The organism is Paenibacillus sp. 4624 (assembly GCF_050435065.1).
GTDB classification, from domain to species: domain Bacteria; phylum Bacillota; class Bacilli; order Paenibacillales; family Paenibacillaceae; genus Paenibacillus; species Paenibacillus amylolyticus_D.
In genome coordinates this window covers 230686-288356 of the sequence record NZ_JBNDJR010000005.1, presented here as the reverse complement: position 1 = coordinate 288356, position 57671 = coordinate 230686, and the positions used below count along the sequence as shown (strand labels likewise).

51 protein-coding genes (1 of these 51 running past the window's edge) are annotated in these 57671 nt (G+C 44.2%); 12 read left to right on the top strand and 39 right to left on the bottom strand.

What is annotated here, in order from left to right:
- Positions 1-99 precede the first annotated feature (99 nt).
- Positions 100-1137, bottom strand: coding sequence for a ketopantoate reductase family protein (locus ABIE27_RS14070; protein ID WP_429350743.1), 1038 nt, complete (start codon positions 1135-1137; stop codon positions 100-102).
- Between the two features lie 13 nt (positions 1138-1150).
- Entirely contained in the window at positions 1151-1897 is a 747-nt protein-coding gene (locus ABIE27_RS14065; protein ID WP_429350742.1) for an acetoacetate decarboxylase, read from the bottom strand.
- A gap of 150 nt (positions 1898-2047) precedes the next feature.
- Between ABIE27_RS14065 and ABIE27_RS14060 the strand changes: the two genes are divergently transcribed.
- Complete coding sequence (locus tag ABIE27_RS14060; protein ID WP_123066564.1) at positions 2048-2932, top strand: LysR family transcriptional regulator; 885 nt, start codon at positions 2048-2050, stop codon at positions 2930-2932.
- Positions 2933-3147: 215 nt separating this feature from the next.
- Entirely contained in the window at positions 3148-3564 is a 417-nt protein-coding gene (arr, locus tag ABIE27_RS14055; RefSeq protein ID WP_123066563.1) for an NAD(+)--rifampin ADP-ribosyltransferase, read from the top strand.
- Positions 3565-3573: 9 nt separating this feature from the next.
- Here arr and ABIE27_RS14050 read toward each other — a convergent pair whose 3' ends face one another.
- The 4 genes from ABIE27_RS14050 to ABIE27_RS14035 all read right to left on the bottom strand — a co-directional run bounded on the left by ABIE27_RS14050 (position 3574) and on the right by ABIE27_RS14035 (position 8190).
- Positions 3574-4746, bottom strand: coding sequence for an MFS transporter (locus tag ABIE27_RS14050; RefSeq protein ID WP_240037163.1), 1173 nt, complete (start codon positions 4744-4746; stop codon positions 3574-3576).
- Between the two features lie 140 nt (positions 4747-4886).
- Positions 4887-5189 (bottom strand): ArsR/SmtB family transcription factor, encoded by a 303-nt coding sequence (locus ABIE27_RS14045; protein ID WP_123066653.1) that lies wholly within the window; start codon positions 5187-5189, stop codon positions 4887-4889.
- 76 nt (positions 5190-5265) lie between these two features.
- Positions 5266-6510, bottom strand: coding sequence for an MFS transporter (locus ABIE27_RS14040; protein WP_123066561.1), 1245 nt, complete (start codon positions 6508-6510; stop codon positions 5266-5268).
- 21 nt (positions 6511-6531) lie between these two features.
- Positions 6532-8190, bottom strand: coding sequence for a family 43 glycosylhydrolase (locus ABIE27_RS14035; RefSeq protein ID WP_429350741.1), 1659 nt, complete (start codon positions 8188-8190; stop codon positions 6532-6534).
- Positions 8191-8506: 316 nt separating this feature from the next.
- On the opposite strand from ABIE27_RS14035, the gene ABIE27_RS14030 reads away from it, so the two are divergent.
- Complete coding sequence (locus tag ABIE27_RS14030; protein WP_123066559.1) at positions 8507-9418, top strand: AraC family transcriptional regulator; 912 nt, start codon at positions 8507-8509, stop codon at positions 9416-9418.
- A 172-nt stretch (positions 9419-9590) separates the two neighbouring features.
- Here the strand turns inward: ABIE27_RS14030 and ABIE27_RS14025 are convergent, their stop codons facing one another.
- The 4 genes from ABIE27_RS14025 to ABIE27_RS14010 all read right to left on the bottom strand — a co-directional run bounded on the left by ABIE27_RS14025 (position 9591) and on the right by ABIE27_RS14010 (position 15284).
- Complete coding sequence (locus ABIE27_RS14025) at positions 9591-11057, bottom strand: glycoside hydrolase family 1 protein (RefSeq protein WP_123066558.1); 1467 nt, start codon at positions 11055-11057, stop codon at positions 9591-9593.
- Positions 11058-11147: 90 nt separating this feature from the next.
- Complete coding sequence (locus ABIE27_RS14020) at positions 11148-13103, bottom strand: beta-glucoside-specific PTS transporter subunit IIABC (protein ID WP_123066557.1); 1956 nt, start codon at positions 13101-13103, stop codon at positions 11148-11150.
- A 157-nt stretch (positions 13104-13260) separates the two neighbouring features.
- Positions 13261-14109 carry a BglG family transcription antiterminator LicT gene (licT, locus tag ABIE27_RS14015; RefSeq protein ID WP_123066556.1) on the bottom strand — a complete coding sequence of 283 codons (849 nt, stop codon included), beginning with the start codon at positions 14107-14109 and terminating at the stop codon, positions 13261-13263.
- 236 nt (positions 14110-14345) lie between these two features.
- Positions 14346-15284 carry an ArsR/SmtB family transcription factor gene (locus ABIE27_RS14010; RefSeq protein WP_429350828.1) on the bottom strand — a complete coding sequence of 313 codons (939 nt, stop codon included), beginning with the start codon at positions 15282-15284 and terminating at the stop codon, positions 14346-14348.
- Positions 15285-15551: 267 nt separating this feature from the next.
- Here ABIE27_RS14010 and ABIE27_RS14005 point away from each other — a divergent pair, with 267 nt between their 5' ends.
- Positions 15552-17060 (top strand): alpha-N-arabinofuranosidase, encoded by a 1509-nt coding sequence (locus tag ABIE27_RS14005; RefSeq protein ID WP_123066555.1) that lies wholly within the window; start codon positions 15552-15554, stop codon positions 17058-17060.
- Positions 17061-18002: 942 nt separating this feature from the next.
- Here ABIE27_RS14005 and ABIE27_RS14000 read toward each other — a convergent pair.
- The 5 genes from ABIE27_RS14000 to ABIE27_RS13980 form a co-directional block, all read right to left on the bottom strand.
- The gene (locus tag ABIE27_RS14000; protein WP_429350740.1) at positions 18003-18581 is read right to left on the bottom strand and encodes a hypothetical protein; all 579 of its coding nucleotides are present in this window, start codon (positions 18579-18581) and stop codon (positions 18003-18005) included.
- Positions 18582-18713: 132 nt separating this feature from the next.
- Positions 18714-19451: a GAP family protein gene (locus ABIE27_RS13995; protein WP_123066552.1), complete on the bottom strand. Its 738-nt coding sequence runs from the start codon at positions 19449-19451 to the stop codon at positions 18714-18716.
- Positions 19452-19477: 26 nt separating this feature from the next.
- Positions 19478-19957: a hypothetical protein gene (locus tag ABIE27_RS13990; RefSeq protein ID WP_123066551.1), complete on the bottom strand. Its 480-nt coding sequence runs from the start codon at positions 19955-19957 to the stop codon at positions 19478-19480.
- Positions 19944-20735: a MerR family transcriptional regulator gene (locus ABIE27_RS13985; protein ID WP_429350739.1), complete on the bottom strand. Its 792-nt coding sequence runs from the start codon at positions 20733-20735 to the stop codon at positions 19944-19946. The genes ABIE27_RS13990 and ABIE27_RS13985 overlap by 14 nt, the downstream gene beginning before the upstream one ends.
- A 161-nt stretch (positions 20736-20896) precedes the next feature.
- Entirely contained in the window at positions 20897-21541 is a 645-nt protein-coding gene (locus ABIE27_RS13980) for a hypothetical protein (protein WP_429350738.1), read from the bottom strand.
- A gap of 181 nt (positions 21542-21722) precedes the next feature.
- On the opposite strand from ABIE27_RS13980, the gene ABIE27_RS13975 reads away from it, so the two are divergent.
- Both ABIE27_RS13975 and ABIE27_RS13970 read left to right on the top strand, forming a co-directional pair.
- Entirely contained in the window at positions 21723-22382 is a 660-nt protein-coding gene (locus ABIE27_RS13975; RefSeq protein WP_429350737.1) for a TetR/AcrR family transcriptional regulator, read from the top strand.
- 17 nt (positions 22383-22399) lie between these two features.
- Positions 22400-23563 (top strand): choline esterase, encoded by a 1164-nt coding sequence (locus tag ABIE27_RS13970; protein ID WP_429350736.1) that lies wholly within the window; start codon positions 22400-22402, stop codon positions 23561-23563.
- Between the two features lie 54 nt (positions 23564-23617).
- Here ABIE27_RS13970 and ABIE27_RS13965 read toward each other — a convergent pair whose 3' ends face one another.
- The 8 genes from ABIE27_RS13965 to ABIE27_RS13930 all read right to left on the bottom strand — a co-directional run bounded on the left by ABIE27_RS13965 (position 23618) and on the right by ABIE27_RS13930 (position 33366).
- Entirely contained in the window at positions 23618-24547 is a 930-nt protein-coding gene (locus ABIE27_RS13965; protein ID WP_429350735.1) for an alpha/beta hydrolase family protein, read from the bottom strand.
- Between the two features lie 88 nt (positions 24548-24635).
- The gene (locus ABIE27_RS13960; RefSeq protein ID WP_429350734.1) at positions 24636-25349 is read right to left on the bottom strand and encodes a GNAT family N-acetyltransferase; all 714 of its coding nucleotides are present in this window, start codon (positions 25347-25349) and stop codon (positions 24636-24638) included.
- 2 nt (positions 25350-25351) lie between these two features.
- The gene (locus tag ABIE27_RS13955; protein ID WP_429350733.1) at positions 25352-26152 is read right to left on the bottom strand and encodes a MerR family transcriptional regulator; all 801 of its coding nucleotides are present in this window, start codon (positions 26150-26152) and stop codon (positions 25352-25354) included.
- A gap of 212 nt (positions 26153-26364) precedes the next feature.
- The gene (locus tag ABIE27_RS13950; protein ID WP_429350732.1) at positions 26365-27171 is read right to left on the bottom strand and encodes a CPBP family intramembrane glutamic endopeptidase; all 807 of its coding nucleotides are present in this window, start codon (positions 27169-27171) and stop codon (positions 26365-26367) included.
- A 193-nt stretch (positions 27172-27364) separates the two neighbouring features.
- The gene (cydC, locus tag ABIE27_RS13945) at positions 27365-29125 is read right to left on the bottom strand and encodes a thiol reductant ABC exporter subunit CydC (RefSeq protein ID WP_429350731.1); all 1761 of its coding nucleotides are present in this window, start codon (positions 29123-29125) and stop codon (positions 27365-27367) included.
- Positions 29122-30882, bottom strand: coding sequence for a thiol reductant ABC exporter subunit CydD (cydD, locus tag ABIE27_RS13940; protein WP_429350827.1), 1761 nt, complete (start codon positions 30880-30882; stop codon positions 29122-29124). Before cydD ends, cydC begins: the two co-directional genes overlap by 4 nt.
- 97 nt (positions 30883-30979) lie before the next feature.
- Positions 30980-31993, bottom strand: coding sequence for a cytochrome d ubiquinol oxidase subunit II (locus ABIE27_RS13935; RefSeq protein WP_123066542.1), 1014 nt, complete (start codon positions 31991-31993; stop codon positions 30980-30982).
- The gene (locus ABIE27_RS13930) at positions 31990-33366 is read right to left on the bottom strand and encodes a cytochrome ubiquinol oxidase subunit I (RefSeq protein ID WP_123066541.1); all 1377 of its coding nucleotides are present in this window, start codon (positions 33364-33366) and stop codon (positions 31990-31992) included. Before ABIE27_RS13930 ends, ABIE27_RS13935 begins: the two co-directional genes overlap by 4 nt.
- 537 nt (positions 33367-33903) lie before the next feature.
- Between ABIE27_RS13930 and ABIE27_RS13925 the strand changes: the two genes are divergently transcribed.
- Positions 33904-34440 (top strand): GNAT family N-acetyltransferase, encoded by a 537-nt coding sequence (locus ABIE27_RS13925; RefSeq protein WP_123066649.1) that lies wholly within the window; start codon positions 33904-33906, stop codon positions 34438-34440.
- A 264-nt stretch (positions 34441-34704) separates the two neighbouring features.
- Here the strand turns inward: ABIE27_RS13925 and ABIE27_RS13920 are convergent, their stop codons facing one another.
- Positions 34705-35619, bottom strand: coding sequence for a DsbA family oxidoreductase (locus ABIE27_RS13920; protein WP_123066540.1), 915 nt, complete (start codon positions 35617-35619; stop codon positions 34705-34707).
- 135 nt (positions 35620-35754) lie between these two features.
- Between ABIE27_RS13920 and ABIE27_RS13915 the strand changes: the two genes are divergently transcribed.
- Entirely contained in the window at positions 35755-36096 is a 342-nt protein-coding gene (locus ABIE27_RS13915; protein ID WP_123066539.1) for a winged helix-turn-helix transcriptional regulator, read from the top strand.
- Here ABIE27_RS13915 and ABIE27_RS13910 read toward each other — a convergent pair.
- Positions 36088-37143 carry an alkene reductase gene (locus ABIE27_RS13910; RefSeq protein ID WP_429350730.1) on the bottom strand — a complete coding sequence of 352 codons (1056 nt, stop codon included), beginning with the start codon at positions 37141-37143 and terminating at the stop codon, positions 36088-36090. The genes ABIE27_RS13915 and ABIE27_RS13910 overlap by 9 nt on opposite strands.
- 173 nt (positions 37144-37316) lie before the next feature.
- On the opposite strand from ABIE27_RS13910, the gene ABIE27_RS13905 reads away from it, so the two are divergent.
- Positions 37317-38180 carry a LysR family transcriptional regulator gene (locus ABIE27_RS13905; protein WP_429350729.1) on the top strand — a complete coding sequence of 288 codons (864 nt, stop codon included), beginning with the start codon at positions 37317-37319 and terminating at the stop codon, positions 38178-38180.
- On the opposite strand, the gene ABIE27_RS13900 is transcribed toward ABIE27_RS13905, so the two are convergent.
- From ABIE27_RS13900 to codB, 6 genes are all read right to left on the bottom strand, one after another.
- Positions 38177-38311, bottom strand: coding sequence for a hypothetical protein (locus ABIE27_RS13900; protein ID WP_275670052.1), 135 nt, complete (start codon positions 38309-38311; stop codon positions 38177-38179). The two genes, ABIE27_RS13905 and ABIE27_RS13900, sit on opposite strands and share 4 nt — an antisense overlap.
- Before the next feature lie 13 nt (positions 38312-38324).
- Positions 38325-39344, bottom strand: a complete 1020-nt coding sequence (locus ABIE27_RS13895; protein ID WP_429350728.1) for a hypothetical protein — start codon at positions 39342-39344, stop codon at positions 38325-38327.
- Positions 39341-39835 carry an RNA polymerase sigma factor gene (locus tag ABIE27_RS13890; RefSeq protein WP_429350727.1) on the bottom strand — a complete coding sequence of 165 codons (495 nt, stop codon included), beginning with the start codon at positions 39833-39835 and terminating at the stop codon, positions 39341-39343. Before ABIE27_RS13890 ends, ABIE27_RS13895 begins: the two co-directional genes overlap by 4 nt.
- Before the next feature lie 205 nt (positions 39836-40040).
- Positions 40041-41105, bottom strand: coding sequence for a polysaccharide deacetylase family protein (locus ABIE27_RS13885; protein ID WP_429350726.1), 1065 nt, complete (start codon positions 41103-41105; stop codon positions 40041-40043).
- A 442-nt stretch (positions 41106-41547) separates the two neighbouring features.
- Positions 41548-42822 (bottom strand): cytosine deaminase, encoded by a 1275-nt coding sequence (locus ABIE27_RS13880; RefSeq protein WP_123063448.1) that lies wholly within the window; start codon positions 42820-42822, stop codon positions 41548-41550.
- Positions 42791-44068 carry a cytosine permease gene (gene codB, locus ABIE27_RS13875; RefSeq protein WP_123063449.1) on the bottom strand — a complete coding sequence of 426 codons (1278 nt, stop codon included), beginning with the start codon at positions 44066-44068 and terminating at the stop codon, positions 42791-42793. Before codB ends, ABIE27_RS13880 begins: the two co-directional genes overlap by 32 nt.
- 460 nt (positions 44069-44528) lie before the next feature.
- On the opposite strand from codB, the gene ABIE27_RS13870 reads away from it, so the two are divergent.
- The 3 genes from ABIE27_RS13870 to ABIE27_RS13860 all read left to right on the top strand — a co-directional run bounded on the left by ABIE27_RS13870 (position 44529) and on the right by ABIE27_RS13860 (position 47754).
- The gene (locus ABIE27_RS13870; protein ID WP_429350725.1) at positions 44529-45956 is read left to right on the top strand and encodes an N-acetylmuramoyl-L-alanine amidase; all 1428 of its coding nucleotides are present in this window, start codon (positions 44529-44531) and stop codon (positions 45954-45956) included.
- 41 nt (positions 45957-45997) lie between these two features.
- Positions 45998-46567 (top strand): GerMN domain-containing protein, encoded by a 570-nt coding sequence (locus ABIE27_RS13865; protein WP_123063451.1) that lies wholly within the window; start codon positions 45998-46000, stop codon positions 46565-46567.
- Between the two features lie 419 nt (positions 46568-46986).
- Positions 46987-47754 carry a sulfite exporter TauE/SafE family protein gene (locus ABIE27_RS13860; protein ID WP_123063452.1) on the top strand — a complete coding sequence of 256 codons (768 nt, stop codon included), beginning with the start codon at positions 46987-46989 and terminating at the stop codon, positions 47752-47754.
- A 163-nt stretch (positions 47755-47917) separates the two neighbouring features.
- Here ABIE27_RS13860 and ABIE27_RS13855 read toward each other — a convergent pair whose 3' ends face one another.
- The 8 genes from ABIE27_RS13855 to ABIE27_RS13820 all read right to left on the bottom strand — a co-directional run.
- Positions 47918-48265: a DUF4260 domain-containing protein gene (locus ABIE27_RS13855; RefSeq protein WP_123063453.1), complete on the bottom strand. Its 348-nt coding sequence runs from the start codon at positions 48263-48265 to the stop codon at positions 47918-47920.
- 37 nt (positions 48266-48302) lie between these two features.
- The gene (locus tag ABIE27_RS13850; protein ID WP_123063454.1) at positions 48303-48917 is read right to left on the bottom strand and encodes a TetR/AcrR family transcriptional regulator; all 615 of its coding nucleotides are present in this window, start codon (positions 48915-48917) and stop codon (positions 48303-48305) included.
- A 417-nt stretch (positions 48918-49334) separates the two neighbouring features.
- Positions 49335-49769 (bottom strand): DUF3237 family protein, encoded by a 435-nt coding sequence (locus tag ABIE27_RS13845; protein WP_240036696.1) that lies wholly within the window; start codon positions 49767-49769, stop codon positions 49335-49337.
- Between the two features lie 216 nt (positions 49770-49985).
- Entirely contained in the window at positions 49986-50960 is a 975-nt protein-coding gene (locus ABIE27_RS13840; RefSeq protein WP_123063455.1) for a sensor domain-containing diguanylate cyclase, read from the bottom strand.
- 2 nt (positions 50961-50962) lie between these two features.
- On the bottom strand, positions 50963-51589 hold the full coding sequence (locus ABIE27_RS13835; protein ID WP_123063456.1) for a chemotaxis protein CheC: 627 nt from the start codon (positions 51587-51589) through the stop codon (positions 50963-50965).
- Positions 51579-51953, bottom strand: coding sequence for a response regulator transcription factor (locus ABIE27_RS13830; RefSeq protein WP_123063457.1), 375 nt, complete (start codon positions 51951-51953; stop codon positions 51579-51581). Before ABIE27_RS13830 ends, ABIE27_RS13835 begins: the two co-directional genes overlap by 11 nt.
- Before the next feature lie 354 nt (positions 51954-52307).
- Complete coding sequence (locus tag ABIE27_RS13825) at positions 52308-56783, bottom strand: carbohydrate binding domain-containing protein (protein WP_429350724.1); 4476 nt, start codon at positions 56781-56783, stop codon at positions 52308-52310.
- A gap of 42 nt (positions 56784-56825) precedes the next feature.
- Positions 56826-57671, bottom strand: partial view of a carbohydrate ABC transporter permease gene (locus tag ABIE27_RS13820; RefSeq protein ID WP_123063459.1) — the 3' portion only. The gene runs 33 nt beyond the window's last position; only the last 846 of its 879 coding nucleotides appear in the window; its start codon lies beyond the right edge, outside the window; the stop codon is at positions 56826-56828.

The window sequence follows — 57671 nt, the reverse complement described above, 5'->3', positions numbered from 1 at the left end:
CCTTTCTTCTCATGTTTACTTTTTGTACTCATGAGGAAGGAAAGGCTTTTTTATTTGTGTTTTGTGTTATGAATTTGTGATTACATCAAGCTTCAGACTTTAGAACTGTGACACGTTCAAAAGATGTTCAAAGGTTTGGATATTGGTTGCAAATTCAGGTACATTGCGTGCTTCTTCTGCGGCTTCGACCAGTTGAACGACCATATTATTATACGGTGTTGCAATCCCCGTACCTTTTGCCTTGCTCGAAACTACGCCGTTAATATATTGAATCTCCGTTTTACGTTGTTTTTCCAGATCCTGCAACATGCTTGCTTTAAGCAGTCTCGAAGGCTCCATCACATGGCGAAGTGTTTGAATGCGTACAGGGATATCCTTTTCGCTCTGCAGCTCCAGTGAAGCCATATCAAATCCGTTCATGGTGACAAAAGAAACACCATTTGCATGTCCGACCTTGATCGTTTCGTCAATGATATGAACAGCACTACGAATGCCTGCCTCATGATCCAGAATATCTGCGTACGTCCCGTTCAGTGCAGCGGACAAGCCGCTAAAAGCATTGTTGATCAGCAGTTTTGACCATTTGGTTCCTACCAGATTATCCGAAATATGTGTACCGCCAACAAGATCCAGCACTTCTTTTACACGCTGAATTCGCTCGGTCGTATCTCCCTTTAATTCTCCGATCTGGAATGCGTACTGTTTGAATTGTGGATACGCCGTGGTCAGACTGGATACGCCAGGTTCCATGAATGTAGCGCCAAACTCAACCGAACCCGCGATGACCCGTTTCGCTCCAACAATGGATGCTACGCTATCTTCAGGAATCCCGTTCTGGAGAGAGCATACGACGCTATCCTCATGCAGATATGGAAGCAATTCTTTAAGCACCGACTCATTGAACAGCTGTTTCGTTAACAACAGCACAAGATCATATTGCCCTGACTTTTGTTCAGGGGTGATGGCTTTAACTTTGGCCTGAAACTCGGTTGTTCCGGTTACTTTCGCTCCTGTCTGATTAAGTGCATCGACATGTTCCTGATATGCATCAATCAACTCCACATCCATCCCGCCATCTGCCAAATAAGCACCAACGATGGTTCCTAGTGAACCTGCACCTACAATTGCAATTCTCATATGTGTTGCCTCCTTATTTTTCTTCCAGATAGTTATATACAGGTTGTGCTGCATTCAAAGTTAAGTTCGTCAGGATGTGGGAAGCGGACACCACTTCAAGCACTGGTAAATCTGCCAGAGGCGCAAGTGCGTGCTCGAACAGCTGTAGCCGAGCCGGGCCTGTCCAGGCTTCCTTTACCTCGATATCAGTAATTTGCGTACGGATCAGATCACAGATGCGAAGATTACCTGTATAATCCGTGGCGATTTTGATCATAAAGTTGGGACGGCAGATTTCTTTTTTGGCAAGCTCTTTGTCCATCTCCACATGTTTGAACCCCATCGTTGCTGTGGCTACGCGCAGTGATCCATAGTCCAGCGTGCCCACGAGTGTATCAGAGTCCGTATACAGCTTGGGAGCGCCGAGTTTTTTCGGATAAGCAGTTAACTCTCTTATGCTTGCGATTGCAGGAAAGTTGTCCACATACATTGAATGCACATAATCGCCCTCTTCGCCATTGAACTGAACCGGGATCACTTGTCCTGCCTCGGTATATGCACCTAGTCCAGAAACGTCCGGCATCCACATCACTTCAAATTTCACCAGCGGTTCGGTAATTTGCAATGGCTCGGGAACGGCTGCGCGTAAAGCTTGCTCATCCGTCCGATATATGATGTTCAGATATTCACGGTTGACGAATTTATAAGGTGGCATTGGGTATGCCGGGGCTGTTAAAGGTGTATTCAGATTTTTGGCAATATTGTGCACATCGATTTTCATAAACAGACACCTGCCTTTACATCAAGTTATTAGTTGATAGTTTTACTTGTTTATTGGCTTATAAAAAAAGTCTACATTATTTTTCAAATTTAATATAATACATAATAAGTACTATATATATTTATTGAAATAAATAAGGAGTGCAAACCAATGGAGCTTCTCCAGCTGAAATATTTTCAAACCGTCGCCTATACGGAACATATCTCCAAAGCCGCTGCTCAGTTAAATATCGCTCAGCCTTCGTTAAGTCTTACGATCAAACGGCTGGAGGACGAAATGGGTACCCCCCTCTTTCACCGAAAAGGAAGAAATATTGAATTGAATGCGGCGGGAAAAATTTTGCTGAAGCATGTCAATCGGATTTTTGTTGAACTTGAAAATGCGCGGCTGGCAATCAAGGAAAAAGAGGATGAGCTTTCTTCGCTGATCCGTATTGCGATCTCGAATTCGAGGTTTCTTTCGGGGCTGATCAGTGAATATATCGAAGTGTGTCCAAGCGCTCAGCTCCATCAAGGGATTGCAAGTCGAAGTGACATTGTGACACAGCTGAAAAAAGGAGAGATTGATCTGGGCATCACGGGTCACCCCATTCTGGATGAGGAGATTGAAAGCGTCGTGCTGGTTGATGAGCATATTGTGCTTGTCCTGCCTTCCACCCACCCATATAGCGATCAGCAAAAAATCTCATTACATGCCGTTGCCAACGAACCTTTTCTGTCGCTCGCCAATAATGATGAATACCGCCGATTTACCACGATGTTATGTGAGAAAGCGGGGTTTGTTCCGCATCTGGCTTTTGAGGTTGATTCACATACGTTGGTCGAGATCATCCAATTGGATCGGGGTGTGGCTTTGCTGCCGATCTCCGTCTGCCGTAATCTTGGACTGCACTACGTTTCCATAACTGATGATGCCGCAGTCTATCCCATCAGCCTGTCATGGGTCAAACATCGAAACTTGTCACCGTTCTTAGAGCAGTTTCGTGACTTTATTACCTCGTATTATGTATCCAATGCTTCGATGTTTAAGGTGTAGAGCGCTTGGGGTTTGGCTCAAAAAAGAACAAAAAAAGTCGCTATTATAGCGACTTTCGTGGATATATATACACTTTTCACTATGACATTATCGCTCAATATCGTTCCTTCTACTTCTAGTATAACGGTTTTATAAAAGATATAATAGACTGTTTTTTCACCAGTGCCTCCACTATACTGCTAAATACAAATCCAATAAAGTTGAGGTGTGTCCGTATGGATGACAAGAAAATGGTTTTAGATCCAGGTCCTTTTTTTCATGGTACAAAAGCAGAATTAAACATTGGCGATTTGTTAGAGCCACAATTTTTATCCAATTATCAAGACAAAAAGTCGAATCACATCTACTTCACTGGAACATTAAATGCTGCCAAATGGGGGGCTGAACTAGCCAGATCGAGTGCAAAGGAAAGAATCTACATTGTCGAGCCCTTAGGCGATTTCGAAAATGACCCCAACGTAACGGATAAAAGGTTCCCTGGAAACCCGACTCGCTCCTACCGATCCAAATCACCTTTAAAAATAGTAGCCGAATTAGCTTCATGGGAAAGACACTCCGACGAAGAAATTGATCATATGGTGGCCTCTTTGAAAAAGCTGAGTGAAGAAGGTAAAAATGTAATATATGATTAATCACACTAATTAATGATTGACATTCACTTTTACAACGGCATTCACTCGATTAAGAACGATCAATGCGATGATTGCGATCGCAATTCCGCCAGCACCAATCCAGGTTATCGATGAGAGAGTGAATGTTTCAATCGCGATTCCACCCATACCAGCTCCGGCTGCCATAGCAAGCTGCATCATGGATTGATTAAGACTTAGCATCACTCCTGAAGCTTCCGGTTCAATGGTCGTTAAATGATATTGTTGCGTTGGACCGGAGGACCAGGCGGAAAAGGACCACAACAAAAGTACGATTATTACGCCCACTAATGTATGGGTTACAACGGACAACAGGATCAGCATGATAATATGCAGTGTAAATCCACCGAATAATGTTCGATTAACTCCCCACCGATCCGCACTGAGGCCGCCAAGTTTGGAACCAATCATGCTTGCTATACCAAATACAAGCAAAGCTCCGCTGAGAAATTGTTCATTTAATGCTGATACTTGCAGTAAATAAGGTGAAAGATAAGTATAAGCGATAGAGTAACCACCCAGCCAAAAGAAAGTGATCGCCAAGCCTAACGCGACCTTAGGTTTTTTCAATAGACTTAGCTGCTGCTTGAGCGGCACAGGCACGTCCCCTTCAATACGTGGAATTACGAGATAAAGAATGATTATAGCCAAAATTCCTAAAATCGCAATTCCTCCAAAAATCGATTTCCAACCCAGAGTATCGGCTGTGACTCTCCCGAGCGGAACACCAATGATTAATGACGCTGTGAAACCCATGACCACTGTAGCAATAGCACTTGCTTGTTTACCTGAGGGTGCAATTTTAGCGGCAATGTTCAAAGCAGTGACCACGACAACTCCTGCTCCAATCGCCATCAGGATACGAGCAACGACAAAGAGTCCATATCCTGGCAGGACAAATGCAAGGATATTGGAAGCAACAAATATGCCCATACTGATAACGATTAACTTTCTTCTGTCCATACTCGCGGTGAGCGCCATTAAAATAGGTGTACACAGAGCGTAGAGCAAAGAAAAAATGGTGATTAGCTGACCTGCTGCAGCCAGTGAGACATCCAAAGAGGCGGCTACCTTATCTAAAATACCCGATAAAGCATACTCGGAAGTCCCGACCAAAAAACTAACGATTGCCAAAATGTAAACTTTCGAACTTGACGACCTCAATTGAACACCACTCCTTGATAAATTAATAAAATGTTATATCTGAAATTGTAGATATACATAATCACAGAATGACATATTAAGAATTGTCGATATAATGGGCTGAAAAAAAACTGAATTCTTGGTAAGAACTCAGCTGCAACTTACATATCACTCATCATATAACGAGTAAATTCAGCTATCGCTTCCTCGTCTCTCTGATAATACGTAAATTTGCCTATCCGTTTTGTTGTGATCAGCCCTGCCCGCTGCAATATCGTAAGATACTGGGAAGCCGTTGACTGTGTCATGTTAAGCTTGTCGGTTATTTGACTTACACACACCCCTATTTCGTTCATATCCACTCCTTCATGGGGTTTGAAATGCTCGTAAGGTTCTTTGAGCCATTGTAAGATCTGAAACCTGGATTCATTCGAGACAGCTTTTAAAATGTCAATTGGATTCATAATCATTATTATATCGATCTTTTGCGATATGTCAATTTAAAATGGTTTATTGATTTTTTTTCTTAGACTTCAAGACTTATCTGGATACTGACTTGATCATCAGAATACAGATTCCTCCAAAGATAGACAGAACAAATGACAGCATAAAGATGGACGAGAATCCGATCTGTGAGATCAAAAAAGCTGCGATTACTGGCGCAATGGCCTGTGTCAACGTATTACCTAGATTATAGATACCCAGAAATAAACCAACACGGTTTTTGTCAGGAATAACGTTGAGGTTCAACAAATTGTCCAGGGAGTTCCATATTCCCATTCCTAAGCCAGCTAAAAAGGCATAGATAATTATTCCTGTATCATTTTGCAAAAAGTACAAACTCAGTGCACCAACACCCAAAGATATGGTAGACAGCCCGACAGGATACTTTAATACATTAAACTTGTCCGATAGCGGTCCTGCAATAAATCCCATCAGTATTCCGAAAATCAACATAATAATATTGATCAACTGTATGGACTGCTGTGTGGATGTGTTATCCTTCTGAAGAAAGTCTGTCATGATAAAGAGAAGATACCCTGTAATGGCAAAGTTTCCGATCCCTTGGGATAACTTACCGATGAGAGCCAAGTAATAGTCTCGGCCAACAGACCATTTTGGAAAAACGGCCATCGCCTCTTTCAGGGACAGTTTCTGGCGAGTCGATGAATCCTCTCTGTCCGTTGTTTCATGCAGATTGGATGGCTCACGGGCAATTAATGCTGCAATAAGTGTACCCACAAATGTGATGATACCAAAAATGATAAAGCCCAATCTGAATTGACCCAAAAAGAAAGCGGCCAGAATGGTGAATCCGTTATTGCCCAGAGCCATACCCAGGCCACCGTAGGCTGATGACGCAGAGCCTTTTCCACCTTCTGGAGCCAGATCAATCCAGGCAACCATCGGTGCTACAATGAAGTTTAATGCCACTTGGCCAATCATCCAGCTAAGGAGTAACATCGGCACGTTCGGACTCATGGAGGCAAAGATCATGGCTAACATAAATACAAACGATCCAGCAACGAGCCAAGGGGTTCTCTTTCCAAAACGCGATCTTGTACGATCTGACAAATAACCGGCTGCCATGTTGGATACAGCGGCTACAATCATGCCGAGCGCTGAGAAAAGGGCTAAAATATTAATTTTATTCGCCGCATCCAGATGCTGGATCAGAGCCGGCAAAAATAAACTAGACATCGCAATGTATGGTCCCAGCCAAGTGGCTGGTCCAATGATTAAACCTGGAATCAAACGTTTTAGCGGGATTGTTCGGGTATTCATGTCCTACTTCCTCTCTAGATGCTATTCATTTTTAACGCAATAATATTTAAAATCTGCAAATGAATCATGCTGGTGGGCATCCACAGAGCCAATAAAATTAAATAATCCTGTAAAGCCACCAATTTCACCTGGCTCACCATTAACGCCTTCATCCGACAAATACGATACATCGATTGCCTTCAGCAGTACTTGCCACTCCATCTGCTCTTCAAAACGATATGAAATGTCTGCAAAACCTTCATTGTAAACCAGTTTAAGATCTGCCTGTTGTTCAGGCACAGGCACCTGATGATGGACATACTCCATACGCTCCCCAAGTTTAGCCTGAAGTACCGTGAGGATCATTCTCTCAGCCCTTTCGGAATATGTCAGATGCACGTATAACCAGTTATTTGAATCATAATAAAGTCCCATGCCAGCCGTTTCGGAATAGTGATCTGCATGAAACTGCACATGCGTCTTCAACTCATACTTGAAAGATGTAGCTCGTGTCGCCATTATGGATGGATTGACTTGTGAAAACAAGGAATTTTGTCCGTGTATCCGCAAATAACCTGGACGTTCCGTTGTATTCACCCATTCCTCTTGCTGCCCACGATAAGGTGTCATAAAATGTAGTCTTGGCTTTTGCTGATCAAAGTCGTCGAACACATCATGAGACACCGAGCCTGCACCCAATAAACCTGCCATGCCTTCGGTTTCCATTTTCGCCACATTGGAGCCGTCTTTCATCTGCAGCCATCCATCCTCTGTCCACTGCATCTTCTGAATGGAAGTCTCTCGCCCTAGCGGATTGAGAAGTTTATCCCCCAATGGGCGCGACATTAAATGTGCGATATACCACTCGCCGGTATGCGTTTCCACTAATGATCCGTGACCTGCTTTTTGCATGATAGAGTTCGGATTATACATCTCAAAATGTCCTGCATCCGGATCACCGAGTGAAAATAAATGCTGCGGTGAAGAAGTAATGATTGGCTCTCCAGATGGATGCGGCTCGTAAGGACCAAAGACATGTTTCGAGCGTCCAATCTCGACACCATGCGCATAACCTGTTCCACCAGCTGCCAAAAGCAAGTAATAGTATCCATTGCGTTTGTATAGTTGTGGTGCTTCTGCACACCCTCGTGTCGTGAAACCTTTCGTTACCCGGTGCCATGCACCGATGATTTTTCCAGTATCCATATCCAACTCGGCAATGACAATATGCCCCGGAGCCTGGTACCCCGTGCGAGTCTCCCATTCCAGAATGGCAACATAATGTTTACCGTCATCATCGTGATATAGAGCAGGATCAAATCCAATGGAAGTGAGATAAACCGGTTCTGACCAAGGACCTCTAATATCTTCTGCCCACATGATATAAGAGTCAGCGTTAAATTCTCGCCCAGCCATATTGACCATATGGGAAAAGGTTAACCAATATTTTTGACTGGCAGCATCGTAAGACATATGCGGAGCCCAGATACCAGCCGGTGTATTGGTTCCGCGCAGATTGATCTCACCTTTGTTCAAAGCTGATCCGATTTGCTCCCAATTCGCCAGATCACGGGACTGAAACAGTTGAATTCCAGGATTCCAATGAAAAGTAGAGGTTGCGATATAATACATTTCATCCACACGAATAATGGATGGATCAGGAGCCATGCCCGGTATGACTGGATTGATAATACGGTTCATATTCATTCTCCTTTCAGATGTAAAATTGTGATTATTCTTAGTAAGCTTGCTCTAACTGGAGCGATTACAAAGAAGCGCTTTCTTTTTCCTGGCATGTGAGTTTACCCATTTCTCTGCTTGAAGTCTCAAAATATATGTTCATTGATCACGATCACGGCTTTGGCTATAATAACAGAGGCATTCGTTCAATAAAGAGCAATCCCTGTCAGGAAAGCGGTTTCTCATCACTTGATACATAGTATAAGCTCAATAAATCGATCAATTCGATGGTGTCAGTACAGATTAATTTACCCTTATCAAAGGTGGATTCAATTAAATGGAAATGAATAATCAGGATTATATGGTGGGTGACAGAACAGACCTTCTTCCACGGATTGATTGGAATATACGTTTTTTCGGTGCTCACAAACAGACGGTTCGTTCCGGATGGGCTACGACAAAAGAATTTCACCATGCTTTTGAAATTTTAATTGTGCTGGATGGAGTGCAGGAAACAAAACTGGAGAGCGAGTCTTATGAGGTACATTGTGAGGATATTCTTCTCATCCCTCCTGGCTTTGAACACACAAACACGAACTTTTCAGCTTCGTCAATGACCTATTTCTGTGCACATTTCGATGTAGATGAGCCTGCGTTGCGTATGAAAATCATGAAGAATTGTGACTGGGTGTATACCCCTTCCAATCCGTCTTATAGCCGGCTAAGAGCTTGTATTCAGCAATGGATTGATCTTTTTGACGATCCGGATATGACGGTATCCAAAGCTAAATTGAGAGCACAAATCGTTCTGTTTGAATTGTTGGGGATCTTAATCGACTTACAACCTGTGAACACAGAAACGCATGCGAATCAGTCGATGACCACGGCCAAACATGCCCGTGAAATTGCTGAGGCCATCAAAAGTCATTTCAGACAACAAGTGCGCGAAAAAAACGGTGACGCAGACGAGGATGATACGGTTCATATTCAACCGATCATCGCATCGTTAGGAATCAGTCCTAACTATGGATTGGAGATATTTCAAAAAATCTACCATATGTCTCCGCGAAAGTATCTGTCCGATCTGAAGCTGCAAGAAGCCAAGATGCTGCTGCAACAGCCTGAGATATCCTTGACTGAGATAGCCCTGCGTTTGGGGTACAAAAATCTGTCCCATTTCAGCAGGCAGTTTAAAAAATGGACGCAGCTCAGCCCCACGGAATTCCGTAAATTAAAATCCAAAGCGTAATAAACTTGCTTTCTTAAATTGGTGTATCTATGATTACGGCTTCATACTCAGATAACAAAAAAGGAGCGGCCTGTATAGGCCCTCCTTCTTCTGCGTTGCATGACGATATACTAATCAATTCGTATCTATTCGTTTAGTAGGTTAAGGAGTATAAATTCCAAATTTCGAACGTTTAAAGAATCTCTCCATTAGACTCAATCACTTGTTTGTACCAGTAGAATGAATCTTTACGGGTTCTATCCAGGGAACCATGACCTGCGTTGTCTTGATCAACATAGATAAAACCATAACGTTTACCCATCTCGGACGTGGAACAGCTGATGATATCAATCGGTCCCCAGCTGGTGAATCCCATCAGTTCTACACCGTCAGCTACGGCCTCTTTCATCTGCTCGATGTGGCTTCGCAGGTAATCAATACGATAAGGATCATGTACAGATCCGTCCTCTTCGAGCGTGTCCGTAGCGCCGAGTCCGTTCTCTACGATAAAGAGCGGCATACGATAGCGATCATACAACCGGTTCAGCGCGATGCGAAGACCGATTGGATCGATTGGCCATCCCCACTCGGTGGCTTTCAGATGCGGGTTTTTGATCTGACTTACCAGCATACCGGAGTTGCTGTTGTCGTTCGGATCGTATTTTCCGATATACGTCATGTAATAACTGAAAGCAATAAAGTCCACCGTATTGTCGCGGATAATCGCATCATCCTCAGGCTCTTTCACCAGTTCAATGCCTTGTTCTTCAAAGTATCTCTGCATGTAGGACGGGTACTCTCCACGCGCCTGTACTTCCGGATAGAACAGGTTCATCTGATCCTCTTTCATGGTTTGCAGCACATCTTCCGGCTTGCTGGATGCAGCGTAGGTTTCCAATCGGCAGATCATGCAGCCAATTTGGGCATTTGGCATTTTCTCTTTACCACTTTTTACGGCCAGCGCACTTGCTACAAACTGATGGTGGGTTGCTTGATAGGCTACCTGTTCCGCTGTGCCTTTGATTTTATCTTCCAAAATACCGCCGCCTGTATACAAGCTGGTCAGCATCATATTCATCTCATTGAATGTGATCCAGTATTTCACTTTATCTTTGTAACGGTCAAACAATGTGTTGGCAAATTTCAAGTAGAGATCAATCATCTCGCGGCTTTCCCAGCCGTTGTATTTGCGGGTTAACTCAATCGGCATCTCGTAATGAGAGATCGTTACAAGCGGCTCAATGCCGTATTTCAACAATTCGTCGAACACTTTATCATAGAAAGCAAGTCCTGCTTCGTTAGGAACGGCTTCTTCTCCTGTCGGGAAGATTCGTGGCCAAGCGATGGAAAGGCGGAATACTTTGAAGCCCATCTCTGCAAACAAGGCGATATCTTCTTTGTATCGGTGGTAGAAATCCACGCCGTTGCGTTTCGGGAAATACACATCGGTGTTGCCGCTCAAATATTGTTCCAGTTCAACGGAGTTTACGTCAAAGGTAAAATCTTTACCATTTCGCTCTTCATGGGGAACATAAGGTGCCATGTCAGATGTGGAAAGTCCTTTGCCGTCAGCGTCAAATGCGCCCTCCAGCTGATTGGCAGCGGTAGCTCCGCCCCATAGGAATCCTTTAGGGAATGTGTGTTTTGTTGTTTGTGTCATGATGGTTTCTCTCCTTTTTTGTGTAAATATAACGTTAAATTTTAAAACTCGGTTAAAATAGAAAGCCTTCATTCGTTTTGTAATAAGCTTTTAACGAACGGTGAGCAGCAGCAATTCATTCATTGGAATCACCCCCTTCACCTGAACCGGTACTACATCAAGATAATCTGGCGTGTTAGCTACAATGACAGGAGTTATTAGATTAATACCGGCAGCTTGAATGCTCTCGATATCAAACTCCAGCAGTAAATCTCCCTTGTTCACTCGTTGTCCGATAACAACCTTCTCTTCAAAATACTTTCCTTTCAGGGACACCGTGTTAAGTCCAACATGAATGAGAATGTCGATTCCGCTGAAGGAAGTCAGCATGATGGCATGTTTGCTTTTCGCGATCATTGTGACCGTTCCGTCAAAAGGTGCCGTTACACGGCCTTCTTGTGGATGAATTGCAATTCCTTTTCCCGTCATTTCCTCTGCAAACGTAGGATCAGGCAATTCTTTGAGTAAAACCAGTTCACCAGTAAGCGGGCTGAATATTTCACCTTTCTTTTCCTCAATCGAACGAACGGTTACAGACGGTGTAGATACTTGATTAGACCGATTTGTTGACTCTGTTGGTTTTGCTTCTGTTAACTCGGTTTCACTTCCTCCCCCGGAGGAACTTACCCCAGCAGTTTGCTGCGTAGTTGGTTCATCCCACTTGAGCAACAAGGTCACTGTGAAGGAAACAACGAAGCTGATGCCCACACCGATGAGCGCGTACCAGAAGTTTGCCATGCCACCATCTGGCCCAATGTATAAAGGGAGTGACAACAGACCTGGCACTGCAAAACCGAAACATTTCAGCCCTACCGCTGTAATAAATCCACCGCCGGCTGCTCCACCGATGATCGAAGCATAGAACGGCTTTTTCAGCTTCAACGTCACACCATAGATTGCAGGTTCTGTGATGCCCAGAAAAGCAGATATGCCGCTGGATAAAGCAATAGATCTCATCGATTTGTTTTTGGTCTTGAGGAATACCGCCATTACGGCACCAGCTTGACTCATATTGGCTACAAGGTTAAGCGGCAGTAACAGCACGTCGTAACCGAGCTTGCTCAAGTTCTGTAATGTACCCGGGAAAAACGCATAATGCATACCTGTCATAACAATCACTGGCATAAGTCCGCCCAGCACAATTCCTGTTAATGGGCCCGAGTGAGCAAAGAGCCAGGATGTACCGATTTCCAGATAAATACCGATGTAATTACCCAGTGGTCCAATGGCGATTAATAGAATCGGAACCGTAATCACCAACACAATCATTGAGGTAAAAATGACTTTAACCGGACCAGGAATGAAGCGATCCACCCAGCGGTGTACATAACTGAGGAGCCACACTCCTAGAATAATAGGAATGACAGACTGGGTGTAATTAACGATCGACACCGGCAGAGATAGAAAACGAATCGGCTCCAGATGATTTTCCAAGTAAGCATTCAAAATAGTTGGATATAACAATGTGCCTGCAAGGGTCAAGGCGATATATTCATTGACTTTAAACTTCCGTGCAGACGATACAGCGAGCAGGAAAGGCAAGAAATAAAAGGCCGCATTGGCTATGGACGCCAAAATCTGATACTCACCGCTAGTCTCTTGTATGGCTCCGAGGGTAACAAGTAATGCGAGAATCCCCTTCAACATCCCGGTGCCTACAATGGCTGGAAGAATCGGAGTAAAAATTCCCGAGATCGTATCCAGTACGGCATTAAGACCTCTTGAACGCGGCGGTTCTGCTTCTGTCTCCGTTGCACCAGCTTGTTTCAACTGCTCCTCCAGCTCTTCATAGACGGCTGCAACCTTGTTGCCAATCACAACCTGGAACTGATCGTTTTGGAACTGTGCTCCAAGAACACCATCCAGTGCGCGAATCTGTTCAAGCTGCACTTTCTTTTCTTCACGCACATTAAATCGCAATCGAGTGATACAATGCCAGGCTTGCGTAATATTTTCCTGCCCTCCTGATAATCGGATGATCTCTTTGGACAACTCCCGGTGATTCATGCTGCTTCCTCCTTTTTTGGCGAAAAAAAAACCAAATGTAAACCCGCCCCGCTACTGTAGCGGAATCGGAAAACATTTGGTGGTGCCTGATCGTATCAGTAACACTCCATATTCAATAAATTTGGTGACGGCATACCTTCCAACAGCTGTAATGAGGTCAACCGGTGTCGGTACGGGATGTTACTCTTTCGATGTGAATCATGAGGTATACCATCTCATCGGGAGTAATTACAAATCCGCGTTGCTGTTCCATCGTCTCCTTGATTTTGAGTGCGCATTGGAAGCTGCCTGGATATCGTTCCGACAATACATCATATAAAAACTGCTGATCCTTGAATGAGAGCACTTCCCGGTTCATTTGCCGAACGATGAAGTATCTCAGATGAGTGATAAACCTGGAAAAGTCAGCAGACTCCTGATTCAGTGCCCTTCCAAAATGATCGGTCATGATCCCAAGAATGTCATTGATCATCTGTGTAATCTTGATCGTCTGGTTCATGGTGCCCGAATCAAATTGCGAATTCACAAAATGAAGGGCAATGGAGCTGGCTTCACCCGCAGGCAATGCGACCAGAAAAGCTTCATTGATCTTGCGTACCGCCAATTCACCAGCACGGTATTCTGCAGGATACAGATGGCGAATATCCCAGTGTAGCGGATTTTGCATGTCCACACCTTTTTTGAAACGATCCAGAGCAAAATGGATATGATCCGCAAGCGTTAATAGGATAGAATCATTCAGCTTTTTCCCGATCATCTCCCTGCCTTCTTCAATGATTTGATCGGTGATATCGATGACTTGCAGAGGGATATCGCTGAGAAATTGTTCAACTCGCTGATATTTATCATTCGAGCCGATCCGGAACGTTTTCTGAATCTGGCTTTGCTCGATAGGCTGTCCCTTTACTTTTTTGAAGCCTACCCCCGTTCCGATGACAATGACTTCACAACCTTCAGCATCCTCTGCCAGGGCGATATTGTTGTTTAACGATTTCTTGAACCTCATGATGTTTTCACCCCCATATATGCAAAAAGCACCACCATGGGCCGGTACACAAGAAAATAAACTTGTGATATCCAGACTGTGGTGGTGCCTGATCGAATCAGTGACACTCCTTATTTAGCTGTATTCTATACCAGCCATGTAATCGTTGTCAATACCATAACGCTGGAATGGGTATATGCTTCATTTAAGTTGGCTTATGCACTGCTCTTATATAGGTTGATACCAAATTGCATATTCTATTCTTCTGAAGTGTTGTTTTCTAGGGCATTATCATAATAATACCGAATCAGAATGTCCTGATCATAGTTGCCAAACCCCTTACCAAATAGAGTTAGTCCCCCTCGGCCTGCTGCGCTCTCTTCGGGTTTTAACCCTAATGTCCAATAGGTAGCTGCTCGAAGATCCAAGTCCCGGATCGTGACATCCGAAATCGGTTGACCATCCATAAACGTACCTTCCTCGTTAATGCGGAGTACTTTTAATACACCATACTGGTTGACATCCAGTTTCCACCATAACGGAGTATGCTTGCCCTTTCGATCTCCGAAGTCGCCAGGACTTGTCCAACTACCCAGGTCATTCCCATTCAGAGTAAAACGAATATCGGATGGCCAGTTTTCATTGACTTTCGGTGCTTCCGAACTCAGTTCAAGTGAAATTTCAATCTCGCGAAGATGCTGATCATTGTGAAGATAATTGGGAATCTTATATTCGAGAAAACCTCGTGCCATCCACAGAATTGCCGCGTTAACCCGATCAGGGTCCATAAAACAAGCGGGTGTGTCGTATTGCCCGATCATCTGAGTTGTCGTCGCGAGCCCGCAGGTCGGCCATGCTTCGTAATCCGTATAATGCCCAACGGGTATAGAGACTTCATAATACGATGCATCAATAGGCACTGAAGGTGATAAATTAATTGTCATGAACTCTTTTACGATAAAACAATATTTGTAGGTTCCCCCGTTCTCTCGTTTCATTCGGCTACCTACAATGCCTGCCTTCTGCAGTTTGCTAACATGTGTGCTGACAATGGCTTTGCTCAGATAAAGTTCCTGGGCGAGCGCATTGATATGCATTTCCCTATTCTCTAGCAACAAACGTACAATATTTAAACGAGGTTCACTTGCTAGCGCCTCGTAGACAAGCAATGAAGATGCATCTGTTCCAAGTATCATCGACTTCACTTCCTTTTGCATATTCAGCTTGTACATTTGGCATCTCATTTCTCACATTTTAGAATTCGCTATTTAGCGAACTGTGTAAAATGAACTTGCTCTGTATATCCGCATTATGATACATATTAGATAACAAATCAATGTATTGATTTTGCTTTTAGGCGAATTCAATATAGATTAGTGACACCATATGACATTACTAACGATGATATGTATTACAAAATCAATCACATGCACTATAAAATTAATCTTATGGAGGTTTTCACTATGCTTAAATCCAAAATGCTGATCGATAAAGACTTTCAGATTGCTGAAGTAGACCCGCGTGTTTACGGTTCATTTATAGAACATCTGGGACGCGCCGTGTATGGCGGTATTTATGATCCAGGTCATCCAACCGCAGATGCACAAGGCTTCCGTCAGGATGCTATTGAAGCGATTAAAGCGCTTAACGTACCTATCGTTCGTTATCCGGGCGGCAATTTCGTATCCGGTTACAACTGGGAAGATGGCGTGGGTCCAGTAGCTGACCGTAAACGTAGACTTGAGCTGGCTTGGTGGACGATTGAAACCAATGCTGTGGGCACGAACGAATTTGCAGATTGGGCCAAGCTGGCAGGTACGGAAGTAATGATGGCTGTTAACTTGGGAACCCGCGGTATCGATGCAGCCCGAAATCTGGTTGAATATTGCAACCACCCTTCCGGCACATACTGGAGTGACCTGCGTATCTCTCACGGATATAAAGATCCACATAAATTCAAAACATGGTGCCTCGGTAATGAAATGGACGGTCCTTGGCAGATTGGTGCGATGACCGCATATGAATATGGCCGTATTGCCAATGAAACAGCCAAAGCGATGAAATGGGTTGATCCAGAGATCGAACTCGTTGCATGTGGTAGCTCTAGCCGTGACATGAAGACATTTGCGGATTGGGAAGCAACCGTGCTTGATCTTACCTATGAAAATGTAGATTACTTGTCTCTGCATCAGTATTACAATAACAATAAAGACAACACGTATGATTTCCTTGCAACCTCACTGGATCTGGATCAATTTATTGATAGTGTGGCTTCGATCTGTGATTTTGTACAAGCGAAGAAACGTAGCAAAAAGAAATTGATGCTCTCCTTGGATGAATGGAATGTATGGAAATCGATTGGTACAAGCCGTATGGAAGAACGCTGGCAGATTGCTCCTCCAGAGTTCGAAGATGTGTACACGCATGAAGATGCGCTGGCAGTGGGCTGTTACCTGATCACCATTCTCAAACATGCTGACCGTGTAAAAATGGCTTGTCTTGCGCAGTTGATTAACACGATCGCACCAATCATGACGGAAAATAACGGCGCAATCTGGTTACAGACGACGTACTTCCCGTTCCTGCACGCTTCCAACTTCGGACGCGGAACAGTATTGCGTTCCATCACATCTTCACCTAAGTATGATTCCAAAGACTTCACGGATGTACCTTATCTCGAATCCATCAGTGTACATGACGAAGAAAATGGCACCATTACAATCTTTGCAGTGAACAGACATCTCGATGAGGCAATGGAACTGAATGTAGACCTCCGCTCCTTCGGGGAAACAACATTTGTTGAACACATTGTCCTGGAAAACAATGACCTGAAAGCAAGCAATACCAAAGAAAATCCACGTAACGTGTTGCCTCACAACGGCGGACATACAACCGTGGACCAAGGTAAAGTACAAGCTGTGCTGAACAAAGCATCCTGGAACGTGATCCGTTTGAAAACAAAACAAGCTTAATCGCGCAAGATCAAAAGCCCAGAGCATACCTGCTTCTGGGCTTTAACCTTAGCATTAGTATTGGCTTTTTCCTTTGCTGACGGACGTATGGTAATGGGATATTGAGGCGCTTGAATGGCCCCAAGTATGTAACTTATATTCTAACGATCTCAGGCGAGCTTATTTGACTCTTTTGAGCTCATTTTTTACTGTAACGATCACAGGAGACGCTATTTCGGACAATTCGGGTGTTTTTAAGGCCAAATCACGTTTTTTCAACAAAATAAGGTCTTTCAGGATCGTTAGAATTTTCAAAGCTCAATATCTACTCAAATAAGCTTCCTGGTGATCGTTAGCGCTTTTGGCTCGAAAAAAACTCCCCTTCACATGAAGTACGGAGAGCAACTTGCTACGAGTTAAAGAAATCTATCCTACATGTTATCGTACATTCGAGTTTTAAAGATAATCTAACAGGCTTTGAGGATCATTTCTTCATCCTAAAGAAATCGAACTTGATTACATAATCAAACAGAGATGTTATTGCAATCGCTCCAAGCGGTAACAATAAGTATACCCAGCGGGGATTATTGGGAGCTTCACCTAGTGGGGAATCAGTCAAAAAAATATATATAATAATGCAATAGATTATAGCTACTACAATACCTGTTACGTTTTTCATTGCTGTTTCCACCTCTTGATCATAGAAATTGATTACGTATTGTATTTCACCTTAAAATATCATAACACATATTTGGAATAATTTATCACTAATACTTAATAATTTTCCATCTACCCGAAAAGTATGAATTCACTGAAGCTAGTCCCCCCTATTGAATCTTTATCATATCCCAAACAACTTAAAAGCTAAAAAAAGCCGCTATAATAGCGACTTAGGAGCGCTTACTTATCTTCTCTTCTTCTTACACATCAACATGTTCTCGACACTACACCTGTGCAATCTTGTTACCCCCGTTGGGTTTCCGCTTCAGCTTCAGCCTCGTCCTGCGATGCTTGACTTGCTGGTGACATCAACCCTTGCACAGCTCCCATAAACGGCTGGATTTGTTTGATCATGCCGTAGCCCATTTTCACAACAGGCACAAAACGCTGAATCATGCCGAACAAACGCATGCCGCCTCCAAGCATGCCTCCAAATGATCCTGCCCCGCCCAGTCCACCTAATAAAGAGCCCATCATCGGCATAAAGGATGATACGTGAGCTTGGCGCGAAGATCTACGTGAAGTTACCCGGGATCGCACGGAGGACTTGCGGGAACGATGAACCTTTTTCCGGCTCGAAGAAGATACGCACTTGTTTGACTTGGTGGGTTTGGTTTTCATTTGACGATCACGACTCCGTGCCGTCCCCGTTGCTGTGGTTGTTGAAGTTTGTGTTAATTTCCCGCCCCCGGTAAGTTCTACACCCTCGTTGCTCACGCCAGAGATGTACCCGATGTACGTCTCACCATTATGAAGAGTCACGCAGACCGGACGATCCTTGAATCGTTTTGCCTTAACGTGTATTTCATTGGTCTTAGCCATGGAATTCACCTCACTTGACTTGATCTGCTTTAGTCTACGCGATGGGTGGACGACTTGCCTGTGCGAATAACACATGCCTGTGCCGAAAAGAGCAAGATCCGGGTACTGTCAACACGGCTCATACCCCACGTCTCACTGAAACCAGCCTAAATCATAAACTGCATTAACCGTCAGCAGAAAGCCAACGATACCTACAATCCAGGCTGTAGCATTCTGTGCATTGTTCACCAGCCAGCTATCCATTTTAGCTAAAGGTTGTTTCAAAACAGGGTAAGCGAGCAATCTCCCTGCCAGCAAAATGAGCGAAGGTACTATCATAACGAAGCAATATCCCAGTAACAGAATCCCCGACATAGGCCAGGCAGGTCCTTCACTAACTAACACTCCTATGGCTGCTAGATAGGGCAACATTGTTCCAAGTTCCAGCACAACCGCGGTCAGGGCAAGCCCGATAAGTATAGTAATAGAGCTTCTGCTGGAAACCGTTTCTCCCGTAACACGAGCCCTCCATTTTAAAATAGTACCTTCCCCGCTTCCTGCACGTTCCGCAGCACGTGCACGAGATTTTTTTGTATCCATGAGTTGGCTTATAACCATTAACAATATACCTATCACCAGTTGTCCTAACAGGAAGGGCTGAGATTCCATTAGGGGTGCATATTGGTTCAGAAATGAATCCGTTCCAAACATGATGATGAGACCTATAACAAAGTAACAACCAGACACTGTGAATAAATAGATCAAAAACCGATCCACTCGAACACGCTGGGGTGTCATCAGTAACCAGATCGGAATTAAAAGAGTACCTACACTTGTTGAATCAATTAATGCCAGCAGTACAAGAGTAGATACCAGTGCTGTCAATGTCATTGTGTTCCTCGCTCCCTTTAGTGAAGTTATCCTGGCCCCAGCTGGAACTTCTTCTCACAGACAGCCTTCGCACCGCTCCCTCGGGACTTATGAGATGCAACTAACTCCCCATCGTACCAAATGGAACAGCTTACCCAGCTTGCACTGTCATTTGCTTTTGCCCTAACGTAAGTTGAGAGCAGAGGAATAAACGTATCTTTTGGGATAACAAATCTATCTTTGTATGGAACTTCAATCGTATCCCAATACACACTCTCCGGATTTTTTCGAGCATTGATCTTTACTTCCAGATCAGATGCCGAATTAACATCACTTTCAACAAGCACCTCAACGACGATTCCCTCCGAGTCATGCGCTGTATTTTGTTTTGACTTCTCACGATCCAGTTCATTCAAAGTATCTTCTGCTGTCATTCCACAAGCTGAGAATATGATGAGTAGACCGGAGAGCAATAACAGAAGCCACATATTTTTACTTTGTGTCCTGTTTTGTTTAATCCCCTTCATTAGCAATGTCCTCTCTTTGTTTTAGAAAAAAGCGGATCATCTCATCAACATAGGACATGAATTCTTCATCCATGCCCATGACTACAGGCTCAGACGCATCTCTTGGATTAATAAGTTCCCAATACTTGTCAAGTAGTTTTTCATCATGATCAAACAGCTTTAATGCTGTTTCATACAATTGCCTGGCAATGACTTGGACCTCTGCAGAATAGGGAGATGAAGGCATCAAGGATCGTACACGTTGGAAAATAGTTAAAAGTTCCTCCATTCGCGGATCGTTACTCCCGAGTATAGGCAGATGATTCAGTATATCCATTTCCCTTGATGTTAACTGTAAATCATCGCTGAATTCGGGACGAATTATCCCTTCAGAGAGCTTCCGATCCTCCATTTGGGAAATAATCTGCAATAAACTTTCGAGATCGCTCATTCCTCCCAATTTCAACGTATGAAGGGTTGATCTGAGATAATATTGCTTCCGGCTTAATTCTTCTTTTTTCTGTTCAATAAGCTCTATTTGTTCGTTTAAAGAGGCCACCCAGTTTTCATGTTCTCCCTTATTTTCTTGGTTCTGAAACAGTTCTTTAATCTGTTCTAATGTATAGCCGATGGACTTCAACAGAAGAATTTTTTGCAGGCGAAGGATAGCACTTTCATCATAGTATCGATACCCATTTTCCGTAATAAGTGTCGGTTGTAACAGTTCGATCTGTTCATAATAATGGAGTGTTCTTTTGCTGATATTTGTTTTTTTCGCTAATTCTCCGATCAGGATCATGCTTACCTCCCCTTCCTGAAAACATTATAAACCATAACGTATACGTTATGGTAAAGCCCCGGAATCTCGATGGATAATTGCTCAATAAAACGACAAAAAGACGATGCTGACATCGTCCTCGCTGTGATATGAATTTTCTTTCTCCTTGAGAGCAGTTTCTATCATTGTGCCTGCTGTTCTTTAGTGTAATATCTTTCGTATTCTTTCGTCATCGCGTATCGATTAACTCCTTTACTAGCTTGTACGGCTTGCGCAGCCAACTCTTCGGCCTCCTTGTAATGATCCAGCTTACGCTCGATTTCGGCTAGAAGGGCAAATCGCATCCACTCTCTTTTGATGGAACCTAAATGCTCTCTGGCTCGTTCAATCTCTCCTTCTTCGATCAGGACAAACGTTTCATAGTATGTACGATAAACCGATTTACGCATCTCGCGTACAGCTTTTTTCACGGTAAACGGATCCTTGCGATAAGCACCGTATGCTGCCTGATAGTTGGCTTTCGTTGACTTGCTGGCTGATGTATTGCTCATCAGCTTTTCCATCGTGAGCTCGACTTCTTCATCCAACCTGTTGGCTGTCGCATAAATGATATAAAAATAGGGTGCATGTTGTCTTCTTCGTAAAAAAACCTCTAAGCGATCCATACGCGTTTCCCAAACCATAGGATAAAAGACAAAAATGCTAAACATAATGAGTCCAGCAACCAGCACTGTACCTAACACAAGTAAAATCGATTGGTCATTCAACAACATCACAAGCGTGTAAACAAATATAGCAACATAAGAAACAATTTCCCACCTACTCACTCCCGGCCTTCATTCCTTTCATGATGGATTACTTATCAATAGATGATCAAAATATTATTATACCAGAAGTAAAAGCAACTTTTGGGAAAAAAATCTTGAAAATCAATCTATACGATTTGACATGTGAATGTATTATCGATATAGTGTGAATCAGTTCACACTATATATGAAGGAGTAATCTATGCCTAAACATTCGTTCTTTCGTTTAAATGAAGCAAGGCGTGAGGAAATATCTAATCGTGCTATGCATCTTTTTGTTGATCATCCTTACGAGGATATAACAATGAAGATGGTTTTCGATCGCTTGTCTATGCATCCCGGAACATTTTATCGATATTTCGAGGACAAAGATGATCTTTATTGTCTCTTAATTCGTAATGTGACCCGGAAAAGAGCTGCATATTTTAATAACAATGATGGGGATTCCCTTAACCAATTTTTTCTTACCCGTTTATTTGGTAATACGAATGGTTTGGTAACTGAGCCGCTGAATGAGTTAGAGATCAAACTCACTGAAACATTTTTAAATATTCCTGAGGACGTTTTACTTAAAGTATATCTGAATGTGCTAAAGGGCGAGTCTTTCCCTTTAATCAAAGGAATTTTACGCCGAATGAGGGTTGATGGATATCTTCGACCCGATCTTGACGATGATTTGATTGCTTTTATGTTTGAGTCCATGCAGTTTAATTTAGTTATGTTTTTCAGAGAATTTGATATTAAGGACTCCAAGCTGCAACACAGGATTAGCATGTACTTTGCTGACTTTATGGGTCATGGACTGCTTGAAGATCATCAATATGCTGCACTAGTTAGCGATTTCAAGAAAGCCAAGGAGTAGATAAAGGAGGACAAAAAATGAAGACGTATGATTCATTTCCTGAGCCTATTGGGGGATATACGGTCGGTCGAACCCAGATGGATTTTGAATATACAGCATCAGATAACTCAATAAGAGAACTGACGGCATTTGTATACTATCCTTCCGACAGCAGCGAAGGTAAGTCGACATCCACATACATGTTTCCAGAAGTCTACGAAATGTTTAATGAGCAACCTCTTGTCACTGCATATCTTGAAGGGAAGGATTTTTTCTCTATAGATATCAAGACCCAATGTTATGATGACATCGCTCTTTCAGGGAAACAAAAGCGCTATCCGGTTTTGTTCTATGTTTGCGGTGGTGGAGGTTCTCCAGAATGGGGTACCGTAATATGCACAGACCTGGCAAGCATAGGATATGTTGTAGTAAGTATCGGCCATCCGAACAGCACGATGTATAAGCGTAAAGACGGACGCCTGTTTAATATATCCAAGGATTTTTCGGATGTCATCATGGCTTTTTCTGAAGATCCGGAGATGTTGGCGTTAGCTGGTAAAATGGAAATGCGGCCTGACGATGAAACGGCCATGGAAATGTGCCGTAACGTGCTTGCACTACCGATCCTTGCCAAGCTAACAGAGTATAGTGAATTACAGGCAGAAGATATAAGATATGTGGCCGATTATCTTTACAACATGGACCCTGGAGAGTTGAATTCCATCTTTAAAGGCAGATTGTTGCTGGACATTGGCATCGGCATCGTCGGGCATTCTTATGGAGGGCTTACGACGGCGATCGTTTGCCGGGACGACGACCGGTTCATTTGCGGGATTGGACTTGATAGCGGTGCGTTTGGTCTTCTTGACAGCAATCTAAAAAAAACCTTCTTACTTCTGTTTTGTGAACCGAACTATAACATGAATGTGATAATTGGTGCTAACAACAGTATGGAAACCTATTATTTCTCAGTTGACCGTGTTTCGCATTTAGATTATTGCGACATCGTGTTTACCCATGTTAATAAGGAACTCAGAGGCGAACGGGATGCTATGGAGATGCGAAATCTGGTTACAGATTATACGAAGAACTTTTTTGATCATTACATACTTCAGAAGGCAGCAAATGTTGAAAGTCTGGCATACGATGGCGTGGACTTGATCAAGAAGACCAGACAAAATAGCACAGGGTTAATTCAATAGGAGGTATTCAGTTCAAAAAGAGCTTGTATATAAGGCATACATGCTCTTTTTTCTCTACAACGCAAGTTTCGTCAAAAACGTCTCGATTTCATCCATATACCCTTCCGTTGTTATGCTTCTTGGGGCAAATAAAAAACGCAGTCCCATCTTCCATTCTGATCCGGCAATCGATGTAGGTAACATAGAATGCTCGGTATGTTGAAACGTTTTGACATGAAGCAAGTAACCAGGATGAACCTCCTTACGATAGGTACGCTCCGTATCTTGAATATCCACATTTACGTCATTTTCACCAAGCAGTAGCAACACCGGAGTTTTAAAATTTTGCAGACTCTCGGTAGCATCAGAATTAAAGTTTTTGCTGACAAAGCTCCAACGTTCACGAGACATTGGTTCGTCGTCCTTCCGAACATGTTTCGTGTATTCTTCATAAGAGCCGTGGCGTTTTAAAATATCTTTAATCTGATTATCGTAATCCACCTGCGCTTCAATCTCCTGTTGTGTATGCCCGACCTTGGCCATCTGACTCCGTGTATTGTATTCCCCTTGCTTCAGCCAGTTGATCGCTGGTGATACCAGAATGCTAAATGCGAGATGTTCCTTACCTGCAAGCCTCGGAATGACCCAGCCGGCCTGACTTGCTCCCCATACACCAATCCGGGAACCGTCAATCATCGGTTGTTTTTTGGCCCAAGCAATCGCCTGTTGTGCTTCAACGACACGATCATCGATACTCTGATTCAGCCAGTTCCCCTCTGAACCTCCGATGCCACGTTTGTCCAGTGACAAGGACGCATAACCGAGCGAGGCAAGACGTTCCCACAGCGGTTTGTAACCTTCACTATGCGTTGCATCGATGGGGCCATCTCCATGGATGAAGACCACTAAACCAAGCTTTTCTGTCCCGGTATCCTTTTTAGCAAGGGTAAGAATACCCGTTAATTTCCCTTGTGGGGTGGGAATCTCCACGGATCGTTCTATCATGTTATAGTCTTGCTGTGCAATGATATATAGGCTTGTACCCGCACATAATACAATGATGATAAGGAATGAAATCCAAATTTTTTTATGTTTAAACCTGTGGTGTTTCAATGTTGTTGTCTCCTCTACGGGTCATGTAATTCCACTCATTTTCACCAAGGAACATAGCGGTTAATAGGCTGTTCGTGCTACTTTGTTTGCGAAAATGATACCGTTCATACATCCGTACCGCTTTCTGGTTGTGACGAGCTACATGCAGACTGAGGTAAGATAACTGAGCCGTTTGAAACATGTATTGCTCTGCGTAAGCCAACAGCTGTCTGCCAACGCCTTTGCCTTGATGGTGCGGATCTACAGTGATGTCTTCGATATAACATTCACCTACCTCAGGCTCGTGTTTGAGTAAATGTATACCTGCCATGATACGAAGCAACTTCCAGCACCCGATGTGACTGCGCATGCTCCACCAATTGAGCCGGGGATTATTAGCCTTTTGGATAACCTCGCTCCCCTTCCACTTTAAAGCCATCGTGCCTACGAGCACATCATTTTCTAGCGCTACGAACCGCAGACTGCCTGTCTGATGCGGACTGTAAAGTAACAATTGTTCAAAAACAAAAGCCATGTCCGTTGTAGACACAGAAAATAACTTCTGAAATTTGTGCCCGAAGCCATAAGCCATTATTTTTGCCGCAGCCGGATATTGCTTAAGGGTTATAGGTTCGATCCGGATGAGATTCGTTTGATTTAATTTGCTGTTCATGAGATTCGTCTTATTGAAATGTGTGTTGAAAAGATGGCTCATTACTATTCCGCCTCCGGGTTCGAAACATACGAGAGAAGCTCATAATGGAGCTGGTCAGGTGTAAACAGCGATAAATATGATTTTTCGACCATAATCAATGGCCCTGAACATAGGTAACCCTTATCTTCAGCATAAGCATAGAACTCTTGAATTGTTTTGGCGATTCGTTCTTCATTTTGTACAAAAAGTGTACAGGAAAGATATGAACCGGTAGGCAATATCAGATCACTCTGCCTGTTCTCCTCTTGCGTATACAATCCGATGGTGCCTGAATCGTTGTACACATAATGAATATCCGCTTCGAACAGATTGGAAATGTTGCCTCGATGCTCGACTAACCTTTGAGCTCCCAGACTTTCAGCATCTTGCATCTCAAACCACAGAGACAATGAAACTTCGTCACGATGAATGATCGAATAAGCACCTCCCTCTGTCTGGATGGATTTTTGGGAAATGGACTCTTTTTCCTCAAGCAACTTCTCAATAAAATGTTTGGTGTCCCGCAGCCTTCGGATCTCCGCCTCTGTATCTGTCAGCGCCTGACGGAAAATCGGCATGATCTGCTCGGCCGTCAGATGGGACAGGCAATCTTGGATCACTTGCACAGACAAGCCCATCTTACGCAGCAATAAAATATGAGCTAAACGGTACACTTCATTCATTCCATACATTCGGTATTGATTTTCACCTGTAAAAGCCGGGTGTAATACCCCTTTTTCTTCGAAATAACGAATCTGATGTACGGATACTTGCATGAGCTTAGCCAGCTCGCTAATCGTAATTACATCTTTCATTTCATTCATCGTAAACTCCACCTTTGTTCTCTTATCTATAGTTAGCATAAACCTTAGGTCTGACCTAAGGTCAAGATTAATTTTCAATTTCTTATGATCCTTTATGTATGTCTGGAAATATGAATGTACGGAAACATCACAAAGAAGGGAAAACCATTTTGCGGTTCACCCTTCACGTACGTATTTTGCAAGAATTTCGAAAAAAAGTCCGGTTAGCTTGCCTATCTCTTGAACTTCATATTTCCTTTGTGATATGCGCTAATCAGCATAGGGATGGCGATCAGCAAACTGACGATGATCGGTACAATGGATGCCTCCAGTCCGAAGCTTCCCCCTGTCAACCAAGGCGCTCCGGATAGCTGTACATCAAAAAAGCCTTGCGTTGCTATGCCTGACACCGGTATACCCAGCATTCCCTCCAGTGCATTCCATGCAAAATGTAGTCCGATGACAAACCACAGATTACGCCGCCACAGAAACCCGGCTCCGAGCAAAATGCCTGCCTCTATGACAATAGCAACGGAACTCCAGAGTGTTGCTCCGGGATTTGGCAGATGAGCCAAACCGAAAAATAGCGAAGTTATAGCCAAAGCGATCCAGCTTCCAAGTCGCTTTTCAATCGCTTGCAGGAACAGGCCTCGAAAGATCAATTCCTCCACAATGGCTGCACCGATCGCCAAAGCCACAATAGAACCAACCGCGTTCGTCGCTGACCATGTAAAGCTGTATCCACCAAGCAACGTGATGATCCCGACAGAAACACCAATCAAGATCAGACCAACTCCTGAGCCTAAGATTAATTCGATTCCTGCATGTCGAAGTTGCAATTCCTGTACCTTGCGCCCTGCCATGAATTTCATTACAAACCAGTAGACCGCAATGGAAACGATACCTCCTGCAAGTGCCAGCATAATCGACAGAATGCCTTGCGAATCAACGAACAGCTTTTGGGTCATGAAACCGGACAGGCCCAGGAGAGTAACACCTGTAAACATCCATACGAGCGGAAACTGCATTATTTTTCTCACCTCAACCGAACCTCCTCACATGATTGGACTAGTACCCTTAGTATATATGTATGATGTGAATATTGCTTTCAAGCAATCCTTCGCAATGGATCGTCGTATTTACAATACTTTGGAGCAAAGTAACCATTCAGCCGGTTGGCAGTTTCGAATCTAACGCAAAAAAGCCGCTTATGTGCGGCTTTGCTTCATAGAGTTAGGCACCTTGCTCTCCAATCATCTGCAGTTCAATCTTCTTCATCTCGTAAAAATAACCTTTACGTTCCATCAACTCTTCGAACGAGCCTGTTTCGACAATCTGGCCTTGATCCATGACCACAATCTGATCCATCCGTTCAAGTCCTGTCAAACGGTGACAGACGAGTAGCAGCGTGTCCTCAACCGCCTGTGTCAGCAAGTTCTGTAGCACACGTGCTTCCGTAACGTAGTCCAGCGAAGAAGTTGGTTCGTCCAGCAACCATAACCTGCCCTTGCGTAACATGGCACGGGCCAGAGCCAGCCGCTGCTTCTCGCCATCGGACAGATTTTCTCCTTTTTCGTATACGGAGTCGTCCAAAGATGTATTGAACAGTTGAACTTGATGGAGTATATCTTGCACATATTCATCGGAGTGAGACTCACCACTGAGTAGCAGATTATCGCGAATCGTTCCCCGGAAAAAGTGGCTTTGTTGCAACACAGCACGGGTATTTTGCCATATGTTTGTTTCATTCCATTCATTCACCGAGATGGCATTGAATTTTATTTTGCCAGCAGCAGGCGTCCGTAGCTTGAGAAGTAAATCCAAAATGGTAGATTTTCCAGAGCCACTTGGCCCGACAATCGCCGTTTTGGAGCCAGGTGCAAGGTAGAGTGAGACGTCATTTAGCGCAGATCTCCACTCCCCTTCATATTGAAAAGAAACATGAGACAGTTCAATGGTTACCGCTTCCCCTTCTGCATCGACCTCCAGAGATAAATGGGTTTTAGATGATGAATGAGATTGATCATCGTATCCTTTGTTCTGCTGATCAGGCACGGTTTCAGCCAAACGTTTCGCAGCATTCTCGCTGTCCAACTTATACGCTGGTAACACGGCCATTGCTGCGGATTCTTCAAACATCGTTTGTGTTGCCAGAATCAACATCGCAAGATACACACCGGCAAAGACTCCGTCTGCAATGAGAAAAGCACTGATGACCAGCACACCCCATGTGACCATATAGGTGACAAAAACATGCATGGATTGTCCCAGCACCAATTGTTTAGCGGCACGTTGTTGCTGCGTTGCGAGTTCAGCCGAATCCTGCTGAAGCTGCCGCTCACGCTCTGCCAATTGTCCATATACTTTCAAGTCACGGAAACCATACAATACTTCGGTAACTTCTGTAGATAGCTTCGCCCGGTGCTGGCGTACATGTTCGTTGATCTTACGTTGACCGATCAGCACCAGGTTTGGGACAACAAAGGCTGTAATCAACATACCAACGATGAGTAAACACGCAATCCAGAATGAAAAAACGGCTGTAAACAGGACGGTGCTCAGGAATACCATCACCACCATAATAGGCGGATAAGCAACACGCAGAAAATAATGCTGCAAGCTCTCTACATCACCTACAATACGTGCCAGCAGATCTCCGCTTCGGTTTTTGTTCAAAATTCCAGGCGTAACCGGAATAAGCTTGGCAAAAAATGAGGTTCGTAAACGGCTGAGGATGGAAAAGGTTGCCCGGTGAGAGGCAAGTCTCTCGCCATAACGGCTAGCCGCACGCACGAATCCAAGCAGTTTGACCATCGACGTTAGAACGATCAAGGTGTACAGTGGCGGTGCAAATACCGTTTGCGAGATAAGATATCCGCTTGCGGAGAAAAGGGCTACACCTGCTGTGCCAGCAATGAATCCGCATAATATAGAAAGCAAAATGTCTTTGCGTTCCTGCATCATTGCCTTGGACAGAACAGCTAACTCTTTCATGCGATCCCTCCTGTTCTCTGAAGTTGTACCATCTCGGCATATACAGGCACTCGTTCTAACAGCTCCTGATGTGTTCCCGAATCTGCAAGTACACCATCCGACATGAACCAAATCTGGTCTGCTTGCTGAATCGTATATAACCTGTGTGCCACCGTAATGATGGTGGCCTGTTGTGACAATGCTGCGATAGAACGTTGCAAAATCTGTTCGGTACGCAGGTCGAGTCCAACTGTAGGTTCATCAAACAGGATGAGGGCAGGCTTCTTCAGAAAAGCGCGAGCGAGAGCTAATCGTTGTTTTTCTCCCCCAGAAAGCCCACGCCCTCCTTCCCCAACAGGAGTATCCAACCCTTTATCCAATTGAGCAATAAGTGAAGTGAGTCCTGCGCGTTCAGCCGCTTTCTCTATCTCCGCACGGGGTTCATCCCTTCCTGAACCTATAGTTATATTTTCAGCTAATGTGCCTGCAAAAATATAGGGATGTTGTGTAATATAACTGATCTGTTTAAACCAGTCGTCCTCGTTTATTTGTACAAGCGGTCTTCCGTTAATACAAACTTCTCCCGAGGTTGGATGTAACAAACCGGAGATTAGGCTCAATAAGGTTGTTTTACCTGAGCCGCTTGGACCAACAATGGCGAGCCTTTCTCCTGGTTTTATCGATACATGTCCCGTTTCAAGTGCAAACGAACCTGGGGCATAATGAAACCGGACATTTTTTAATTCAATGAATGACGGCATATCTGACTTCGTTGACGACGATCTAGGCAAAAATTGGTGATGTGACGAATTCTCCTCATCTTTCTTGGGCTGTGAATTCTCACTTCGTTGTTCGCTTTCTCCAATTAGTTGCTCCACTTTACGAATAGCGCCCATGCTTGTTCGACCGCTGTGAAAGGCGGTACCTGTATTTTTTAACAAACTGTAGAACTCCGGAACGAGCAACAGCAATAGAAAAGCGGTATGAAAAGTCATCGATTTATACACGAGTAGCTGAATGGCAAGCTCTAACGCAACGATACCGATACTTAACATGACAATCGCTTCAAGCATAAACGTATTCGTAAAAGCAATCTTCAAAATGCTCATCGTGCTATCCCGATAACCCAGACTGCTGCGTTCGATCTCCTGTTGCTGACGATTCACCCGTCCGAATATTTTCAATGTCACCAGACCTTGCAGCGAGTCGAGGAACGTACCGGAAAACTCCGCCAGCTGTGCATACTTTTCTTCGGATTTATTTTTGGTCTGCAAACCAACGAGAATCATGAACAATGGAATAAACGGTGCTGTACACAACAGAATCCAGCCTGTGTTGGCATGCAGTGTGAAGGCAACTACCAAAATCACAATCGGAATAATCGACGCTTCCATCATGCGCGGCATGTACTGACTGAAATAGCTGTCCGCCTCATCGACGGCGTCTAGGGCAACGCTGACCTTGCCTCCCGTCTGCCCTTGCAATGCAGAGAACATGGAAGCTTGAATCAGATTTTGTAACACCTTGGCACGCATATTTGTTTTCGCACGTGCAGCCATATGCAAACCAACTTTCCCGTTGCCGTATGTTAACAGCGTACGTAGAGCCATAACGGTGAGTAATAACCCGAGAAGCGGCATGATCGATGATAAGGTTGCCTTTTCTACAAAAATACGCTGTACAGATTCTGCCATAAATACAGCCTGGCTTATGATCGCTGCACCAAGGGCCAGTGAAAAGGCCATAAGGAGAAGTCTGCTTTTTCGGAGTGAAGACATCTGCTGTTGAATCAGAATCGATTTTTGCCGACCTGACTGTTTTCCTTGCTGTTTGGTTCGCTCTTTCCTTTGCCTTTTCACAGGATGACCCTCCCTTTTATTTGTTGCCTTTGACATAATCCGCATCAAACAGGAACAGTTTGAACACCAGAATCAGAGATGGAATGAGCAGGCATAGTCCTCCGATAAAGACGACTACCAGTGCGAAACCCATGGCTGGCGAGGTGGCACTGCTCTGAATCGTGATGTACGGATCAAGGATGTATGGATATTGACCGATGCCATATGCAAAAAAGGCACAGAAAAACTGTAGCATGATGCAAATAAAAGCAAGTCCGTAGCGGCGTTCGTTGTACAGCAACCACATGGCAACCATGAAGAAGGCTACGGATATAGCGAGAAGCCACCAGAGATCCATCATATTTTGAAAATGGCGTTCATTGTGCTGACCCAAATATATAAATGCAGTCAGCGCTAAAATAATCGTAGGTGTGCTCCAAAATAAGGAATAATTCCGCATGAGCTTCAAGGCACCTTGATCTTCTGCCCGTGAGGCGTAGAAGGTCAGAAAGGTTCCACTGATAAACAATACAGAGACAATCGCCAGTCCAACGATGCTCCAGGATAACGGATTGGTGAACAAAGCCCAGTAATCCAGTGTAACTGTCTCCCCCTGCTTCAGGATAAAGCCACCTTCGGACAAAGTCAGAGCTACGGACAAAGATGCCGGAATCAACAAACCCGTTGCTCCATATAGAAACAGGTACACGATGTTGTTCTTGGAACCGTAATTTTCAAAGGCATAGAACGAGCCACGGATCGCTAGAAGTATAACGGCGATACTTCCGGGAACGATCAAGGCTGCGCCATAATAAGAGGCCGTATCTGGGAAAAATCCAACGATACCGATATAGAAAAAGACAAAAAATACATTCGTAATCTCCCATACTGGCGATAGATAACGAGAGATTAATCGATTGATCAGATGATCCTGCTTGGTCAAGCGTGCATAAAAGGCGAAAAATCCAGCTCCGAAATCGATTGACGCAACGATCAAATATCCGTACAGAAACAGCCAGAGCACTGAAATACCAATCAACTCATAACTCATCGGGATGGCTCTCCTTTCTCCGCAACTGTTGCTGTTTTATTTTGTTTGGCCTGCAACCATCGTTCCATTTCAAGCTCAGCAGGATTGTTATTGAACAAGCGTTTCAACACGAGAGCACAGATCACGCCAAGCACGATATACAAAAGCAAGAAAACAAAAAATAAAATTCGTACACTCGGAGAAGATGTAGCGGCTTCTTCGACACGCATGTACCCCCGAATAATCCATGGCTGTCGTCCGATTTCGGCATAAAACCAGCCCATCTCCACAGCGAGGAAAGCAAGCGGTGCGCTGATTGCAACTAGGCCAAGCATCCACTTGTTCAGCGGATTACGCTTCTTCCATAACACAAACAGAAAATATAGGCTGGAGATCGCGAGTAGAGCAAATCCGATGCCAGCCATCAAATCGAATAGATAATGCACCAGCAGTGGCGGTTGTTCATCGGGTGGAAATTCGTTCAGCCCGGTGACTTCAGCATTAAAATCTCCATAGGCCAGAAAGCTGAGCAACTTGGGCAGATGCAACGCACCTATAATCTCATGTTCTGCATTCAGCCAACCAAGCAGGATCAAATCCGCGCCGCTCTCTGTCTCAAAATGCCATTCTGCAGCGGCCAACTTCTCCGGTTGGTGTTCAGCCAAAAACTTCGCAGATACATCTCCGGCAAGGGTGTTCAGCAAACTGAATACCAGAACCACGGCCATCATCAGGTTTAAGCCTTTCTTGTGGTAAGCAGATGCACCTCTCTTCAACATCGCCAGAGCCGCAATCCCGGCGAGCAAAGCCGCCCCTGTCAGATAAGCCGAGCTTAAGACATGGAACACTTTAGAGAACGTTGCTGTATTCAGCATGGCTTGCACGGGATTGACCGCTGTAAATTGACCAGCCTGCATCACAAATCCTTCCGGTTGGTTCATGAATCCGTTCACGGTTGTGATGAAAACGGCTGACATGCCTGCCCCGGCGACAACCGGGATCGTAAGCAGCCAGTGAATATACGGGTTTTTGAATCGATCCCATGTATAGAGATAAATGCCGAGGAATATCGCTTCAAAAAAGAAGGCGAACACTTCCATAAATAGCGGCAATGCGATGACATTACCAGCCAGCTTCATGAAATTCGGCCACACCAAGGCCAGCTGCAGGGATATCGCTGTACCTGTCACCACCCCCACAGCCACCGAAATGACAAAACCTCGTGACCATCTTTTTGCCATAAGTATGTAGTGGGGGTCTTTCTTCCGAATTCCGATAAATTCAGCAATCGCAATCATCAGAGGTATACCCACGCCAAGTGTTGCAAAAATAACGTGAAATCCAAGTGTCAAACCCGTTACGAGTCTGCTCCATAACACAGTATCGACTGCCATTTTGCATTGTCTCCTCTCAAATTCCATTCGATTCATTATGAGAAAAAAATCACAAACCAAAATACAAGGATAGGTTGCCACATGTCCAGTGCATTTAATTCTGTAACACTTGAACGCTATCCAAGGTTGGATGTTCCCTACTCCCAGATTTACGCCACCCCTTAATCTTTGGCTTAGACCTAATAATCAAAATTATTATATCCTTAATTTTAAGCAATTCAATCACTGATACCCCCTTGTTCATAAACGTTCAAGAAAGGCTCAACTCTTTCTGACAACTTCGTGAAAATAGGCACAATCACCCTTTAGGGCTATTGCATTATTGAGCATAGCCGTGATATTGGGTGATTGCACATTTATTGCGTGTGAATCCTTGAGACATTATCCAACCAACATTAGAAATGATCTGTGTTACACTGGAGTTAATTCTGTCCTCCGACAGAGAGACATGCAATTCATAACGATTCATAACGATGATAACGTTGCATAGTGTAAGGAGATGTTCTATTGAGTAGTATTAAAGATAAATTTGATTACATGTCGGAGACCGAAAGACTCGTGATCCGCCCACTACAAGATGAAGATTACGAGAACTGGCTTCACGAATTCGAGAGCCGTTCTCCCTCCCAGCATCGACACGATCCTGGAAAAATGGATATGAGTGAATGTACATTAGAATGGTTCGAGCGTCTGGTAGCAAGGCATCAGGAACTGGCGCTTAACGATAAAGTATATGTCTTTGGGGTTTTCCGCAAAGAAGACGGCACTCACTTGGGCATGATCGATATTGCCACCTTGGCGAGAGAACCTTTTCAGTGGGCGAGCTTTGGGTACACCATTCACAATCAGCACTGGAAAAAAGGATACGGCAAAGAAGCAGTAAGTCAGGTCCTCCGTATTGCAGCCGAGTCTTTAAAATTCCACCGTTTGGAAGCACATATCAATCTGGATAACCTGTCCTCAATCAAGCTGGCTGAAAGTGTCGGTCTGGAGTTCGAATGTATTCGCAAAGGTTTTATCTATGAACATGAGGAATGGACGGATCATCTGGTTTATTTCAAGAACCTCTTTTAAGAAGCTTACCGTTTAAAACATATCATCTAAAAAAAGCAGCTACCATCCAAGGTAGCTGCTTTTACTTAATATCAGATTAGAGCAAGTGAACTAATAAAATACATTTACTTCACTATGTGGATTCAGATCAGGGATACACTACATATATTATCAACCCATATTCACATGTATTAATGTGACTTTTTTTGAATACAGACCTCGAAGATTTTGCAATAATACATGGATAAATGTACTAATTATATTGTTATCTTTTTCCTGGTTCAGTTACACGCGCTTAACAGCGAATTCATTTAAGATATGCCGTACCTGATAGGTGCCCTCTTCTAATTCAGATTGTACAAATGACTCCACAGCATCCTTCTCCACGTCATACAGTACTTCAATTTCTTTGGAGAACAGAAGATGTCCTTCTTTCATTTTGTGAGACAATCCAGCAATCTTCTTCGGCCTCGGCGTTTCACCCAGAATCTGTTGTAGTGCTTGAACATACGTTTCCAATGCGCGAGCTCCTACCACTTTGATTCCCTGTTGCTCTTGATTGACAATAATAATGGAGGGGAAACCTCGAACGCCAAGCCGGGCGGTCATCTCAAAATCTTCTTCTAACATGTCTTGTGCAGATTGCTGAGCAGCGCTGTGCACGATTTCTTTTCCATTGAGACCCAATTGATCCACAAGCTCAATCAACACGGCATCTTCTCCAATATTTCGATTCATCGCAAATACGGCTTCACGTGCAATTCTTAGAAAGGCTTGTTCTTTCCCAGGATATATCCGCTCTATGACTTTGAACACACGAGAAGGCGGATAGGAAGACTGGATTGGGTTCTCAAGCCAAACGGAACCGTCAATCGGCATCCGTGAGTGCTCGCCCACTTCTCTCCAATGGCCTGCCACATCAGCAGGTTTCTGAATACCATTTGCCCCATCGGAGAACCCTTCCCAGCTTGCTAACAAACCACCCATTTTAGTCTCCACATTAAAATAATGACCGTACTCTTCTACAAATCGATTCAACACAGGTTCCAGTGCCCAGCAGTGTGAGCATATGGGGTCTGTAGCATAATAAAGTGTTATTTTTTTCTCTTCCTCCATTAGATTAATCACTTGCATTTCTTCTTCATCACTTACACCACATACACCCGTTTCCAAATCACACATCATGGATTCATTACTCATCATTATCCCATCCTTTTTGATCTTATCTATTGAATTAATTTTGTGTTAGTATGATTATAATATCTACAATCTACAGAACAAGTACGATTCTTTTTCTGACTAAGTATCAAAAAGTATACTAATGGAGGTTTTCGCGTGAAATATGATTTTAATTTTGATCAACTCTGTCCAGCTACGTATGCTTTTCAGGTGATTGGCGGCAAGTGGAATCTGCCGATTCTGGCGATCCTGAGTGAAGATGACAGTATTCGATATAACGAATTAAAAAGAAGGCTGCCCGGCATCACACCAACGATGTTAACGAATTGTTTGAAAGATTTGATTCAATACGGAATCGTGCATCGGGAGCAATATAACGAAATTCCGCCAAGAGTCGAATATTCACTCACACTATCTGGCAAAGAACTGGTTCCTTTAATTGAATCGATGGTGTTATGGGGTCAAAAAAATATGCAGCAAGCTTCGGATTCATATTAAAACGGATAAGTGTCTGGTGCTATCGTATGCTGTTAGCGGAATTCCTGACTTCCACTTGTGTACCAGATCAGGGTTGGCAATGAATGGTCGGCCAAAAGCCGCCAGATCAATTACACTGCCCTTAATTGCCTCTTCTGCTGTCTCCAGACTAAGATTTCCTACTCCGATCATGATGTGTTCCCATTGTGTCCGAATGGCCTGATGGAAGTTGAGTCCATCTAACCAGACACTTGCATAACTTTCGGTTGAAGGGTGCAGAATGGTGATGCCCGTTTCACGAAACAGCGCCAGATAGGCGTGGAGAGTCTCGACTCTAGAGGCCCATGAATAAGAAGGATCATCATCTTTTTTTTCGGAAAACCGGATGCTTATGCGTTCCACGCTGATTTCTTTTTTTACCGCCTCAATAATCTCTCTCAAAAAACGAAGTCTCTCCTGAAGACCGCCACCATATTGGTCTGTTCGTTTGTTCGTACGCTCATTGATGAATTGATCAATCAGATACCCATGTGCTGCATGGAGCTCAACCCCGTCAAACCCTGACAAAACTGCATTGCGCGCAGCCATCTGAAAATGATAGACGGCATCCTCGATCTCCAATGGAGTCATGGCTTGAGGGCACTCATAGGGCTTGTGAAGTTTATGCACCTTCCCCTCCGCTTGGATGGGTGAAGGTGCTTGGGGCTTCCTTCCGATCAAGTCGGAATGCGAGAGGCGCCCCACATGCCATAATTGTGCGATGATCGTACCGCCGTGTCGATGAACAGCCTCTGTTACCTTTTTCCATGAAGCGATCTGTGCCCCCGTGTATAATCCAGGTATCCCGTATGTCCCTTTGCCTGAAAGCATCGGATTAATGCCTTCCGTAATGATCAAACCTACGCCATCTCTAGCTCGTTGTTCGTAATAAGCAGCAATCTCATCGGTTACCGTTCCGTCCTCATCCCGTGCAAAACCTCTGGTCAGTGGAGCCATCACGATACGGTTGCGAAGCTTCCATTGGTTGATCGTTACAGGTTGAAACATATTTAAATTGGATTTAGACATGTCATTTCCTCTTCTCTGTTTGAAATTAAAACTATTGTAGAACGAATAAGACATATCGTAAAATGATTAGAATATATAGGACTATCACTGAGAGTGATACCTTTCCTTAAAGGAATAACGAAGAACAATCGTTCTTTTTTTCGCCTAAAAAAATTGCTGTTCGGGAGGCTGTCATGGAACTATCTGATATTGATATTATGCTGGCCGTTGGACGCTCGGGCAAAATCTCACAAGCAGCCAAAGAACTAAACTACGCCCAGTCTAATGTCACGACACGGATCAAAAAACTGGAGGAAGAATACCAGGTACAGTTGTTTAACCGATCTTCCAAAGGGGTGATACCCACGGAAAAAGGGACGCAGTTTCTTTCTTATGCGGCACGGATTCGAGGTCTACTACATGATTTGCAACAAGAGATGGCCGATCCGGAGGAACCATCGGGTACGTTGAAAATCGGAATCGTCGAGACCGCTGCTTCACGTCGTTTCATCGAGATTTTGAATGAGTATCAGATGACGTATCCAGACGTATCCATTTCGCTGGTGAACGCTACCTCCCCCAAAGTACTAAGGCATAAAATTCGGTCTTCTGAACTGGATGGTGCTTTCATTAGCGGGGCCTGCGTGAAGGAAGGGTTAAAGGTGGAATATGAGATGCAGGATACGGTTCACATCATCTCGAAACGAATGGAGTCACCTTTGGAGTCATTTTGTCAACTTTCATGGGTTGTCTTTCCCCAAGGATGTCCGTACCGTGAAATTACAGAGAAGTTTTTGGCAGAGGAGGGGCTGTCGGCCAAAAGATTGATCGAAGTCAGTACAATGGAAAATCTACTTAGCTGTGTAGAATCCGGAATCGCTGTGACAATTATGCCCTGTAGCGTTGTTCACAATAAACCTGAGGCATACACGTTACACAATCTATCCGATGTACTCACACCGACTACAACCACATTTGTACGGGGTGAAAATCGATATGTCAGCAGTGCGCTACAGCAGTTCATGAGGCTGCTAAATGAGAAGTGTGCAACCTTCTAGGTCTTCATTGCGAACAACTTTTCTGACTCTTCGACCGTATGTGCATCAAAAAAGAGAGCAGCCAGATGGCTGTTCTCTTTGTATACTGTAGCTCGTTCTACATACCCAGGTAGCTCATTCTGCTCATCCAAGCAGCTCTTTTATTTACTTAAGACTGTTCCAAAATTGCTGGAATGCCCCCTGCTCCACTTTAAAAAATACAGGCGCAAAGCCGTAACGTACCATGCCTTCCTCTCCGAACAGGACAAGTTTAACCTTGGTTTTATCCTCAAGAGTCAAATAAATCATTTTACGATCTTCTCTACCATAGAGACGTTCATCCAGTTCAGGACTGGCTGCTACCGGAGCTGCTAGAGATAGTGCATCAATAAAGTTGTTCAGTGAGTCGTCTACCGGAAACTGCTGGAGCTGCTGCAACCCGTTATTCCAGCTATCAAAGCTCTCCCACTGTGCCGCAGTCACATGATCCTTCATGTTCAGCTTGCCGAGGAGATCAGATAGGCCGCTGACCGATATACCATTGGTTTTATCAAACAGTTGTGCATAGACTTGACCGTCTATTTCCGTATAAGACATAATCCGAAAATCAGAATCGTATCCTTTCACGGTGTAAATATCTGCTGTACCAATCGTCGAGGCCAGCTCTTTGTAGTCATCCTCACCACTTCGCTCATGGATGCCACCAGTCGTTTTGCCCAGTTTCTCACCGCGGAGCGACAAGGCATCTGCACCATCCACCGTTGTCGCAGATTCGGTGTAGACGTTGCCATGATAAACAACTAGTCCAATCATGTCTGCCTTAACATTCTTATCATTACTGGGTAACTCAGTCTTCGGAATCTCTACGGGAACAATGTTTGAGTTTTCAGTCTTGATCACGGTCTGACCTTCGGAAATCGAGCCCTTGATAACGTCTCCGGAATTTAACGCAGTCTCTTTTGCAGGTGCAGTCGTTCCACCCCATTGTTGCCATACCGTTGGTGCTGTCAATCCAATGCTTGCTGCGACTACAACACTCGCTGCGATGTACAGCGATTTACGAGGGCGTTTCGTGGATTGACGCTGGACATTCACGTTCTGTTCGATTCTTTTTTTCATCTGGTCATCTGTTTTCATCTGATCCACCGCTTTCTTATATCGTTGTTTGAATTGTTGTTCATTCATGGTTGTTCCTCCCCTTCAAGCTCCAGTTTTAACAGTTGTCTCCCCCGTTGTAATCTCATCTTCACAGCTGATTCACTAATCTCTAAAATCTTGCTAATGTCCCGGATACCATAGTCTTCGTAATAATAGAGATGAACTACCGATCTATATTTCACGGGCAGAGACAACACCAGTTCAATCAAAGCCCGATCTTCAGAATTATCCAGCGTGATGGGCTCCACGGCTTCCAGCTTGACTTCCCGTTTACGCCAGCCTTTACGAAGCAAGGATTTGCAATGATTGGTAATCACCCGAATCATCCATGCTTTTTGATGTTCCGCATCGTTGAACGCAGGCGCTTTTTCCATCCATTTGATGAATGTGTCCTGAGTAGCTTCTTCCGCGTCTTCCCGCCTGCCGAGGTGAACCATTGCAATCCGGAACAGCGTATCCGCGTATGTATCATAGATGTTCATAACTTCATCACTTGGTTGAGATGTTGTTTGCTGCATGGTTGTTGTGCCCTCCTTTATACCCTAAACACTCTTACGGACGACATTTGGTCACATTTTGTTTTCACTTTTTTTATCTTCGCTTGCATAAACGCAAAAAAGGCTATTTCGCTGACGACACAACCAAGTGCGTGTCATTGAAATAGCCCGTTTCATATTAACATTAACGGTAAAATGCTCCCCTTCAAAACGGTTAATTTGCGAACTAACTTATTTCCAAATAATCGAGATATGCGTCCCATGTACCGTCATCTGCTGTTACGATCAGTTCAATCACCTGATTTCCGGTACCATGACTGATATTATTCAGCGTATACACTGCGGGACTGCTACCTCCAAAATAAAACGTGCCTTTCGTCTGCCCGCCAATCTTTAGATCCACTCTGGCCATATTGGCATTGTTCGACGCACCTCGCAAAGCGAATGAATGCGTTCCGCTTGAGAAGTTATGCGTCGTCCGCACGGCATCATTATTAGCATACAGGACAACACCGTTGAACGGGGAGCTGATGTTCCCGGTATACTGTCCGCTCTTGGTCATATTCTCCGTTTCGATTCTCACCGTCGTTGCGGGTGGATTGTTGGTTGCCCCATCCGGTGCAACAGCTCGTCCGGTGGATGGAGAGATCATGCCGGCACACAGGCCACGGTTTTTCAGATTCTGAGCAATCTGTGGAATGGCCTGAAGTGTTGTTTGGTACTGATCATGCATCAAAATAACATCTCCGCTTGCCATACGATTCACGGCAGCTACAATCTGTGAGGCACTTGCCCCATTCCAATCCTGTGAATCGACATTCCACAATACTTCTCTCAATCCGTTCTGGCTAATGACCGACTTCAACGTTGCATTGGTGGCGCCATATGGTGGTCTAAAGAGCGAAGGCGACGAACCAGTAATCGAACGAATCGTCTGTTGGGTACGCGTAATCTCGGATGCCATCTGTGAACTGTTCAGCTTGGTCATATCCGGGTGAGTATAGGAATGGTTGGCAATCCACATCCCGGCGGATACCTGCGCTCGAACCAAAGCCTGATTGTTTTGCGAATTCTGCCCGGTATTAAACATGGTAGCGCGTAGACCCGACTGTTTCAATGCATTAAGTATATTGTTGGTATTGTTGGAAGGGCCGTCATCAAAAGTTAAAGCTACATAACCGTTTGGACAACTGGCATCAGCTGCAGTGGCAGAAGGAAGTGGCGGAATAGCGAATAACGAACCTAAAAGGGCAACAGACATGGCAGCTTTAATGAGTTTGGATTTAAACATGAATACACCTCCAGTAAAGTAGTTAACATAATAATTATTTTGGATTAATCTAAATTCATGTTATTACAGACACATAAGCCTCCTCTCTTTTATTCGTAACCCCTTTTATAAAAGCGCTTACATAAATGAATAAAAAAATGCTATTGTCAGCACAGTAGCGCTTGTTCGGGTTGAATCTAGTATATACGATGATTTAATAGAAGTAAATTCAAATTATTACAATATATCCTATTTAGTTATCTGAAAAATCTATCTTTTTCTCTCTATCGGCTTATTCAAGCTATATCCAAAAAAAGAAACTCCTTGATGCAGAGCTACTAACCACATAGATGATTAGCCCTGTATCAAGGAGACGTTATTTCTTCGAATGCGTACGAGTCAGATCATGAGTCAAACATTGTTATTATTGTCAGTCGCAATGAATAAGAGTAATGCCCTGCGACTATTTGTTAAAGGTAACCTTTTCAACGCTGCCATCCAACATAATGGATGTATCACGCGGTTTTGTTTCCGCAATTTTACGTCCTTCTCTGAAGGAGTACAGAACCGCTGCCTGTTTGCGAACCGCCTCGTATTCATTCTCCGCTTCCAAAATGATGAAGTTTGCTGGCTTGCCTTCTTCAACACCGTAACGATCCTCAATGTGCAGTGTTTTGGCACTATTTTTCGTAATCAGGTCGATGGAATTCACAATCTGGTCGTATCCCAGCAACTGTGAAGCATGTATGCCCATGTGTAGTACTTGCATCATATTGCCCGTACCTAGCGGATACCATGGATCGAAGATATCATCATGTCCGAAGCAGACGTTCAGACCCGCTTCTTGCAGTTCCTTCACTCGTGTGAGTCCTCTTCTCTTCGGATACGTGTCAAAGCGTCCCTGCAGGTGGATGTTCACCAGCGGATTGGACACAAAGTTCAGATTGGCCATCTTCAGCAGACGGAACAGCTTGTATGTGTAAGCATCGTTGTAAGATCCCATCGCTGTTGTATGACTTGCCGTCGTGCGTGAGCCTAGTCCGCGTTCATACGCTTCCTTGGCAACAACTTCAATGAAACGGGATTGCTCATCATCAATTTCATCACAGTGAATATCGATGAGACGGTCGTATTTTTCAGCCAGGTCAAAAGCCACTTTCATAGAATCAACGCCGTACTCACGCGTAAACTCAAAATGCGGAATGCCGCCCACAACGTCTACGCCCATTTTAAGTGATTCTTCCAGCAATGCTGCACCGTTAGGATAAGAGTGAATGCCTTCCTGCGGGAAAGCTACCAGTTGAATGTCGATGTACGGTGCCAGTTCTTCCTTCACTTCAAGCATCGCTTTAACGGCGATCAGACTTGGATCGGTCACGTCTACATGTGTTCTCACATGCTGAATGCCTTGCGCCATCTGCCACTTCAAAGCTGTTTTGGAACGTGTTTTCACGTCCTCATGGGTCAGAAATGCTTTACGTTCCGACCAGCGCTGGATGCCTTCGAACAACGTACCGCTCAGATTCCACTCCGGCTCCCCTGCTGTCAGGGTTGTGTCCAGGTGAATATGTGGTTCAATGAATGGTGGCAGCACAAGTGCTCCGCCTACATCCAGTATCTCTTCGCTTGTACCCTCAGCTAACTGTAGATCTTGTGTAATCTGCTCGAACTTCCCGTCTCTGATGATAATATTCCACAGGCCCTCTTTACCCCGCAATTTTGCGTTCTGTATAATCATGTGTTTTCCCCTTTTCTTTGGATGATGTCATGGACACGATCGCCATGATGACGGTATACGCCACGGCTGTACCAATCAGCGCATTAAGCGGTGTTACCCCGGGAGCCAGCTGTGCAAATGCTACGCCGATAGCCCATGCAGCCATAGCTACCCAGTTTACTTTTTTGAAATTCATGTCGGCAAATGGCGCATATGATCTGCGTTTTACAATGAAGTAGTCCGCAATGATGATCGCTCCAATGGAAGGAATCGCTGCGCCCAGCACGTTCAGGAAACCTACGAAGTTGTTGTACATCCACATCGCGAACACCGTTCCGATGATTCCGTTAATGATAACGAAGAATTTTTTCGATATTTTCGTAATGTTGGCAAAACCTAGACCCGAAGCATATAAAGCATTGTCATTAGTTGTCCAGATGTTGAGGCCCAGCACGATAATTGCAGGAATGAGCAATCCTTGAAGGAACATCACTTCTGATATGTCAGCCAAATTGTACGCCATCGCGCCGACAGCCCCGAACAAGAACATGAGTGAGTTACCGAGGAAAAATGCAATCACCGTCGCCGTAACCGCCTGCCGCGACGTCCGGGAGAAACGTGCAAAGTCTGGCGTGAGCGTCCCGCCGCTTATGAAAGAACCGATACAGATGGTCAGGGCCGCGGCCGCGGTAAGCGTCTGTGTTGGTGTGTAATCCAGCAAACCCTGCAGACCACCCAGTGAGCCTGCCCCCTCAAACATGGAATACCCTCCGAGAATCGCTATGGCAGGTACCGCAATATAACCAAGAATAACAAGAGACTTCATACCGAAGATTGCGGATGCAGTCATCGCCAGTCCAAATACAAAGATCAACAGGTACACATTCCAGTCCATTGCTTTAGCAACCGGAATGGCAAACATCGCCACGCCAACGCCAAACCATCCAACCTGTGTAAAGCCCAGCAGAAACGAAGGCAGATAAGAACCTTTTTCACCAAACGAATACTTCGCAAGCAAATGAGTGGACAATCCTGTCTTGGCAGCGATATGTGCCAGCGCCCCGGTGTAGATGCCAAGCACCAGATTTCCGGCCAGTACAATTGCCATGAATTCCATAAAAGTCAGGCTGACACCGAGTGTTCCACCAGCCAGCATGCTAGCCGAGAAAAACGTGAATCCAAGCATGACGGATAACGTCTTCCAGAAATGATTGCGCTGTGCCTTAGGCACCTCTTGCCATGAAAACTCTTGATCTTGTTTGCTCATCAGAAACCCTCCAGATAAAAGTGTTCTGATACCATAAAAAAAGCAGAAAAAGAGGCTACTCGTCACGCTTTTACGCTGACAAGTAGCCTCTTTATGCATCATAACCCGCGCGAAGACACAGAACATCCCTGTGTAGGAAATGCTCTGATTCTCGCGTGATTACAAAATCCGCTGCCCTTGCCAGCCTCTCTGGACTGAATTAAAGGTACCAGTATTCAATTACATTCTATTATTTTGGAAAATAGTATAACTGTCAATGTCATTTTCATCCAAATTCATTAATAATCGAATCGCGAGAAACCGGTATTTAACTCATAACTCCTGTCATGGCTTGGTCTCCACGTCTTCCCTTGCTGCGTCAAAATATGATGTAGTTTATTAAAAAGAATTAATCACTTGGCAGGAACAATTCGCATAAATGTAGAATATTGTCACAAGCATAATTAAATTGAGGTGTGAAATGAGAAAATTCGTAAGTGTACTCTTGTTCAGTTTATTTTTTCTGATTATCCTGCCCAATGTGGGACAAGCTGCTCCGCAAACTAAGATTATATTGGATGGTCAGGAGCTTGTGTTGCCGTCAGATGTCGAAGTTGTCAATGTAAACAACAATGTCATGATTCCCATTCGTGTTGTTGCTGAGAATTTGAAATTCAACGTGAAATGGGATCAGAAGAGTCAGAATGTGAGCATTGAACAAAATGCCAAGGTCCTTTCTCTCAACGTAGGTAAGAAAGAAGCTAGGGTTCAGAATGAAAAAGTAACACTGAACACGGCACCGAAATTAATCAAAAATACGGTCGTCGTTCCCCTTCGTTTTGTCAGTGAAGAAATGGGGCTGTCCGTAAGCTGGAATAACAAAGAAAAAATTGTTGGCCTGACAAGTACTGAAGTTCCTCCTGTTGCTGAGCCATCCCCTGAACCCGCTGTTCCTGGCGTAGGGAATAACATCGTGTGGAGCAAAGTTAATGATATCAGCTTTGCTAATCAGCAGCTTGTTGTATCTGTTGATACACAAGTTACGCCACAGATCACCCGGCTATCCAATCCCGATCGCATTGTGGTTGATCTGCCAAATACAACGTTTGGAGATATTGGCTCAACTTTGCAGCAAGGGACAACGGGGAAGCTTGATGTCAGCGGTATTGCGAATGTGACAGAAGTTCGATATGCCCTTTTCAAAAATGATCCGGCTCAAGTTAGAGTTGTTATTGAGTTGAATAATTTGAGCGACGTGCAGGTCAGTTCTCAATATGTCAGTGGCAAACTGATTGTTGACTTAGCGCTTACAGCTACGAGCGGAATTCCAATCAATCCCGCTGGAAACGAAGGCGGCAAAAGCATCGTTGTCATTGATCCCGGGCATGGCGGCAAAGATCCGGGCACCATCGGTATCTCCAACACACAAGAAAAAGATTTCACGTTGCCACTTGCTCTCAAAGTTCAAGCCCTTCTGCTGCAGGAGCCGGATATTGAAGTCGTGATGACACGTGACACGGACGTTTACCCCACCCGCCCAGAGCGAGTGCAGCTGGCTAACACGTTAAACGCGGATGTGTTTGTATCCATCCATGGAAACAGTGTGAAAGCCTCGCCACAGACTACAGGCACCGAAACGTACTATTACAAACGAAGCAGCAGTAAAGAACTGGCGGATATCGTACACAGACATCTCATAGAAGCGTTAGGCTTTAAGGATCGCAAGGTCAAGAACGGTAATTTGGAAGTGCTTCGAAATACAATGATGCCCGCTGTGTTGCTTGAGGTTGGATTTCTAAGCAATTTGGTCGAAGAACAAGCAATGCTTTCCGAGAGTGTTCAGAATAAAGCAGCTCAGGCCATTGTGGATGGAATCAAGGAGTTTTTACACCAATCCAATGAACAGTAGATGTAATAGGGAACTGAATGTGAAGATAAGGATGTGCTTTGATGAATAAAAAGGCAAATATTATGCTCCTGCTCTACCTTACAGCTGTATTGCTCATACTTGCTGGTTGCGGCAATAAACCGGCTACGGATCCTGGAAATGCGGAGCCCGCACCTAACCCGTCTCAATCTAACGGCTCTTCCCCCTCCGCACCAGATGCCGAGAAAAAAGAGACACAAGAAATTGAAGTGGCTTATGTGGACTCGGAACTCACTCAAGTCAAAATCAAAAAAGCAGAAATTGAATTTTCGGACAGTAACGAGAAATATACACAAGCGTTTGATGCAATGCAGCGCTCGGATGACCCGGAGTATATCTCGTTATGGAGTGACATCGGACTGGAATCACTTGAGTTTCAAGAAGCCGATGGCAAAATTACGTTAAACATTCACATTCCAGACGAAGCGAGACTCGGTTCTGGCGGCGAACTTCTTTTCCTAGATACGTTGAAACAAACCATCTTTCAGTTTCAAGAAATCCAAAGCATTCAGTTGCTTGTAGATGGGAAAGAAAGCGAGAGCCTAATGGGTCATGTGGAATTAGAGAATCCGATTGTTCGTGGTTCGGAATAATTGGATCAAGCTTAGTAAATGGCGTCTGCGAGAACAAAGATATGAATAAAACAAGCGTATGAATAACGAAGCATTAGCCGCGCTTTAAAACGCGAAAAACCTTGCGATCTAATTCTAATTAGACAGCAAGGTTTTTCGACGTATTGAGAATGAGTACGATGCAAAACTTCATTTTCCATTTCGTATCGGTATACAACATCATACAAAAGCGTTAAACGCACTTCATTTCACTCCCTCTTCGATTGGCTTGTTCATGAAGGGTTAGACGCGTATTATCCGCTTTTGTTGCTCCTATGCTCTTAAGCACTTCTCGCAAGTAGAGAGACATGATCATGCATGATATAATCGAATTCATATTACTATTCGTGAAGAAAACGTCTGATATGGTTTTCGTAGGAATACGAGTTTGGAGTAGTCTCATGTTAATGATAAATATTGTGCTTGTTATGTTTTTGCTAGGTCTTCTTCTTGGGTTCGTGGGCGCAGGCGGTTCCGGTTTCATTATCTCGATCCTGACGGTTGCATTCGGATACCCTATTCATGTTGCCCTCGGAACGGCGCTTGCAGCGATGTTTTTCTCTTCGCTCTCGGGTTCAATCAGTCATTACCGGGAGGGAAATGCAATGCTCAAAACAGGTGTGATCGTTGGTCTGGCCGGGGCAGCAGGTGCCTGGATCAGCTCAGGATGGTCATCCTATATTCCAGAGGATCGGCTTGGCATGCTGACTTCGTTCATGCTTTTTGCATCAGGACTCGCGCTGTGGCTTCGCTTAATTCTTGTTTCGCGACGCCCTGCTGGTTCTGAGATACAGGCTGTTATACTTGGAGAAGGTCTGCGTTACTGGGTATATGCGTTATTAATTGGGGTAGTTACAGGTATGTTATCCGGACTATTCGGTATTGGCTCCACACCCTTTATCCAATTAGGGCTCATGCTGTTGTTAAATATGCCTATGAGATATGCTGCCGGAACAACGATGTTGGTCATCATTCCCATAGCCTTGGCTGGTGGAGCCGGATATATGAGAATTGGTTATCTGGACTTGCAGTTGTTATTGCTGGTTGTAATCGGTACAATGTCCGGCTCATACGTTGGAGCGAAATTTACGAAACGTGTACCAGCGCTCTGGCTGAAAGTAAGTATGGTCGTGACACCGATGATTGGAGCGACCATATTATGGCTTTGATTTTCTTGGAGCGTTCAGTGTAAGGCGTGCTACATGTGGCGAAACTGTTCGTTGTCCCATTCAAAAAGGCTGCACCCAACATCTTGATGATGTGAGAACAGCCTTTTTCTGGTGTCTATTTTAAAAGTTAGAAAACTAAGCTATCATAGTTATCCTTATGAGACTATACACGCTGGAGATGGGTATCCTTAAACTCCGTTTCATATTTCAAACCAAAGCCAAACATACGATCCATACCAATATGAGCGATCCAGATGAAGCTGATCAACATCAGAACGTCCATCTTCAACACGTAACCCGCTGCCAAAAATACCATAGGAATAATGTACGTATGTCCCACATTGTAAATCAGTGCGCCCAGCTTATTGTTAGCAGCATAACCAATCATGAACACATCCGGGACGAGAAGCAACAGCAGGAAGAGCCACCAGGAGTAATCATTGTAAAAGTAAATCGTTGTCGCAGCTGCAAGCACCAGGAAGCCTTCTAATCGAATCCATAATCTAGTCATTTTAGTTTAGCTCCTTTAAATGTAGTTTATTTTGATTTTAATGTTCTCCATTGGGAGATTTTATTCCGCTCAGCATCCACCCGATGCCCTGAGATACCTGTTCGTGTGAGAGCGGCTGGGCTGATAGCAATACAGGGGATTGTAACGTTAATCCGTCGAACACAGCTTGAATTAAGACTGCAAAGGTTTCTTTTTTGTTTTCGTCCAGCGGCAGATCCAACCGATCGATGATTAATCGAATACCCAATTTCATCTCCTGGTACAGTTTCACTAACTCGTTAGCCAGCTTTTCATTACTCACACTCTCTGTCCAAAGGCTGATTAACAGTGTAAACCACTCCGGGTTTGTTTTACGAAATTCAACGACGTGTTGTAACGCTTGCTGGAGCAAATCCGCGGGTTCTGCTGTCATATCCAATTGTTGCAGTGCTCCCTTCATCCCCCGGTTAATCATCCATTCCCGCACAACCTCTACCAGAAGTGTTTCTTTCGTAGTAAAATGGTAGCCAATCAGTCCTTGTGCCACGCCAGCTTTGGCTGCAATTTCTTTCATGGTTGCTTTTGTATAGCCTACCTGACCGAACAACGTAAAGGCCGCTTGTAAAATGGCGTTTCTGCGCTCATCTTGGTTTACTGATTGTTGCTTAGACATTTGAATTCAACTCCAATACTGTTTGGTTGAACAGTCAATTTATATCCTTATTTTAGAACTGTTTGGTTGAACAGTCAATACTTTTTTTAACATTTCAAATTGTATGTTTCTTTCAAATGAATATGCTACACTATACATGTGATATTAATGGTTTATTTTAGGAGGTTTTAAAAATGATGAGCAGTGTGGGATTTCCAGGTATGTTATTTGCCATAGTCTTTCTGATTCTTGTGATTATGCTGATTCGGAGAATATTGAAACGATGAGAAAGACAACCCTTGTTAAATGGGCTACTTAAGTGAGTAAATGCGGTTAAATAAAGAAAGCGTTGTTTGTAATAACAACGCTTTTCAGTATGTAAAGTGTCTCATGAAATTTTGAAAGATGTATTAAAACCTCTTCATTCCCTTCAGTAACTTATGATTTCACCTTGAAAATCTTGATGTCTACGCCGCCCTCCGACGGATAACCCTCACCAATAAGCGCATCCACGTTCAGATCGGATAGAGCCTGACTGTTGGTTATAATCCGAGGCGAGGTGCGAAACAGCATGTCGCCCTTCACTTCCCCAATATACCCATTATTTTCGATGTACATCTCGCAAGCTTGCCCCGTATAATCCTGTCCCTGTAACATATACCTGGCCGACAGGCTGTGACGTCCCCCCTCTTTTCCAATAATTTGTGTATCCACGCCACCCTCACGAACGAAGCCTTCGAAACAGGTTCCTGTAACATGTCCTGTAAACATAATCATCACTACCGAGTCGCCATCCGCGTTTTTTAGCTCGATTGAATTTTCAATCTTAACGTGTACAGTAAACAACTCTTCCATCTCTAGCTTCGCTATCAATCATGATCATCCTCTCTGTCTGTTACTTCGTGATTTTATTCATTTGTTGATCCTTACTTCACTTCGTCAGTTACATAAGGACTCCTGCTAACAAGCGGACAAGTGAAAGACTTCCCTAAGAAGCCTAACAAAAAAAGTTGCCATAATAGCAACTTTGAAAGGTTGAGAAAATATTTTATAAGGATTGGAAGTAGACGCTTATAGACGAACAATGTATTACCAGACATGATCCAGCTCGGGATGAAAGAAGGCGTAGCCCCGCTTTCCATTTTTCTTAATTCTGTACATGGCCATATCCGCAAGTTTTAGAAGTTCAGTCGGATCTTGTCCATGCTTGGGAAACAAACTGATGCCAATACTGGCGGATAGATGGATCTCAATGGCATTCACATGAATCGGAGCTTCAAATGCATTCGTCAGATTTTTGGCAACGATCTTTGCATCATCGTCATCCTTAAGCTGGTTCAGGATAATGCTGAATTCGTCACCTCCGAGTCTTGCTACGCAGTCCGTACTGCGAATACTCCCCTTCAATCGATGAGCCACTTCCATTAAGACCTGATCACCTATTTCATGACCGTAGGTATCGTTAATCTGTTTGAATCCATCCGTATCGATATACATTACCGCAAACCGTGACTCACTTCTTACCGCGTTGCTGACAGCCCATGCAAGACGATCCTTAAATGCTAAACGATTAGGAAGACCTGTCAAGGAATCATGCAAGGAAAGATGTTTACTGATCTTCTCCGAAACTTTGATCTTGGTATACTCGGTCTCCAGCTCTTTAATCAGGTTCTTAAGTTTGTACACGCGAGTGCTTGTATTGGTTGTATCGCTAATCTGCAGTAGTGCGTAACTGTGGTCATTTTCATAAAGCGGTTCAACATGTAGATTTTGTCTGTAAAAACTCTCATCTCCTCCATCCTTCGGAAGGATAAAAGATTTATGTAGAGCGCTGGAGCAGAACCTGCTCTGCCCGTGATAGAGCGCGTTTTGTATAATATTCATATACATATTAGCCTTGAATCTGGGGCAAATCTCAAGCAGATTTTTACCGAGCACGTCTTCAGCGGACATGCCTGTTAAACGTTCCAACCAGCCATTCCACACGAGAATTCTCAATTGTCTGTCGACAATCATAATCCCCATCTTGGTTTTGTTGAGCGCTTGTACAATGAGATTATCCATGGTTATCCTCCCAGCAGAGCATCTATCTTATCCAGCAGACTGGAGATGGAGTCCATGCTCAATGCAATAACGATAATTCCTTTTACATCTGTATCTGCAAGCAAAAAGGAGGTATGTAGCACTAATATATACACTTCATTCTGAAGCAGGATTTGCGGGTCTGTTTTCGTAACATGAATCAGTTCGATATCAGGCAGTACGTACTCCAGTTTTATTTCAAGGAAATTTCCGAATTCGCCAATAATCGCATTGAGCAACACATTGCTGACTTCCTGCAACACATCGAGATCCGTGTCCATTAATCGACAATCGCTCTTATCCACGCTCTCTGTCAATTCTCCGAGACACATGTTAGCTAGCACTTTTGCCTGCTCGGCAGGGAACATCAGGAAAGCTTTGCCTTGAAACTGATACCCGAACTGCAATGATGACCGAAAGAGATGACCTTCGGAAAATAAAATATTGTACCTTCGATCCTCTGGGTCTACTTCCGTAATGGAAATCAGCTCAACTTCGGGGATATTGAGTACAATATGCTTGTCTACAATTTCTGATAACATGTTAGCTGCCTGTCCAACGTAAACGTTGACAAGTTCAGTAAGCAGATCTTTCTGCAGCTCATTCAGCATAACGTGCCACCTGAATCATTTGTAGCAATGTATTCGCTCTTTCTGCGGTTAGCGGTTTATTCAGAAATCCTGAGATTCCTAACTCCTCCACTTCCTCACGGGTAGCCTTCTGAATATCGGCAGACAAAATTATAATTTTGACGTTCTGATCTTTCTCTCGAATCAAACGAAGCATATCCTGACCGCCCAGTCCTGGCATCAAAAGATCTGTCGTTATCAAATCAGGTTCGTACTCTTGATAAAGTTGAAAACCGTCTTCTCCGTTGGTGGCCGTTCGAATTTCGCAATCCGGAATATGATCGCTAATCAACTTGCTCATCATTTTCTGTACAAAAATCGAATCTTCCACAATTAATACTTTCATGATTCTACTCAGTCTCCTTGATAAAGTTTTAAGGGCGCAAAAGATCAGGCGCTGTAGACAGTTTCTTGAGAAGGAGCTTCGCGCACAGGTGGAACCCCTTAAAAGTGACTGACAGATAAAATAGGCAAAACAATATAAATTATAGTTACTAGAAAAATAGGTTGTCAACAATATTTAAAAATAAGTTATAACGTATTCATCTGTCAATGGAAGGGAAATTCCAACGATTTACAAAGCAAAAAGGACGAGCAGAGAATCTCTGCTTCGTCTCTTCTTGGACTATCTGTGAATAATCGTTTTACATTTGGAAACAACTCCATTAATGATCGTTCCTTTACATCGTATAATAACGTTTTATTGCGCTTTCCCCATATTAACCAGATTCACATCCGACAGTGTAATCGTGGTATCGCCTTGCTCAGTACCATCAATCTTACCCATGTCAAACACAATTCGGCTGTTCGTATAACTCGCTTCATTCGCTTGGAACGTAAACGTAAATTGTTGTTCTTCCGTCGTCAGATTCATTTGATTGCCATAGAATCCAGTCCATTTGTAGTTCGCAGGGATATCCACCCAGCCAATACCTACACCCAGCTTGCGTGTTTTATCGGCTTTTGCTTTGAATGACAACTTATAAGTATAACCTTGCTGCATCGCAAAGCCTTCCTGGATCAATTGCCGGTCCCACGCATTCTCTCCGACTTGACCAATCCGTGCCTGTAACTGCTGGTTTTCCGCGCTGAGAACCAAGTCTTCCGGTTTATTGCTGGCCGCATATGGGAACCAGCCGTTCGTTCCTTGCGTAAAGTCACCATTTTTGATCAGATTGACATGTACAGGTTGCCCACCCTCTTCTGCGCCGGGATTGACCTCAAACAGCATTACATTTTGAATGGATACAACATGTTCGGCTGCTGGCTCCAGTGAATGACCCAAACCGAAGTTTAACAAACCTGCCTCATCCTCAGTATCTCCCATAGTAAAGGTATAGGCATATGGCTGTTTCGTTGTGGTCAATTCAGCCGCCTGCTCCAAATACTTCACATCATCACTGCCCGTTTTCGATACAACCACCTGCATCGGTTTCGGTACTGAAGCCGAAGCATCAAAACTTAGACGATACGTTTTCCCTGCTTCAAGCGTTAGCTGTCCTTGCTGCAATATAGCGTCCCACCAATTCTGGGTTGTACTAGGCACAGTCAAGCTAATCCCTTGGTCATCGCTATAAGTCACCGTAGTGACACTAGCCGGCACCATCCAATCCGATGTTACTGAGCTCAGTTCACCGTTTTTTACTTTGCTCCGTGAAATGTCCAGCCAGCGTGTGTTATATTCGTTTCCTTCAAAATTCACGTAATACGTTGTCCCTGCTTTCAAAGATACCGACGGGAAATACACCGTTTTGTACGTTTGCCAGCCGCCCGTATCGCCTAACGTCAGATTAGAACTTGCAACGGTATGGCCTTCTTCATCTTTGACTGTAAAACGTACCTTTGCATCGTCTTTTGCACTTGCCATTCGTGTTGAAAAGGCATATGCACCGTCGTTCGCTGCTGTTATTTTGAATTGAAGCAAATCTCCTTCATCCATATAGCTAACATGCTCGCCGCCTTCATCGGAATTCTCAAGCTGTAATCCCTGCATCACGTAAGCATCTGCGGCAGGAATATGAGTATAATTCTGAATCGCTACCGGTTTTCCACGTTTCGTCAACCGCACATTGTCAACATAAAGCTTGCCAGTAGATCCGCCAAATAAAAGCTTTAATTCAGATGTTGCTGTAGCTGCACCCTCTCCGATCACAATTTCACCAGTGTATGTTTTCATCTCAGACCCGATCTGAATCTGCTGCCCTTGATTCATTTGTACGTTATGGCCTTCCTCGGTAGATAAACCGATATCCATAACACCTGTCGTATCTGCCTTGGCATCAAATGAGAAGCCGTAGGTCGTGTTACCTTCCAGCTTCATACCAGGCTGAGTGACAGCAACCTGTGCCGGCTGACCATTTGTTTTCTTCACATCGACAACAAGTTGTCTCTCCATGATCGGGAATTTCAAGAAGTTATTGACGGATACCTGTGCTTCAGCACCCGACTGAATTTCAGTGTTCCAGAAGCCGAGCCGTTGTTTCCCTTGATCAAATGTACCATTGAATACGTAATTGCCATCCGGGAGTGCTTTTCGTTCCACTGGGAGTGGATCTGCCTCCCCAATCTCAGTCAGTCTCACGTTGGTTACCGAAACTTCGCCTTCGTTTAATCCCAGATTAAATTCGAAGCGTGCATTGTTGTCGGAACCATTACGCATGTTGAATTCGTATTCATAAGGCTGCCAATCCGTTGTGACTGAAAATGCTTTTTCTTCAGAGTAATTCGTCCAGCTTTTTTCAAACTGAGTTACTTTGGAGCGGATAACCCGGTTTGCAGAAGCTTTTGCATCAAACTCGACTTTATATTTTTTGTCTTTCTTGATATACATCGGCATTTGGGTGAGCTGAACCGAATAGGTTTCCGTTCCTGCTTTGGAGATCGTTACTTTGGCTGCTTTGCCTTTCGCTTCATCCTCTACGACTTCAACCTTGCCCTCTCCGCCTGCATTGGTAATAAAATTCCAATCAGCAGGAACACCAGTTGTATCTACACCTTGGATAAACTTCTCATTATAAATCTGGTTACCATCCGCTTGCGGTGCGCGCTGTTTCTCAGGCTCAATCGGACTGGAAGTCACGTCAGGCCATTGATCCATATTTTTATACGAATACACTCGCACAAAATCCACATTCATCTTCTCGGAAACAAAATCATTCTCCGGTGATCCCGGCCAGTCTCCGCCAACTGCAAGATTGAGAATGAGATAGAACGGGCGATCAAACGGTGCAGGGAACGTGTAGCTTTCCGGTTGTCCCGCAGCCGTTGTCTGCCAGTTGTTAATCTGATGATGCAACTTGCCATCTACATAGAATCGAATCATGCCTGGCAACCATTCTACCTGGAAATCATGATAATCATCGGCAAAAGATTCACCTTGTGGCAATGTAAATTTGCCCTGATCATGTCCGTGAGAGCCATCCGCTTTCTTGGAATCGTAATGGATCGTACTGTAGATTTCATGATCTTTGTTTTTGCCGCCGATCAACTCCATGATGTCAATCTCACCAGAAGCGGGCCATCCTCCATAATGCGCTTCATCCGTAGGCATCATCCAGATTGCCGGCCACATGCCCTGCTGGATGGGAAGTTTGGCTCTCACAACCACTTTTCCGTACGTCCAATCGCCCTTCTCTTTCGTAATCAGTTTACCGGAAGTATAATTTTTGCTTCCCTTCTGTTCCCGCTTTGCTTCAATCTGCAATACATTGCGGTTGCCATCCTTCACAATACGTGTGTTATTCGGGCTGTAATATTGCAACTCATTGTTGTACACAAGCTCCGTATCCTGAACGGTCCATTTGGATGCATCCACGGAAGGCGCATTGAATTCATCATTCCAGACCATTTCCCAATGCTCATCCGGAATCGTCGTTGCCGGAATCGGTTTTTCACCTGAAGGAATGCCCGGAACGGACGGTGTCGTTCCGCCTGAATTGGAAGAGCCTCCCCCGCCTGAGCTAGAACCAGTACCCCCGTTAGAAGTACCTGGTGTAGCAGCGTTTGGTTGCTCCGACTGTCCTGTCCCAGACGTAATGCTATCCTTGTATTGTCCTGGTGCAACCGCTTTCCCATTAAGCAATACGTTGGCGGCATCGACTTCAAGAAGCTTGATACGACCTTTACTATCAATAGCCGTATTGCGGGCTTTACGGTTTACTTTTAATGAATTAATCGTACCTTCGGCAGATAACTCAACTGTAGCCTTGTTTTCGACAAATAGCTCTTCAACCTGTGTTGCTCCTGTGATCTCAACATGTACCGGACTTGTGTTTTTGTCTACCACAACTCGATTCAATTTAGAGTTATGAATATCGATCGAGTGGTTTCCTCCGCCCTTCACGATCACACTTCCAGTGACCGTCACTCCGTCGAGCCTCACTGTACCTTCTCCAATGGCTTCTGTAAGTAACAAGTTTCCATTAACTGTGGTATTTTTCAGTGTCACATCGGTTGAGCGGATAATCAGATTACCTTCTACTTTGGATTCATAGGTACCTGGTTTGCTTTTAATATCAGCTATCAACGTAGACATGATGGTAGCAGCTTCTGCTCTCGTAATGTTGGATTCAGGTGCAAGATTTCCGTTGTATCCGTTTACAAATTTATTGTTTACGAAGTAGTTCATCGCATTTCTTGCATAGTCAGCTACATCTTTGTCGTCTTTAAATGCAGAACCGAGCGGTTGATTCTCGCTGCCTGTCGATAATTGAAACGCACGATCTGCCATTACGACAGCATCCTGCCGGGTAATCGGAAGTTGTGGAGACAGATGTGTTGCATCGATACCCTGAATAATGCCAGATCCACTTGCTCGTGTGATTGCATCATAATACCAGTCTTTTTCACTAACATCTGTGTATGATGCCGCTCCGGGGCCTCCTGCGAATCCGAACACCCGGTCGAGCATCACAACAAATTCGGCACGGCTAATACGTTCACTCGGTCTGAATGTGCCGTCCGCATAACCTTTAGTCAGCGCCATATCCTGCAAACGCATCACTGCTTTTTCAGCCCAATGCCCTTGCAAATCTTTGTACGGCGCCCGAAGCAGGCTTGACGCCTGCTCCTGCTCCGTTACCGTTTGCTGCTTCATCTGTTCTGCACCGACTACAGCCGGAGCTGCCAGTGAAACGATCATGCTTCCTGCTACGAGACAAGCCAACCCTTTTTTCACTCATATTCCTCCCTAGAATGTGTGGTCACTTGCAGGGCAGTACTACTCTTTTACTGCCCCAATGACGATACCTTTAACGAAAAAGCGTTGTAAGAATGGATATATGACCAAAATCGGCAATGCCCCGATGAAAATCTGTGCTGCGCGAACCGTACGCTGGGAAACATTCTCCAGCATGGATGGGTCCACGTTGATTTTACTGAGGTCTTGCTGCACGATAATGGTTTGTAGCAAGGAAGCCAGTGGGTAATTTTTGACATCGGACATATAGATCATGCCGTCGAACCAAGAGTTCCACTGACCTACCATGGTAAACAAGGACAAGGTTGCTATCGCTGGCATGGACAGCGGTATATATACCAGCGCCAGCGTTTTAATGTGACCTGCTCCATCCAGATAAGCCGCTTCCTCCAGCTCTTTAGGCAGACCGCGGAAGAAGTTCATCATCAGAATGACATTCCACACGGACAGTGCACCTGGCAATACCAGCGCCCAGATCGTATCCATCAGACCCAGCTTTTGAATCAGAATATAACTCGGGATCAAACCTCCGCTGAACAAAATCGTAAATACAAAGAACCAGGTGTAGATCGAGCGGCCTTTGAAATTGAGATCTTCCTTCGACAGCGGGAATGCGGTAAGTAACATAATCACCATTCCGATCACGGTAGCAATGACTGTTCGTTTAACCGAAACCAGCAAGGAATTAATGAAATTTGAATTGCCGAACGTTTTGACATATGCATCTGTCGTAAAGCCAATTGGCCAGAAACCGACAAGATTGGCTGAGGCCGGTGCCATGCTGCTGAACGAAACGGCCAAAATATGAATGATAGGCAGAATGCAGAGCAGTGATAATACGCCCAGAAAAATATAGTTCGCAACGCT

Coding starts and splice junctions, on each gene's coding strand:
- ABIE27_RS14070 (WP_429350743.1), bottom strand. CDS start 1,137: ATGAGAATTGCAATTGTAGGTGCAGGTTCACTAGGAACCATCGTTGGT.
- ABIE27_RS14065 (WP_429350742.1), bottom strand. CDS start 1,897: ATGAAAATCGATGTGCACAATATTGCCAAAAATCTGAATACACCTTTA.
- ABIE27_RS14060 (WP_123066564.1), top strand. CDS start 2,048: ATGGAGCTTCTCCAGCTGAAATATTTTCAAACCGTCGCCTATACGGAA.
- arr (WP_123066563.1), top strand. CDS start 3,148: ATGGATGACAAGAAAATGGTTTTAGATCCAGGTCCTTTTTTTCATGGT.
- ABIE27_RS14045 (WP_123066653.1), bottom strand. CDS start 5,189: ATGAATCCAATTGACATTTTAAAAGCTGTCTCGAATGAATCCAGGTTT.
- ABIE27_RS14040 (WP_123066561.1), bottom strand. CDS start 6,510: ATGAATACCCGAACAATCCCGCTAAAACGTTTGATTCCAGGTTTAATC.
- ABIE27_RS14035 (WP_429350741.1), bottom strand. CDS start 8,190: ATGAACCGTATTATCAATCCAGTCATACCGGGCATGGCTCCTGATCCA.
- ABIE27_RS14030 (WP_123066559.1), top strand. CDS start 8,507: ATGGAAATGAATAATCAGGATTATATGGTGGGTGACAGAACAGACCTT.
- ABIE27_RS14025 (WP_123066558.1), bottom strand. CDS start 11,057: ATGACACAAACAACAAAACACACATTCCCTAAAGGATTCCTATGGGGC.
- ABIE27_RS14020 (WP_123066557.1), bottom strand. CDS start 13,103: ATGAATCACCGGGAGTTGTCCAAAGAGATCATCCGATTATCAGGAGGG.
- licT (WP_123066556.1), bottom strand. CDS start 14,109: ATGAGGTTCAAGAAATCGTTAAACAACAATATCGCCCTGGCAGAGGAT.
- ABIE27_RS14010 (WP_429350828.1), bottom strand. CDS start 15,284: ATGATACTTGGAACAGATGCATCTTCATTGCTTGTCTACGAGGCGCTA.
- ABIE27_RS14005 (WP_123066555.1), top strand. CDS start 15,552: ATGCTTAAATCCAAAATGCTGATCGATAAAGACTTTCAGATTGCTGAA.
- ABIE27_RS14000 (WP_429350740.1), bottom strand. CDS start 18,581: ATGGCTAAGACCAATGAAATACACGTTAAGGCAAAACGATTCAAGGAT.
- ABIE27_RS13995 (WP_123066552.1), bottom strand. CDS start 19,451: ATGACATTGACAGCACTGGTATCTACTCTTGTACTGCTGGCATTAATT.
- ABIE27_RS13990 (WP_123066551.1), bottom strand. CDS start 19,957: ATGAAGGGGATTAAACAAAACAGGACACAAAGTAAAAATATGTGGCTT.
- ABIE27_RS13985 (WP_429350739.1), bottom strand. CDS start 20,735: ATGATCCTGATCGGAGAATTAGCGAAAAAAACAAATATCAGCAAAAGA.
- ABIE27_RS13975 (WP_429350737.1), top strand. CDS start 21,723: ATGCCTAAACATTCGTTCTTTCGTTTAAATGAAGCAAGGCGTGAGGAA.
- ABIE27_RS13970 (WP_429350736.1), top strand. CDS start 22,400: ATGAAGACGTATGATTCATTTCCTGAGCCTATTGGGGGATATACGGTC.
- ABIE27_RS13965 (WP_429350735.1), bottom strand. CDS start 24,547: ATGATAGAACGATCCGTGGAGATTCCCACCCCACAAGGGAAATTAACG.
- ABIE27_RS13960 (WP_429350734.1), bottom strand. CDS start 25,349: ATGAGCCATCTTTTCAACACACATTTCAATAAGACGAATCTCATGAAC.
- ABIE27_RS13955 (WP_429350733.1), bottom strand. CDS start 26,152: ATGAATGAAATGAAAGATGTAATTACGATTAGCGAGCTGGCTAAGCTC.
- cydC (WP_429350731.1), bottom strand. CDS start 29,125: ATGAAAGAGTTAGCTGTTCTGTCCAAGGCAATGATGCAGGAACGCAAA.
- cydD (WP_429350827.1), bottom strand. CDS start 30,882: ATGTCTTCACTCCGAAAAAGCAGACTTCTCCTTATGGCCTTTTCACTG.
- ABIE27_RS13935 (WP_123066542.1), bottom strand. CDS start 31,993: ATGAGTTATGAGTTGATTGGTATTTCAGTGCTCTGGCTGTTTCTGTAC.
- ABIE27_RS13930 (WP_123066541.1), bottom strand. CDS start 33,366: ATGGCAGTCGATACTGTGTTATGGAGCAGACTCGTAACGGGTTTGACA.
- ABIE27_RS13925 (WP_123066649.1), top strand. CDS start 33,904: ATGTCGGAGACCGAAAGACTCGTGATCCGCCCACTACAAGATGAAGAT.
- ABIE27_RS13920 (WP_123066540.1), bottom strand. CDS start 35,619: ATGAGTAATGAATCCATGATGTGTGATTTGGAAACGGGTGTATGTGGT.
- ABIE27_RS13910 (WP_429350730.1), bottom strand. CDS start 37,143: ATGTCTAAATCCAATTTAAATATGTTTCAACCTGTAACGATCAACCAA.
- ABIE27_RS13905 (WP_429350729.1), top strand. CDS start 37,317: ATGGAACTATCTGATATTGATATTATGCTGGCCGTTGGACGCTCGGGC.
- ABIE27_RS13895 (WP_429350728.1), bottom strand. CDS start 39,344: ATGAATGAACAACAATTCAAACAACGATATAAGAAAGCGGTGGATCAG.
- ABIE27_RS13890 (WP_429350727.1), bottom strand. CDS start 39,835: ATGCAGCAAACAACATCTCAACCAAGTGATGAAGTTATGAACATCTAT.
- ABIE27_RS13885 (WP_429350726.1), bottom strand. CDS start 41,105: ATGTTTAAATCCAAACTCATTAAAGCTGCCATGTCTGTTGCCCTTTTA.
- ABIE27_RS13880 (WP_123063448.1), bottom strand. CDS start 42,822: ATGATTATACAGAACGCAAAATTGCGGGGTAAAGAGGGCCTGTGGAAT.
- codB (WP_123063449.1), bottom strand. CDS start 44,068: ATGAGCAAACAAGATCAAGAGTTTTCATGGCAAGAGGTGCCTAAGGCA.
- ABIE27_RS13870 (WP_429350725.1), top strand. CDS start 44,529: ATGAGAAAATTCGTAAGTGTACTCTTGTTCAGTTTATTTTTTCTGATT.
- ABIE27_RS13865 (WP_123063451.1), top strand. CDS start 45,998: ATGAATAAAAAGGCAAATATTATGCTCCTGCTCTACCTTACAGCTGTA.
- ABIE27_RS13860 (WP_123063452.1), top strand. CDS start 46,987: ATGTTAATGATAAATATTGTGCTTGTTATGTTTTTGCTAGGTCTTCTT.
- ABIE27_RS13855 (WP_123063453.1), bottom strand. CDS start 48,265: ATGACTAGATTATGGATTCGATTAGAAGGCTTCCTGGTGCTTGCAGCT.
- ABIE27_RS13850 (WP_123063454.1), bottom strand. CDS start 48,917: ATGTCTAAGCAACAATCAGTAAACCAAGATGAGCGCAGAAACGCCATT.
- ABIE27_RS13840 (WP_123063455.1), bottom strand. CDS start 50,960: ATGGATAATCTCATTGTACAAGCGCTCAACAAAACCAAGATGGGGATT.
- ABIE27_RS13835 (WP_123063456.1), bottom strand. CDS start 51,589: ATGCTGAATGAGCTGCAGAAAGATCTGCTTACTGAACTTGTCAACGTT.
- ABIE27_RS13830 (WP_123063457.1), bottom strand. CDS start 51,953: ATGAAAGTATTAATTGTGGAAGATTCGATTTTTGTACAGAAAATGATG.